Annotated in this window: 52 protein-coding genes and 2 tRNA genes (2 of these 54 cut by a window edge); 21 read left to right on the forward strand and 33 right to left on the reverse strand. The window is 63.2% G+C overall.

The window, feature by feature from the left end:
• On the reverse strand, positions 1–3,043 hold the beginning of the coding sequence (locus tag ACN9MY_RS27080) for a VCBS domain-containing protein (protein WP_426336390.1). 3,614 nt of this gene lie to the left of the window's left edge; the window shows 3,043 of its 6,657 coding nt (coding positions 1–3,043); the start codon lies at positions 3,041–3,043; its stop codon lies beyond the left edge, outside the window.
• Positions 3,044–3,341: 298 nt separating this feature from the next.
• On the opposite strand from ACN9MY_RS27080, the gene ACN9MY_RS27085 reads away from it, so the two are divergent.
• Together ACN9MY_RS27085 and ACN9MY_RS27090 are read left to right on the forward strand one after the other, a co-directional pair.
• A tRNA-Met gene (locus tag ACN9MY_RS27085) sits at positions 3,342–3,418 on the forward strand.
• A gap of 26 nt (positions 3,419–3,444) precedes the next feature.
• Positions 3,445–3,521: transfer RNA gene (locus ACN9MY_RS27090), tRNA-Met, on the forward strand.
• A 136-nt stretch (positions 3,522–3,657) separates the two neighbouring features.
• Here the strand turns inward: ACN9MY_RS27090 and ACN9MY_RS27095 are convergent.
• Genes ACN9MY_RS27095 through ACN9MY_RS27110 form a run of 4 tightly spaced genes read right to left on the reverse strand, consistent with a single transcriptional unit; the run spans position 3,658 to position 7,322 of the window.
• Positions 3,658–3,981 (reverse strand): thioredoxin family protein, encoded by a 324-nt coding sequence (locus ACN9MY_RS27095; protein ID WP_426323863.1) that lies wholly within the window; start codon positions 3,979–3,981, stop codon positions 3,658–3,660.
• A 32-nt stretch (positions 3,982–4,013) separates the two neighbouring features.
• The gene (locus ACN9MY_RS27100; RefSeq protein WP_426336391.1) at positions 4,014–5,591 is read right to left on the reverse strand and encodes an aldehyde dehydrogenase (NADP(+)); all 1,578 of its coding nucleotides are present in this window, start codon (positions 5,589–5,591) and stop codon (positions 4,014–4,016) included.
• A 41-nt stretch (positions 5,592–5,632) separates the two neighbouring features.
• The gene (locus tag ACN9MY_RS27105) at positions 5,633–6,451 is read right to left on the reverse strand and encodes a ChaN family lipoprotein (RefSeq protein ID WP_426319221.1); all 819 of its coding nucleotides are present in this window, start codon (positions 6,449–6,451) and stop codon (positions 5,633–5,635) included.
• 31 nt (positions 6,452–6,482) lie between these two features.
• Complete coding sequence (locus ACN9MY_RS27110; protein ID WP_426336392.1) at positions 6,483–7,322, reverse strand: alpha/beta fold hydrolase; 840 nt, start codon at positions 7,320–7,322, stop codon at positions 6,483–6,485.
• A 104-nt stretch (positions 7,323–7,426) separates the two neighbouring features.
• Here ACN9MY_RS27110 and ACN9MY_RS27115 point away from each other — a divergent pair, with 104 nt between their 5' ends.
• Positions 7,427–7,975 carry a CGNR zinc finger domain-containing protein gene (locus tag ACN9MY_RS27115; protein WP_426336393.1) on the forward strand — a complete coding sequence of 183 codons (549 nt, stop codon included), beginning with the start codon at positions 7,427–7,429 and terminating at the stop codon, positions 7,973–7,975.
• Here the strand turns inward: ACN9MY_RS27115 and ACN9MY_RS27120 are convergent.
• Positions 7,972–8,871 (reverse strand): LysR family transcriptional regulator, encoded by a 900-nt coding sequence (locus tag ACN9MY_RS27120; protein ID WP_426336394.1) that lies wholly within the window; start codon positions 8,869–8,871, stop codon positions 7,972–7,974. The two genes, ACN9MY_RS27115 and ACN9MY_RS27120, sit on opposite strands and share 4 nt — an antisense overlap.
• 101 nt (positions 8,872–8,972) lie before the next feature.
• Here ACN9MY_RS27120 and ACN9MY_RS27125 point away from each other — a divergent pair, with 101 nt between their 5' ends.
• Positions 8,973–9,704: an SDR family NAD(P)-dependent oxidoreductase gene (locus ACN9MY_RS27125; protein ID WP_426164723.1), complete on the forward strand. Its 732-nt coding sequence runs from the start codon at positions 8,973–8,975 to the stop codon at positions 9,702–9,704.
• A 14-nt stretch (positions 9,705–9,718) separates the two neighbouring features.
• Entirely contained in the window at positions 9,719–9,928 is a 210-nt protein-coding gene (locus tag ACN9MY_RS27130; protein WP_426164725.1) for a tautomerase family protein, read from the forward strand.
• Here ACN9MY_RS27130 and ACN9MY_RS27135 read toward each other — a convergent pair.
• From ACN9MY_RS27135 to ACN9MY_RS27145, 3 genes are all read right to left on the reverse strand, one after another.
• Positions 9,923–10,066, reverse strand: a complete 144-nt coding sequence (locus ACN9MY_RS27135; RefSeq protein ID WP_426164727.1) for a hypothetical protein — start codon at positions 10,064–10,066, stop codon at positions 9,923–9,925. The genes ACN9MY_RS27130 and ACN9MY_RS27135 overlap by 6 nt on opposite strands.
• An 89-nt stretch (positions 10,067–10,155) precedes the next feature.
• Positions 10,156–10,701 (reverse strand): DUF1697 domain-containing protein, encoded by a 546-nt coding sequence (locus ACN9MY_RS27140; RefSeq protein WP_426336395.1) that lies wholly within the window; start codon positions 10,699–10,701, stop codon positions 10,156–10,158.
• 53 nt (positions 10,702–10,754) lie between these two features.
• Entirely contained in the window at positions 10,755–12,350 is a 1,596-nt protein-coding gene (locus ACN9MY_RS27145) for a sensor histidine kinase (protein WP_426336396.1), read from the reverse strand.
• A 120-nt stretch (positions 12,351–12,470) separates the two neighbouring features.
• On the opposite strand from ACN9MY_RS27145, the gene ACN9MY_RS27150 reads away from it, so the two are divergent.
• Complete coding sequence (locus ACN9MY_RS27150; RefSeq protein WP_426164733.1) at positions 12,471–12,809, forward strand: hypothetical protein; 339 nt, start codon at positions 12,471–12,473, stop codon at positions 12,807–12,809.
• Complete coding sequence (locus tag ACN9MY_RS27155) at positions 12,806–13,651, forward strand: HDOD domain-containing protein (protein WP_426336397.1); 846 nt, start codon at positions 12,806–12,808, stop codon at positions 13,649–13,651. The genes ACN9MY_RS27150 and ACN9MY_RS27155 overlap by 4 nt, the downstream gene beginning before the upstream one ends.
• Positions 13,652–13,663: 12 nt before the next feature.
• On the opposite strand, the gene ACN9MY_RS27160 is transcribed toward ACN9MY_RS27155, so the two are convergent.
• Positions 13,664–14,008, reverse strand: coding sequence for a hypothetical protein (locus ACN9MY_RS27160; protein WP_055929479.1), 345 nt, complete (start codon positions 14,006–14,008; stop codon positions 13,664–13,666).
• 205 nt (positions 14,009–14,213) lie between these two features.
• A complete protein-coding gene (locus ACN9MY_RS27165) occupies positions 14,214–14,519 on the reverse strand; it encodes a hypothetical protein (protein WP_426164737.1) in 306 nt (101 codons plus the stop codon).
• A gap of 94 nt (positions 14,520–14,613) precedes the next feature.
• Between ACN9MY_RS27165 and miaB the strand changes: the two genes are divergently transcribed.
• The 3 genes from miaB to ybeY are packed head-to-tail and all read left to right on the forward strand — an operon-like array spanning position 14,614 to position 17,454.
• Entirely contained in the window at positions 14,614–15,948 is a 1,335-nt protein-coding gene (gene miaB, locus ACN9MY_RS27170; RefSeq protein ID WP_426336398.1) for a tRNA (N6-isopentenyl adenosine(37)-C2)-methylthiotransferase MiaB, read from the forward strand.
• Positions 15,945–17,012, forward strand: coding sequence for a PhoH family protein (locus ACN9MY_RS27175; RefSeq protein WP_426164741.1), 1,068 nt, complete (start codon positions 15,945–15,947; stop codon positions 17,010–17,012). Before miaB ends, ACN9MY_RS27175 begins: the two co-directional genes overlap by 4 nt.
• Positions 16,996–17,454, forward strand: coding sequence for an rRNA maturation RNase YbeY (gene ybeY, locus ACN9MY_RS27180; RefSeq protein WP_426336399.1), 459 nt, complete (start codon positions 16,996–16,998; stop codon positions 17,452–17,454). The genes ACN9MY_RS27175 and ybeY overlap by 17 nt, the downstream gene beginning before the upstream one ends.
• On the opposite strand, the gene ACN9MY_RS27185 is transcribed toward ybeY, so the two are convergent.
• A complete protein-coding gene (locus ACN9MY_RS27185; RefSeq protein WP_426164745.1) occupies positions 17,451–18,086 on the reverse strand; it encodes a LysE family translocator in 636 nt (211 codons plus the stop codon). The genes ybeY and ACN9MY_RS27185 overlap by 4 nt on opposite strands.
• Before the next feature lie 56 nt (positions 18,087–18,142).
• Here ACN9MY_RS27185 and ACN9MY_RS27190 point away from each other — a divergent pair, with 56 nt between their 5' ends.
• Positions 18,143–19,066 carry a LysR family transcriptional regulator gene (locus ACN9MY_RS27190; protein ID WP_426336400.1) on the forward strand — a complete coding sequence of 308 codons (924 nt, stop codon included), beginning with the start codon at positions 18,143–18,145 and terminating at the stop codon, positions 19,064–19,066.
• Here ACN9MY_RS27190 and ACN9MY_RS27195 read toward each other — a convergent pair.
• Positions 19,063–20,079, reverse strand: coding sequence for a transporter (locus ACN9MY_RS27195; RefSeq protein WP_426319229.1), 1,017 nt, complete (start codon positions 20,077–20,079; stop codon positions 19,063–19,065). The two genes, ACN9MY_RS27190 and ACN9MY_RS27195, sit on opposite strands and share 4 nt — an antisense overlap.
• Before the next feature lie 85 nt (positions 20,080–20,164).
• Here ACN9MY_RS27195 and ACN9MY_RS27200 point away from each other — a divergent pair, with 85 nt between their 5' ends.
• Positions 20,165–21,043, forward strand: a complete 879-nt coding sequence (locus tag ACN9MY_RS27200) for an HlyC/CorC family transporter (protein WP_426172317.1) — start codon at positions 20,165–20,167, stop codon at positions 21,041–21,043.
• Positions 21,043–22,581: an apolipoprotein N-acyltransferase gene (lnt, locus tag ACN9MY_RS27205; RefSeq protein ID WP_426164751.1), complete on the forward strand. Its 1,539-nt coding sequence runs from the start codon at positions 21,043–21,045 to the stop codon at positions 22,579–22,581. The genes ACN9MY_RS27200 and lnt overlap by 1 nt, the downstream gene beginning before the upstream one ends.
• A 21-nt stretch (positions 22,582–22,602) precedes the next feature.
• Here lnt and ACN9MY_RS27210 read toward each other — a convergent pair whose 3' ends face one another.
• A complete protein-coding gene (locus ACN9MY_RS27210) occupies positions 22,603–23,691 on the reverse strand; it encodes a hypothetical protein (RefSeq protein WP_426336401.1) in 1,089 nt (362 codons plus the stop codon).
• A gap of 173 nt (positions 23,692–23,864) precedes the next feature.
• Between ACN9MY_RS27210 and glyQ the strand changes: the two genes are divergently transcribed.
• The 6 genes from glyQ to ACN9MY_RS27240 are packed head-to-tail and all read left to right on the forward strand — an operon-like array spanning position 23,865 to position 29,781.
• Positions 23,865–24,761 carry a glycine--tRNA ligase subunit alpha gene (glyQ, locus tag ACN9MY_RS27215; protein ID WP_426164755.1) on the forward strand — a complete coding sequence of 299 codons (897 nt, stop codon included), beginning with the start codon at positions 23,865–23,867 and terminating at the stop codon, positions 24,759–24,761.
• A gap of 13 nt (positions 24,762–24,774) precedes the next feature.
• On the forward strand, positions 24,775–26,877 hold the full coding sequence (gene glyS, locus ACN9MY_RS27220) for a glycine--tRNA ligase subunit beta (RefSeq protein WP_426164757.1): 2,103 nt from the start codon (positions 24,775–24,777) through the stop codon (positions 26,875–26,877).
• A gap of 1 nt (position 26,878) precedes the next feature.
• On the forward strand, positions 26,879–27,436 hold the full coding sequence (gmhB, locus tag ACN9MY_RS27225) for a D-glycero-beta-D-manno-heptose 1,7-bisphosphate 7-phosphatase (protein ID WP_426164759.1): 558 nt from the start codon (positions 26,879–26,881) through the stop codon (positions 27,434–27,436).
• A 13-nt stretch (positions 27,437–27,449) separates the two neighbouring features.
• Entirely contained in the window at positions 27,450–28,190 is a 741-nt protein-coding gene (locus tag ACN9MY_RS27230) for a lysophospholipid acyltransferase family protein (protein WP_426319233.1), read from the forward strand.
• Positions 28,136–29,074: a M48 family metallopeptidase gene (locus ACN9MY_RS27235; protein ID WP_426319234.1), complete on the forward strand. Its 939-nt coding sequence runs from the start codon at positions 28,136–28,138 to the stop codon at positions 29,072–29,074. The genes ACN9MY_RS27230 and ACN9MY_RS27235 overlap by 55 nt, the downstream gene beginning before the upstream one ends.
• Entirely contained in the window at positions 29,074–29,781 is a 708-nt protein-coding gene (locus ACN9MY_RS27240) for a phosphodiester glycosidase family protein (protein ID WP_426319235.1), read from the forward strand. The genes ACN9MY_RS27235 and ACN9MY_RS27240 overlap by 1 nt, the downstream gene beginning before the upstream one ends.
• Here ACN9MY_RS27240 and ACN9MY_RS27245 read toward each other — a convergent pair.
• The 8 genes from ACN9MY_RS27245 to ACN9MY_RS27280 form a co-directional block, all read right to left on the reverse strand.
• Positions 29,778–30,383 (reverse strand): response regulator, encoded by a 606-nt coding sequence (locus ACN9MY_RS27245; RefSeq protein WP_426319236.1) that lies wholly within the window; start codon positions 30,381–30,383, stop codon positions 29,778–29,780. The genes ACN9MY_RS27240 and ACN9MY_RS27245 overlap by 4 nt on opposite strands.
• Positions 30,380–31,495, reverse strand: a complete 1,116-nt coding sequence (locus tag ACN9MY_RS27250; protein ID WP_426336402.1) for a sensor histidine kinase — start codon at positions 31,493–31,495, stop codon at positions 30,380–30,382. Before ACN9MY_RS27250 ends, ACN9MY_RS27245 begins: the two co-directional genes overlap by 4 nt.
• A gap of 11 nt (positions 31,496–31,506) precedes the next feature.
• A complete protein-coding gene (locus ACN9MY_RS27255; RefSeq protein ID WP_426336403.1) occupies positions 31,507–33,294 on the reverse strand; it encodes a CIA30 family protein in 1,788 nt (595 codons plus the stop codon).
• A gap of 91 nt (positions 33,295–33,385) precedes the next feature.
• Positions 33,386–34,669 carry a lipid IV(A) 3-deoxy-D-manno-octulosonic acid transferase gene (waaA, locus tag ACN9MY_RS27260; RefSeq protein WP_426336404.1) on the reverse strand — a complete coding sequence of 428 codons (1,284 nt, stop codon included), beginning with the start codon at positions 34,667–34,669 and terminating at the stop codon, positions 33,386–33,388.
• Between the two features lie 2 nt (positions 34,670–34,671).
• Complete coding sequence (waaC, locus tag ACN9MY_RS27265) at positions 34,672–35,637, reverse strand: lipopolysaccharide heptosyltransferase I (protein ID WP_426319240.1); 966 nt, start codon at positions 35,635–35,637, stop codon at positions 34,672–34,674.
• On the reverse strand, positions 35,638–37,017 hold the full coding sequence (locus ACN9MY_RS27270) for a phosphomannomutase/phosphoglucomutase (RefSeq protein ID WP_426319241.1): 1,380 nt from the start codon (positions 37,015–37,017) through the stop codon (positions 35,638–35,640).
• A 36-nt stretch (positions 37,018–37,053) separates the two neighbouring features.
• Positions 37,054–37,368, reverse strand: a complete 315-nt coding sequence (locus tag ACN9MY_RS27275) for an H-NS family nucleoid-associated regulatory protein (protein ID WP_426319242.1) — start codon at positions 37,366–37,368, stop codon at positions 37,054–37,056.
• A gap of 51 nt (positions 37,369–37,419) precedes the next feature.
• On the reverse strand, positions 37,420–38,517 hold the full coding sequence (locus ACN9MY_RS27280; protein ID WP_426164781.1) for an MraY family glycosyltransferase: 1,098 nt from the start codon (positions 38,515–38,517) through the stop codon (positions 37,420–37,422).
• Positions 38,518–38,737: 220 nt separating this feature from the next.
• On the opposite strand from ACN9MY_RS27280, the gene ACN9MY_RS27285 reads away from it, so the two are divergent.
• Complete coding sequence (locus ACN9MY_RS27285; RefSeq protein WP_426323866.1) at positions 38,738–39,583, forward strand: symmetrical bis(5'-nucleosyl)-tetraphosphatase; 846 nt, start codon at positions 38,738–38,740, stop codon at positions 39,581–39,583.
• Here ACN9MY_RS27285 and ACN9MY_RS27290 read toward each other — a convergent pair.
• From ACN9MY_RS27290 to ACN9MY_RS27320, 7 genes are read right to left on the reverse strand one after another with little or no spacing between them, the layout of a single operon-like run.
• On the reverse strand, positions 39,580–40,062 hold the full coding sequence (locus ACN9MY_RS27290; protein ID WP_426164783.1) for a hypothetical protein: 483 nt from the start codon (positions 40,060–40,062) through the stop codon (positions 39,580–39,582). The genes ACN9MY_RS27285 and ACN9MY_RS27290 overlap by 4 nt on opposite strands.
• Positions 40,059–40,856, reverse strand: a complete 798-nt coding sequence (locus ACN9MY_RS27295; RefSeq protein WP_426319243.1) for a lysophospholipid acyltransferase family protein — start codon at positions 40,854–40,856, stop codon at positions 40,059–40,061. The genes ACN9MY_RS27290 and ACN9MY_RS27295 overlap by 4 nt, the downstream gene beginning before the upstream one ends.
• Complete coding sequence (locus ACN9MY_RS27300; protein WP_426164787.1) at positions 40,837–42,141, reverse strand: dihydroorotase; 1,305 nt, start codon at positions 42,139–42,141, stop codon at positions 40,837–40,839. The genes ACN9MY_RS27295 and ACN9MY_RS27300 overlap by 20 nt, the downstream gene beginning before the upstream one ends.
• A gap of 2 nt (positions 42,142–42,143) precedes the next feature.
• Complete coding sequence (locus tag ACN9MY_RS27305; protein WP_426164789.1) at positions 42,144–43,109, reverse strand: aspartate carbamoyltransferase catalytic subunit; 966 nt, start codon at positions 43,107–43,109, stop codon at positions 42,144–42,146.
• A complete protein-coding gene (gene pyrR / locus ACN9MY_RS27310) occupies positions 43,102–43,623 on the reverse strand; it encodes a bifunctional pyr operon transcriptional regulator/uracil phosphoribosyltransferase PyrR (RefSeq protein ID WP_426164791.1) in 522 nt (173 codons plus the stop codon). The genes ACN9MY_RS27305 and pyrR overlap by 8 nt, the downstream gene beginning before the upstream one ends.
• Positions 43,610–43,948, reverse strand: a complete 339-nt coding sequence (ruvX, locus tag ACN9MY_RS27315; protein WP_426319244.1) for a Holliday junction resolvase RuvX — start codon at positions 43,946–43,948, stop codon at positions 43,610–43,612. Before ruvX ends, pyrR begins: the two co-directional genes overlap by 14 nt.
• Before the next feature lie 52 nt (positions 43,949–44,000).
• The gene (locus ACN9MY_RS27320) at positions 44,001–44,576 is read right to left on the reverse strand and encodes a YqgE/AlgH family protein (protein ID WP_426319245.1); all 576 of its coding nucleotides are present in this window, start codon (positions 44,574–44,576) and stop codon (positions 44,001–44,003) included.
• Positions 44,577–44,760: 184 nt separating this feature from the next.
• On the opposite strand from ACN9MY_RS27320, the gene ACN9MY_RS27325 reads away from it, so the two are divergent.
• Positions 44,761–46,125, forward strand: coding sequence for a cryptochrome/photolyase family protein (locus ACN9MY_RS27325; protein ID WP_426319246.1), 1,365 nt, complete (start codon positions 44,761–44,763; stop codon positions 46,123–46,125).
• Between the two features lie 46 nt (positions 46,126–46,171).
• Here the strand turns inward: ACN9MY_RS27325 and ACN9MY_RS27330 are convergent, their stop codons facing one another.
• The 4 genes in view from ACN9MY_RS27330 to ACN9MY_RS27345 are tightly spaced (at most 56 nt apart) and all read right to left on the reverse strand, a layout consistent with a single transcriptional unit that may run on beyond the window.
• Positions 46,172–52,306, reverse strand: a complete 6,135-nt coding sequence (locus ACN9MY_RS27330; RefSeq protein ID WP_426319247.1) for an Hpt domain-containing protein — start codon at positions 52,304–52,306, stop codon at positions 46,172–46,174.
• A 46-nt stretch (positions 52,307–52,352) separates the two neighbouring features.
• The gene (locus ACN9MY_RS27335) at positions 52,353–54,680 is read right to left on the reverse strand and encodes a methyl-accepting chemotaxis protein (RefSeq protein WP_426164801.1); all 2,328 of its coding nucleotides are present in this window, start codon (positions 54,678–54,680) and stop codon (positions 52,353–52,355) included.
• A gap of 56 nt (positions 54,681–54,736) precedes the next feature.
• Entirely contained in the window at positions 54,737–55,285 is a 549-nt protein-coding gene (locus ACN9MY_RS27340) for a chemotaxis protein CheW (protein WP_426164803.1), read from the reverse strand.
• A 3-nt stretch (positions 55,286–55,288) separates the two neighbouring features.
• Positions 55,289–55,640, reverse strand: partial view of a response regulator transcription factor gene (locus ACN9MY_RS27345; protein ID WP_055929369.1) — the 3' portion only. The gene runs 14 nt beyond the window's last position; only the last 352 of its 366 coding nucleotides appear in the window; its start codon lies off the right edge, out of view; it ends in the stop codon at positions 55,289–55,291.

The following is a 55,640-nucleotide window of genomic DNA, read 5'->3' on the forward strand; positions in this document are numbered from 1 at the left end:
CGGTGACCGTGAACTTCACCGATTGCGCAACATTCCCCATGCCATCGGTCACTTCGAAGTTGACCACCACATCCTTTGTCTGGCCTTGCGCGAGGCTCTGATATGCCGCGTCGGTGGGGTCGAGTGTGAAACTGTGCGATGCGGCGATATAACTGACACCAGCCGGCAGCTCGCCCAGCGGTGGCACTACCGAAAGCGTGGTCCCTTGGTCCACATCCGACGCGTTGGCCAGCGCATTAACCGTCACCAGCCCCCCATCTTCCATCGCCGTGGCGGTCACCTGGGCCGTCACCACCGGCGCATCATTGGTGCCGGTGACCGTGAACTTCACCGATTGCGCAACATTCGCCATGCCATCGGTCACTTCGAAGCTGATCACCACATCCTTCGTCTGGCCTTGCGCGAGGCTCTGGTAGGCGGCATTGGTGGGATCGAGTGTGAAACTGTGCGATCCAGCGATGTAGCTGACACCAGCCGGCAGCTCGCCCAGCGGTGGCACTACCGAAAGCATTGCACCTTGATCCACATCCGACGCGTTGGCCAGCGCATCAACCGTCACCAGCCCACCATCTTCCATCGCCGTGTCTGTCACCTGGGCCGTGACTACCGGCGCATCATTGGTGCCGGTGACCGTGAACTTCACCGATTGCGCAACATTCGCCATGCCATCGGTCACTTCAAAGTTGACCACCACATCCTTTGTCTGGCCTTGCGCGAGGCTCTGGTAGGCCGCATCGGTGGGGTCGAGTGTGAAACTGTGCGATCCAGCGATGTAGCTGACACCAGCTGGCAGCTCGGTTGGCAACGAGGTCACTGAGAGCGTCGCTCCTTGGTCCACATCCGACGCGTTGGCCAGCGCATTAACCGTCACCAGTCCCCCATCTTCCATCGCCGCGCCGGTCACCTGGGCCGTCACCACCGGCGCATCATTGGTGCCGGTGACCGTGAACTTCACCGATTGCGCAACATTCGCCATGCCATCGGTCACTTCGAAGTTGACCACCACATCCTTTGTCTGGCCTTGCGCGAGGCTCTGGTAGGCCGCATTGGTGGGATCGAGTGTGAAACTGTGCGATCCAGCGATGTAGCTGACACCAGCCGGCAGCTCGCCCAGCGGTGGCACTACCGAAAGCATTGCACCTTGATCCACATCCGACGCGTTGGCCAGCGCATCAACCGTCACCAGCCCGCCATCTTCCATCGCCGTGCCGGTCACCTGGGCCGTCACCACCGGCGCATCATTGGTGCCGGTGACCGTGAACTTCACCGATTGCGCAACATTCGCCATGCCATCGGTCACTTCAAAGTTGACCACCACATCCTTTGTCTGGCCTTGGGCCAGACTCTGATATGCCGCATTGGTGGGATCGAGTGTGAAACTGTGCGATCCAGCGATGTAGCTGACACCAGCTGGCAGCTCGGTTGGCAACGAGGTCACTGAGAGCGTCGCTCCTTGGTCCACGTCCGATGCGTTAGCCAGCGCATCAACCGTCACCAGCTCGCCATCTTCCATCGCCGTGCCGGTCACCTGGGCCGTGACCACCGGGGTGTCATTCGTGCCTGTAACGATGAATTTCACCGACTCTGCGACAGTCGCCAACCCATCGGATACGCCGAAGCTGACCACTACCTCCTTTGTCTGGCCTGCAGCCAGACTTTGATAGGCCACATGGCTGGGGTCCAGTGTGAACTCGTGCTTTTCCGAGTTATAGCTGACACCTGGAGGCAGCGTATTCGGCACGGACACTACAGACAGCGTCGTTCCATCATCTACATCCGACGAATCGGCTAAAGCATAAAGCGTTACTTTAGCGCCGTCTTCAGCCGCCGCACCGGTCACAGTGCCAGTAACAACCGGCGCATCATTAGTGCCGGTGATCGTGATCGTCGCTCTCTGCGCGACCATCGCCCCATGGGCATCCATGATGTTGTAGCTAACCGCGATTGTGGAATGTGCCCCAGCCGCAATATGGTTGAAGGCGGTGCTCGCAGCATCCACGCTCAGTTGGCCGTCAAGCAAACTCAATCCTGGCGGTAAGCCATCGGAGATTTGCCCATCATCAATGCAGTAGCGGACGCCGACAACCTTTAGCGTAGCTGTTTCACCGCGATCTGCGTCACTTGCCCCAGCCAGCAGATTCACCGCGTAGCGCTCATTGCCTTCTGCAGCTTCCGATGCCAATGCCGCGCTAACGACCGGCGCATCGTTATTCCCCGTGATGGTGATTTTAATGAGTTGCGAAGTACCATCTGCACTACTCACGGTAAAGCTGTCAGTAATGCTGTCCCCAGCTGCCAGCGACTGTACTTGCGTGTTGGCGTTGTTCAGCGAATAGTTCCACTTGCCATGCGCGTCGACGCTGTAATTGCCGTAGCTTGCTGTGCCGTTTGCCACAGCTTGAAAGCTATCGTCGACGCCATCCAGGTCATCCGCGTGCAGAACGCCGGTGGCATTCGGAGTTCCAATATTTGCGTTGCTGACGCCTCCCGCCTCGATAACGGTTCCTTCCACATTGCCGCTGATCAGGGACGCGCGATAATCGACGGGAGCATAGTCTCCTTTAGCAGATTGAACCTCTACCACTAACTTCTCCATCATCTGCACAGTTAGCGTAGACGATCCAAAGTGGAAGATGAAATCGCTGGCCGCCCCATTCGACACTTCGCCCTGCGCGTTAATTTTCACAGTGGCGAGAAATTGAATGTAGTTTTCAAGCTCCTTGCGCACATCACAGTCGCACCACTGAGCTTGGCTCAGTTGAAGTTTTACGATGTCCACGCCAGCGCCGCCCGTATACACGTCCCTGGATCCACTCGCCATGTTCTCCACGACGTTGTATATCAACGTATCGTTCCCAACCCCGCCATTGACCTGGTCGCTACCGCTGCCGCCATCAAGAGTGTCGTTGCCAGCGCCACCGTTCAGGGAGTCGTTTCCCGTACCGCCATCGACGCAGTCGTCACCATTACCGCTATTGATGGTGTCATTCCCACAGGTCCCTTCGAGAACATCGTTTCCATTAGTTCCGGTGATGGTGGCCATAACTCTCTCCTGAATACTCCGGCGTGCCGGTAGCAATGATTATTTGTAAATATTATTACTTTTAATTCACAAAAATATCTGGAAAGGCACTCCTATTTCCTTTCCACAATTAGTATCAACATTTAACCAATGTCATCACGCTGGCGCATGAGTACGCTGTCCTCTTTCGGTTAGGACGGAAGCACCATTTGAAGGGAGCGGAAACAGGTCTTTTGTCACGTTTCCTGGGGGAACGACACCTGGCGATGAAATCAATCCTTGACAGATTGATGCCAGGCACCGATAATGCTGGCCTTGCGGTGATATAGCTCAGTTGGTTAGAGCATAGCATTCATAATGCTAGGGTCGGTGGTTCAAGTCCACCTATCACCACCAAATTAAGCTACAATGTACGACCGCGCGGTGATATAGCTCAGTTGGTTAGAGCATAGCATTCATAATGCTAGGGTCGGTGGTTCAAGTCCACCTATCACCACCAGAGATTTATCAGAAAAGCCTGAGCCGGAAACGGTTCAGGCTTTTTTGTTGTTCCGGCCCAGGTCAGAGGACGGTAAACCAGTTCGGGGTAGACAGCAGATGGAGTATCGCTGGATCCTGCGATAGCGCTCGCAAACTTAGCTGCCGGAGATCTGGCCAAAGCCTTCGCGCAACTCGTCTGCGTCTTCGGGACGCACGACGCGGGCGACTTCCTTGCCATCTTTCAGGAAGATGACCGTCGGCCACAATTTGACGCGGAAGGCACGGCCCAGCACTCGGCCGGGACCGTCTTCCACTTTGAAGTGCGGGATGTTGGCATACTCGCGGTATGCCTCGGCGATGGCCGGCTGGGCGCCGCGGCAATAGCCGCACCAGTTGGTACCGAATTCCAGCACCGCTGGTCCGGTGAGCGCATCAATGTCAGCCCGGCTGGGCTGTTCTGTCTTGTACACAGTTTCCATCATGCGACCCACCTTACCATGATCGCGCGGGCTTATGCGCCCGGCTGGATCTTGCCGTCGACTACGCGCGGCACGTTTTGCGGATTGTCGTTGGCCAGGGTCGATGGCAGCGCCCATTCCGGCGCATCCTGGTAGCACACAGGACGCAGGAAGCGGTCGATGGCGGTGGCGCCGACCGACGTGCTGCGCGGGTCGGAAGTCGACGGGAACGGGCCGCCGTGCACCATGGCGTGCGCCACTTCGACGCCGGTCGGGAAGCCATTGAACAGGATGCGGCCGGCCTTGCGCTCCAGGGTTGGCAGCAGGCCGGCGGCGATCTCGCGGTCGTCGGCGGTAGCGTGCACGGTGGAGGTCAACTGGCCTTCCACGTGCTCGGCGATGCGGCGCATATCGGCGGCATCGCGGCATCGTACCAATACCGAGCTCGGGCCAAAATTCTCATCTTCCAACGCCGGCGTGGACAGGAAGGTGTCGACGTCGGTGCTGTACAGGTGCGGTCGCGCCGCGCAGGCAGTGCTGCCCGCGCCGCCTTGCGCCAGCAGTTCCACCTTGTCCAGCGCGGACAGTTTGCCCACACCGGCTTCGTACGACTGATGAATGCCAGGGGTCAGCATGGTGGTCGATGGCTTGGCTTGCACCGCAGCCGCAGCCGCAGCAGCAAATTCGTTCAGCTCAGGGCCTTCCAGCGCGATCAGCAGGCCAGGATTGGTGCAGAACTGGCCGGAGCCCATGGTCAGCGAATCGGCAAAACCTTGCGCGATGCGCGCGGCGCCGGCTTTCAATGCGCCCGGCAGCAGGAATACCGGGTTGATCGATGCCATTTCTGCGTACACGGGAATCGGCTCCTTGCGGGCCTGGGCGATGCGCACCAGCGCCAGGCCGCCGCCGCGCGAACCGGTGAAGCCGACGGCCTTGATGGCTGGATGCGCCACCAGGTCGCCGCCGATCTGCACGTCGCCAATCACCAGCGAGAAGACGCCTTCATGCAGGCCGCAGTCGGCCACGGCTTTCTGGATCGCCTTGCCCACCAGCTCGGACGTACCCAGGTGCGCAGGGTGCGCCTTCACGACCACCGGGCAACCTGCAGCCAGTGCCGACGCGGTATCGCCGCCAGCGACCGAGAACGCCAGCGGGAAGTTGGAGGCGCCGAACACCGCGACCGGGCCGACGCCGATCTTGCGCATGCGCAGGTCGGAGCGTGGCGGCACGCGTTCAGGCAGCGCGGAGTCCAGCGTCGCGCCCAGGAACAGGCCATCGCGCACCACTTTGGCGAACAGGCGCAGCTGGTTGACGGTTCGGCCGCGCTCACCTTCCAGGCGGGCTTGCGGCAGGCCGGATTCCTGCATTGCGCGCTCGATCAGTTGCGGGCCGATGTCGAGGATGTTCTGCGCCACCTGCTCCAGGAACTGCGCGCGCTTTTCCAGCGTGGTTTCGCGGTAGGAGTCGAAAGCTTGTGCCGCCAGGTCGCAGGCGCGCTGCAGGTCGGCCGGTGTGGCCATGCCAAATGCCGGCTCGATCTCGATATTGCGGGCCGGGTCGGTGGCCTTCATTTGGCCCGCGCTGCCTTTGACGGCGGCTTGTCCGATCAACATTTCACCTGCGATCTGCATTCTTTGCTCCTTGATGTATTGGGGTCGGCAGGGCCGAAAGTTTACTTGAATTTGGCGCAAGGGTCTGTGCGCTTTTGCGCTGCAACCTTGCGGATTTCGTCATAGCTGCCCTGCAGGCCATCGGGTTCGATGAAGCCTATGGTGCGGACGGTCAGCCTGGGTTCAATAGCATTCAGCCAACGCGGCACGCCAATGTCCTTGCGCACATGGCCGTTGCCTGCAATGAGGACGACGTCGCGCGGCTGCTGCTGGCGAATCAGCTTGGCCATCCAGATATCGCGCGCCACTTGCGCATTGACCATGCCGGGCAACATCATGTCCGACGCCATGTTGCAGTGCCCCTCCTGGATCGCCTTCTCCTGGCCGCGGCGCAGGTCCGATGGCAGCGGCTCTTTCAGCTTGTAGGCTGCGACGGTGGCGGCATCAAAGCTGGAGGCAACGCCGTCGCGCACGACTTTCGATGCATCGGTGCGCGACAGGTTGACGGCGATCAGCGGCAGGTGGTTGCTCAGTGCGAGCTGGATGATGGGGTGGTAAAGCTGCCAGTCCCACCCTTTCTTGTTCATGACGTTAATCACGCACGAAGCGTCCAGGCAGCCCTTTTGCGCTTCGTCCAGCAAGCCTTGCGATTCGCGGTCGAACTGCTCCATTGCGATCGCGGGCCGCCAGCCGGCTTCCACACGCTGGCGCAAGTCTTCGAAGCGAAGCTTGTGGCCTTCCTTGTTGTCGTGCACCTCGCCCAGCAAGAGCACTTGCGGGTTGGAGGCAGTCGTGGGTGCCGTGTAGGCGACGGTTTGCTTGCTGCTGCAGCCGGCCAGCGCCAGGCCTGCCAGCAGCAGTGCGATCGTGTATGGCTTCATCGATGCGTGTTCGGGCTATCTTCGAAAGCGTCTAGTCTAACAGGGCATGGATGGCTTTGCCGATCACCTCGACGTGGGTCTCAAGCGCGAAATGCCCGGTATCCAGCAATTGCACGATCGCGTTCGGGTTATCGCGGCGATAAGCCTCGGCGCCCGGCGGCGTGAAGAACGGATCGTTTTTGCCCCAGATCGCCAGTGTCGGCACCTGCGCTTTGCGGAAGAACGCCTGGAATACGGGGTACAGCTCGAGGTTTTTGCGATAGTCGTAGAACAGTTCGAGCTGGATATCGATATTCCCCGGGCGCGCCATCAGGGCCGAGTCCAGGGTATAGGACTCGGGCGCCACGCTGGCGGGATCGGCGACACCGTGCGTGTACTGCCATTTGGTGGCTTCGGGCGTCAGGAAGCCGCGCATGACGTTCGTATTCTCTTCGTTCGGGTCCGCCCAGTGCTTGCGCATCGGAGTCCAGCCATCGCTCAAGCCTTCCAGGTAGGCGTTGCCGTTCTGCGAAACCAGGGCCGTAATGCGTTCCGGTTTGGCTGCAGCCAGGCGCAGGCCGACCGGGGCGCCGTAGTCGAATACATACAGCGCGAATTTTTCGAGCTTGATGGCTTGCAGGAAGGCCTCCATGGTGTTGGCCAGGTTGTCGAACGTGTATGTGTACTTGCGTTCAGGCGGCACCTCGGTAAAACCGAAGCCCGGCAGGTCGGGGGCGATGACGCGATACCTGGTCGCCAGCAGCGGAATCAGGTTGCGGAACATGTGGGAACTGGTGGGAAAACCGTGCATCAGGAGGATCGCCGGCGCGTCCGGAGCACCTGCTTCGCGGTAGAAGATGTTAATGCCGTCGGCCTGGATGGTGCGGTTCATAATTAACCCCTTAAAATTAGTTTAGATGGTTACAAGAATACTCCAGCCACGTAACTTGTCAAGAGTTATTTTGGTGGTTACAATGAAATCGGGAGGACAGGAAAATGATTGAGTTCTACGGCGATCACCCGGCGCTGGACCTGATGAATACCGTTGTGCAAGGAGAAGAAACCTGGCATGACGATGCTGGTGTCATGGCCTGGCTGGCAGCTGCCGGGCAGCTCACGGCGGAAGAGGAGGCGCCCGGCAAGCCAGGCGAGCTGCTGGCTGCAGCGCGCGCGTTGCGCGAATCCGTTCGCGCGGCAGTGGCGGCGCGCAAGGCCGGGCAACGGTTCGATGCCGCAGCGCTGAATGCGGCGCTTGCGCACGCCGAACGGCACCTGGTGCTGGTGGAAGCAAGTGGGGGCGGGCTGTCGCTGCAGCCCCGCTACGCGGCCCGCACGCCGCAGCAGCTACTGGCGCCCCTGGCGGAAGCCGCGGCGCAGTTGCTGGCGACAGCCGACTTCAAGCTGGTGCGCAAATGCGAGGACCATGCCTGTACGCTGTGGTTCCTGGACCGCACCAAGTCACACCGCCGCCGCTGGTGCAGCATGGCGCTCTGCGGCAACCGCAACAAGGTGGCGGCTTTCCGCCAGCGCCAGCAGGAAGGCTAGCGCACCAGGAAGTCGACAAAGCTGCGCACGCGCAGCGACAGGTGGCGCGCGTGCGGATAGATCAGGTAGAACGGCCTTGAGCAGCCGCCATGCTGCGGCAGCAATTCGACCAGCGTCCCGCTGGCCAGTTCGCGCTCCACGGCAAAGCGATAGGTCTGCGTAATGCCGCCGCCATGGACGGCCAGGGTGCCCATGCCAAGAAAGTCTTCCGCGCACACCACGGCATCGCCGCCGATCAATTCGATTTCCGAACCGTCGCGCATGAACTGCCAGGGTACCAGCCGTCCGGTACTGGGCAGCACGAACTGGATGCAATCATGTCCGGTCAGTTCTTCAAGCGACTTCGGCTTGCCGCGCCGTTTCAGGTAGGACGGCGCAGCCACCAGTACCAGCTCCGCATCTTCCATCTTGCGGGCGACCAGGGTCGAATCCTGCGGCGCACGGCCGCGCACGGCAAGATCATAGCCCTCGTCTGCGAAATCGATGTTGCGGTTGCTGATGTGGACTTCGACCTGCACTTCCGGGAATTGCAAGCGGAAGGCCGCCACGCGCTCGAGCAAGCGGTAATGCGCATAGGGCGTCGTTGCACTGATACGCAGCTTGCCGGATGGCGTGGCCTGCTGGCCCGTCACTTCACGTTCGGCCTCCACCAGTTGCGACAGCGCCTGCCGGCACTGTTCGAAGTACACCCTGCCGCCGTCGGTCAGGCGGATCTGGCGCGTGGTGCGCACGAACAGGCGCACGCCGAGGCGCTCCTCCAGGCGCGAAATGGAACGGCTCACCGCCGCCGGCGTGACGCCCGCCATCGCCGCCGCCGCGGTGAAGCTGCCCTGCTCCCCCGCCAGCACGAACAGCTCGATGCTGCCCAACTGCATATCATCGAAGTGGCGCTGCATTCATTACCCCATGTATCAAGTCAATTACCGGAAACCATATTTATCTACCAAAACGTCATAAGTATAGTGGACTCACCTCAACCAAACTCATGGAGTTCCAAATGACCAAGACAGCAATCGTGACCGGCGCTTCCAGCGGCCTGGGCTTTGCCATCGCCAAGGCCTACCTGGCGCGCGGCTACAACGTGGTCGGCAACGCCCGCACCATGGACCGCCTGCAAACGGCTGCAGCCCACCTCGGAAATCCCGCCAACTTCCTGCCGGTCGCCGGCGATATCGCCTCGCCGGCGACGGCCAGGGAACTGTTCGATAAGGCGGCTGCGCGTTTCGGCAAGGTCGACATCCTGGTGAATAACGCCGGCATCTTCATCGCCAAGCCGGCCGTCGATTACACCGAGGCCGACACCGACGCCATTGTGGCGACCAACCTGAAGGGCTTCCTGTTCCCGGCTCAGGAAGCGGTGCGACACATGGAAGCCAACGGCGGCGGCCACATCGTCAACATCACCGCCAGCCTGGGCGTGACGCCGGCCAAGGCGACCGCGCTGCTGCCCGTGCTGATCAAGGGCGGCCTGAACATGGCGACGCGCGCCCTGGCGCTCGAGGTGGCCAACAAGAACATCAAGGTGAACGCGGTAGCGCCCGGCATCATCAGCACCCCGCTGCACAGCACGGATGCCGGTACCCAGGAATTCCTGAAAGGCCTGGTGCCGACCCACAGGATGGGTACGGCCGACGACATCGCCGACGCGGTGCTTTACCTGACCGATTCGAGCTTCATCTCCGGCCATGTGCTGACCGTCGATGACGGCGCGGCAGCCGGCAACTGGTAAGCAAGGAGACTGGCATGCCCTACGTGAACATCAAGGTCACCCGCGAACAAGGCGGCCCGACCGTGGAACAGAAGAAGGAACTGATCGCCCGCACCACCAGGATGCTGCAGGAGGTGCTGGACAAAGACCCGGCCACCACCTTCGTCATCATCGACGAAGTGGAAACCGATAGCTGGGGAGTGGGATTTGAATCGGTGACCGAGCGGCGCGCCCGCCAGTCATAAGCCGCAAACGCTGTGGATATTGCTCAAGGCGACACCACCGACGATGGCGCGGCCAATGCAGCTGACTTTTTGCCAGCCATTGTCGGCCACAGCAAAGCCACCGATGACCAGGGCCACTACGACGGCGCCCAGTATCATGGCACCTCTTATCGAATCGCTAATCTTCATTGTGCATCTGACAAAATCATGGATAAGCGATTTTAGACGCTGGACGCGACAGTCGACAACTAATTATTTGCCATCGCGTGCAGTTTGCTGATGGTGCTCCAATTGCGCGAAGTGACCGCATCGCCCAGCGCCTTGCCCATCGCTGCGGCAGCGCGGCTGGTCAGCACGCCATCGGGGCACCAGATGTAGGCGGCGTGGCGGCCGAGTGCGAACGCTTCCGGCTGCCAGCTCTGCCGTGCCAGAGGTTCCAGCTTGCCGCGGTCTTCATCGGGCCTGTTGAGGACAGCCACCAGCAGCCGCGAATGGTCGCTGGCCACCTCCTGCAGGCTGTTTTCCTTGACGATCTCGGCCAACTGGGCGGCCTCGATCACGGTGACTTTGGCCGGTACGCCGAGCTTGAGCACCAGTGCTTCTTCGATGCGCGCAGCGCTGTCGGCAGCATCGGCGGCATTGCAATCAAACACGACGTTGCCGCTGTTGAGCAGCGTGCGCACGTCGCCGTAGCCCATATCGCTCAGCATCTTGCGCAGGTCGGCCATCGCAACGCGTTTTGCGCGTCCGACGTTAATTCCGCGCAACAAGGCGATCAGGCGCTGCTTATCCATGACATTCCTCCCTGCATGGCTTCAGTATGCGGCAGATGCTCCTGCGGCGGCGCTCAGCTCGCAATCGGCGCGTGCAAGGGGGCGTCCGGGTGCCTGTCCTCATTTTCATCGCCCGGCGTCACGCGCGGGATGCGGAAGACGAAACTGGCGCCCTTGCCCAGCGTGCTCGACACCGAAATGGTGCCGCCGAACTGCTTGACGACCAGGTTGAAGACGATGTTCAGGCCAAGGCCGGTGCCGCCCTGCCCGCGCCGGGTAGTGACGAAGGGGTCGAATACCTTGTCCAGCATATCCGGCGCGATGCCCTTGCCGTTGTCGACTACCTGCATCTCGATGTTATCGCCTTCCGGGATGACGTTGATGTCGATATTGCCCGCGCCATCGGGTTCGAAGGCGTGTTCGACGCAGTTCAGCGTGAGGTTGGTGATGACCTGTGCCAGGGCGCCAGGATAGCTGTCCAGAATGACGTCGTCGGGGCAGTTGATGGCGACCACGATGCGGGTTTTCTTCAGCTTCGGCTGCAGGCTGGACACCACTTCGCCAATGTATTCCTTCAGTTCGAAGCGGCGTCGCGCTTCGCTGACCTGGTCGACCGCAATCTGCTTGAAGCTGTGGATCAGGTGCGCTGCGCGGTAGGCATTGTTCATGATCAGGCGCGCGCTTTCACCGGCCGTATCGATGTATTTCTGGATCTCCGACTTCTTCACCTGGCCGGCCTTCATCGACTCGTCGACGGCCGTGGTGGCATCCATCAGCACCGAGGCGCTGGTCAGGGCGATGCCGACCGGCGTGTTGATTTCATGGGCCACGCCGGCCACCAGCGAACCGAGGGACGCCAGGCGCTCGGCTTGCAGCAGGGATTCCTGGGTGCGCTGCAAGTCGTCCAGCGCCTGCGCCGTTTCCTGCGCCGAACGGCGCGCCAGGTCTTCCGCTTCGCGGGTGCGCTTGATGATCGATTTAACCTTGCGCTGGATAGCGTTGAAGCCGCGGATCACGTCACCCAGTTCATCGCTGCGCTTTTCCGGCAGCTCCTCCACTTCATCGGAACCGCGCGTGGCCAGTTCGAACAAGCCGTCGCGCAGCTTCTTCAAGGGATCGAACACGATGCGCAGGGACAGCGCCAGCGCCACCACCAGGATCAGGTCCAGCGTCAGCACTTCCACCACTTTGCGGCGCACTTCGGCGGCCAGCGTGGCATCGATCTGGGCCCGGGTGAAATTGACCACCACACGGCCGACGATCACCGGTTTCAGGGCACTGCCAGCGGCGCCGGCGTCGCGGTAGGCCAGGTCGGCCACGACCGGCGCGCCCTGCACGGCAGTTTCGGATTCGATGGGGACGATGCTGCCGTCTTCCTTGCGGCGCTTGCCGGAAAACAGGCCGACCGAGGTGTCGTAGACGCGGATCGCAACCAGTTCCGGCGGCAGCATCTCGGCTGCCACGATATTGTCGACCTTGGCCTTGTCGAGGTCCCACAGGGCGGATGGCAGGCTGGTCTGCAAGCGGGTCAGCACGCCCTCGCGCAGGCGCTGGTTAGCTACTTCCAGTTCGTGACCCAGGCTGTATTGGGCGTAGGTGCCGGAAATGCCCAGCACGACGGTGACGATCACAACGAACAGTGCAGTCAGCCGGCCTTGGATACCAAACATTCACTCCCTCCCCATATTCCCCCCAATGTAAGGGAAGCGGTGTGACTTGGCAAGATTTTAAGGGTGATGCCTTCCCGGCACTGATGTAAGATCTGGCATTGATCTGTGGGAGATAAAACAATGACGGCGACATACCGCCACCTGCCCCTTGCCAAGGTCGAGCCTGGCATGGTGCTTTCTGACGAACTGCTGGACACGCACGGCCAGGTCCTCCTGCCGGCAGGCGCCGTGCTGACCGAACGCATGCTGGAGCGCCTGCAAGGCCACGGCATCGAGTCGCTGGCCGTGGTTGACGACACACCGCCCGACCCGGCGCAATCGGCTGCCGAACGCACTGCCCACCTGGCGCGCATCGAAGTGCTGTTCCGCCGCCACGATCCGGCCGATGCCGAAGACTCTGCGGCCAAGGCGCTGCGCACCCTGGTCACGGATTTCCGCGTTGGCAAGGAGGCTGCATGAGCGCACCGCTCAGTTATGACGACGTGGTGAAAAATCTGGACGACCTGCCTTCGCTGCCGGCCGTGGTGATGGAACTGCTGAACAGTGTGGACCAGGAAGAAATCGATATTGCCGTGCTGGCAAAGAAGGTCTCGCATGACCAGGCCTTGACCGCCAAGACGCTGCGTCTGGCGAATTCTTCGCTGTTCGGGCTGCAGGTCAAGGTGACCACGATCCAGCAAGCGATTACCTTCCTCGGTTTCCAGAGCACGCGCAACCTGATTACGGCGGCCGCAGTGACCGGCTGCTTCGCCGGCAAGCAGTGCCCCGGCTTTGACCACGGCATGTTCTGGCGCCATTCGATAGCGACGGCAGCTTGCGCCAAGGTGCTGGCGCGCCACGTGCGCTTCAACCAGGATTATGCTTTCACGGCGGGGCTGCTGCACGATATCGGAAGCCTGGTGCTGGTGTCGACCTTCCCTGAGCGGTATGCCGAGGTGATCGCCTACCAGAAGGAACACGACTGCTATACGCTGGAGGCGGAACGCGCCGTGCTCGGCATCGACCATGTCGAAGCCGGCCTGGCGTTGGCGGAGCACTGGAATTTTTCAGACACCATGCGGCTGGCGATTGCCGGCCACCACGAACCCGGAAAGCCAGGAGCCGGCTTCCTGGCTGCCATCGTGCACGTGGCCGACGCGGTGGTGCATGCGCTCGACCTCGTGCAGAAACCGGACGACCTGGTGCCGCCCGTTTCCCCGATTGCCTGGAAAGCGCTCAACCTGGGCGAAGACACTTTCCTGCACCTGTTCCGCGAAACGGAACTGCAATATGAAGAAATTGCGCTGGTGTTGATGGCCTGATGCGCAGCGCGCTTAGTGCGCGCTGGCCTGCGGCATGCCGCCCTGGGTCGAGGCGCCGACTGGCTTGTCCTCTGGCTTCGGGCGGCCTTGCGCATCCGACAGGCGATACTTGGTGCGGCGATCGCCCATCAAGTCACGCAGTTCGCGAATGCTCATGCCGGTCACTTCATGCATGCGAATCAGCAGGGATGCGCCGACTGGCAAGCGATGGTGGCGGATTTTACTGATGACGGGCGGTGCGACTTCCAGCATGCGCGACAGCGCAGCATCGTTCTTCAATTGCATTTTGCCGAGCAGGATGTCCAGCAGGTGGTTCGGGTTGTAGCTTTCCTGCGAAGCGAGAGCGTGGTGTGCCATGATTGATCCTCTCTTGACAGTGGAGTGTTGAGGAAAGGGCCTTGCAGTCTTGCTAATCTTCTTACTGCGCTGCGAAGCGAACCTTGTTCAACATCAAGACTTGGCGATGATTTGCCGAAAATCTTGACAACAATGCCATTTCAACACAGTCATTATTCATGTGTCGCACGAAAGAACCATACGGAAATTGTGTTGCGCGGATATTTCAGGCTGTAACGGAAATGATGCTGCCCGGCGCCGGAGTGCCTGGCGTGCGCTGGCTTGACTGGGCATTCTGGGCCAGCAGGTCCTGCCGGGTCAGGAAATCCTGCAGCTCGGCCGATTGTGCTTGCTCCAGGGCACGAGTCTCTTCACGGCGGGTACTGATTTGCTCGGTGCTTGCGGCCTGCTGCTCGCGGATGCGCTGCTCTTCCTGCCGCAACTGGCGCTGTTCGGCCAGGCGGCGTTCGGCAGCAGCACTGTCCACCTGCTGGACATTCGGGGTGGTCGGTCCTATTCCATTGATAGCCATGACGTAGCTCCCGCAGAAAATTGCTCTTTTAACTCTAGAGCTCGCGGGGCCGGTTTTCAAGGGACGATTGGCGATTTACGGTAAACTTGCGGGTATGCAGAAAAAAGTATTCATCAAAACCTTCGGCTGCCAGATGAACGAGTACGACTCGGACAAGATGGCAGACCTGCTCGGCGCGTCCGAGGGACTGGTACGCACCGAATCCCCGGAAGAAGCCGACGTTATCCTCCTCAACACCTGCTCTGTGCGCGAAAAGGCGCAGGAAAAGGTGTTTTCGGACCTGGGCACCTTCAAGAAGCTCAAGCAAGCCAAGCCTGAACTGGTGATTGGCGTGGGCGGCTGCGTCGCCTCGCAGGAGGGCGAAGCCATCGTCAAGCGCGCGCCGCTGGTGGACGTGGTGTTCGGCCCGCAAACCCTGCACCGCCTGCCGAAAATGATCGAACTGCGCCGCCACACCGGCAAGCCGCAGATCGACATCAGCTTCCCCGAGATCGAAAAGTTCGACCACCTGCCGCCGGCGCGCGTGGAAGGCGCTTTCGCCTACGTCTCGATCATGGAAGGCTGCTCCAAATACTGTTCCTACTGCGTGGTGCCCTACACCCGCGGCGAGGAAGTATCGCGCCGCTTCGAAGACGTGCTGACCGAAGTCGCCGGCCTGGCCGCCCAGGGCGTGAAGGAAGTCATGCTGCTCGGCCAGAACGTGAATGCCTTCCGCGGCGAGACCGCCGACGGCAGCGTCGCCGATTTCGCCATGCTGATCGAATACGTGGCCGAGATTCCCGGTATTGAACGCATCCGCTTCGTCACCAGTCATCCGAAGGAGTTCACGCAGCGCCTGATCGACTGCTACGCGAAAATCCCGAAACTGGCCGACCAGCTTTACCTGCCGGCCCAGCATGGCTCGGACAAGATCCTGGGCGCCATGAAGCGCGGCTACACTGCGCTGGAATACAAATCCATCATCCGCAAGGTGCGCGCGGTGCGCCCGAACGTGGTGATCTCTTCGGACTTCATCGTCGGCTTCCCCGGCGAGACCGACGAGGATTTCGAAGCGATGGTCAAGCTGGTGCAGGACGTCGACTTCGACAACAGCTTCAGCTTCATCTTCAGCAAGCGCCCCGGCACGCCGGCCGCCAACCTGGCCGACGACACCCCGGCCGACGTCAAATCGGCCCGCCTGCAGCGCCTGCAAGCCCTGTTCGACGAGAACACCAAGCGCCACAGCGCCGCCATGGTAGGCATGACCATGCAGGTGCTGGTGGAAGGCCAGTCCAAGCGCGGCGGCAATGAAATGCAAGGCCGCGCCAGCAATACCCGCACCGTGCACTTCGACGGCGGCGCCAATGCGCAGGCACTGATTGGCCAGATGGTCAGCGTGCGCATCACCGAAAGCCTGGATTACTCCCTGCGCGGAGAAGCGATACTTTGAAAACAAAAACCCCGGTGCAACCGCACTACTTCGTTCCAGAACCCCTGGACAACACGCGCCTGGCCCATTTGTGCGGCCCGCTCGATGAAAACCTGCGCCAGATTTCAGCGGCGCTGGACGTGACCATTTTCCGCCGCGGCGAAAAATTCATTGTCAGCGGCACCAATGCCGAACGCGCAGTGGCCATCCTCGAGCGCTTCTATGAAGTCGCCGACAAGGTAGTGCCGGTGGAGGAAGTCCAGCTCGCCCTGGTCGAGCAGCGCGCCAGCGAGGCGCCGGACGACTTTGGCCCGGGCGAGGAAGAGCCTCCTTTCCACGAACCGGACATCACCAGCCCGGTGCTGAAAACGCGCCGCAACGACCTGCGCGGCCGCACGCCGCACCAGATCCGCTACCTGCGCAATATCCTCGACCACGACATCAGCTTCGGCATCGGCCCGGCCGGTACCGGCAAGACCTATCTGGCAGTGGCCTGCGCGGTCGACGCCCTGGAGCGCGACGCGGTCAAGCGCATCATCCTGACCCGCCCTGCGGTGGAAGCGGGCGAGCGCCTGGGCTTCCTTCCAGGCGACCTGGCGCAGAAAGTCGACCCGTATTTGCGCCCGCTGTACGACGCGCTGTACGACCTGCTCGGCTTCGACCGCACGCAGAAGATGTTCGAGAAACAGGTGATCGAGATCGCCCCGCTTGCCTATATGCGCGGCCGCACGCTGAACCACGCCTTCGTCATCCTGGACGAGGCGCAGAACACCACTGTCGAACAGATGAAGATGTTCCTGACCCGTATCGGCTTTGGCAGCAAGGCCGTGGTGACGGGCGACGTGACCCAGATCGACCTGCAGAAGCACCAGAAATCCGGCCTGGTCGATGCCATGCACGTGCTGCGCAATGTGCGCGGCATCGCCTTCAGCCAGTTCTCCAGCGCCGACGTGGTACGCCATCCGTTGGTGGCGCGCATTGTCGATGCCTATGAGAATGCCCAGGAAGCCAGCGCCGAGCTGGCGCCCCTGCTGCAAACCGTGAAACCCGCTGTGAAAGCTGTGCGCAATGTCCGAAAAAAATAAGCTGGCCCTGTCCGTCCAATACGCCGACCCGCGCCTGCAGGAAGAAATCACCCGCCCAATGATCCGCAAATGGGTCAAGGCGGCCCTGTTCGCACCGGCTGAACTGACCATCCGTTTCGTCGATGCGGAAGAAGGCCAGGAGCTGAACCGCGACTACCGCGGCAAGGACTACGCCACCAATGTGCTGACCTTCGCTTACAACGAAGGCGAGGAAGTGGCCGAGGACGAGCCGACGCGCGCCGACATCATCCTGTGCACCGACGTGCTGCAGCGCGAAGCGGCCGAGCAGAAGAAAACCGTGGAAGAGCACACCGCCCACCTGATCGTGCACGGCGTATTGCACGCCCAGGGCTACGACCACGAGGATGACGAAGAAGCGGCCGAGATGGAAGACATCGAAACCGAGATCGTCACCGGCCTCGGTTACGCCGACCCGTACTAGACTTCCAGCGTCAGCATCGTCACGCCGAAGGCGCAGAACACGAAAGCGCTCAGGCGCGACAGGGTGCGCGCAGCGCTCGGCCGGCTGAGCCACGCGCGCGCCTTCGCCGCAAGCCCCGCATAGATCCCGTGGATCACAACCAGCACCATGCAATAGGTGGCAATGGCCAGGGCCAGCGGTACCTGCTGTTGCGCGGCTCCCGTGGCGCCGGCCACTTGCGGCAGGACAGACAGGAAGAACAGCAGCGACTTCGGGTTGCTCGTCTGGAGCAAAACACCGCGCAGCAGGCGCTTGCGACAGCCGTCGGCCTCTTGCGCCTGGCCCGCTGCGGCGCCTTGTCCAATGGGTGCTGGCACGCGGCCCCAGGCCTTGCAGGCGAGGTAGAAGAGGTAGCTGACGCCGCAATACTTCAGCAGCAGGAACGAGGCTGGCGAGGAACGAATCAGCAGCCCAATGCCGGCCGAAGACAAGCCGGCCATGACGGCAGCGCCGATGGCCAGGCCCAGCACTCCATGCATGGCCGCGCGCCAGCCAGTCGCGATGGCATTGTCCAGCGTCATCAACACCCCTGGCCCCGGGCTCGACACGGTGAAGACCACCATGACCGCAAACATCCAATAAGTATTGTTCATGTGCGCAGTGTGCCGCTGGCCCGACAGGCATTCAAACGAGATCTTGGTATGATGTGTTGAGTATTCCTCAACACTATCTTGCCGAGCAATCGATGACCGTCCGTCCGCCCTTCCATGCACTCCATGTTTTCTGCATCGTCGTGCGGGAAGGCGGGTTCCGCCAGGCGGCACAAGCCCTGCACCTGACGCCGAGCGCCGTCAGCCGCCAGGTACAGGCGCTCGAAGGACACCTCAGGCAAATACTGTTCGAGCGTACGGCCGGCAATGCGGCCGCACTAACCGCCGCCGGCCGGCAGTTGCATGAACAGGCCGCCGGCAAGATGGCGGAAATCGTCGGCATGCTCGAACCCGGCGGCAACCCGGGAAACCAGGCCTCGATCCTGGTCGACACCAGCGTGACGCTGGCCATGCACTGGCTGATTCCGCAACTGACGGGCTTCCGCCAGCAATATCCGCACATCCGCATTGATGTGCGCACCGCGGACGGCGACATCAATCCTTCCGCGCCGGTCGATGTTTTCCTGCGGCGGGATGGGGCGGAATTGTGCGGGATACCTTCACAGGTGTTCATGCGCGAGCACTGCGTATTGGTGTCGAGTCCATCCTTCGCAGCAGGCCTGAGCTCGCGCGAGCCGGACAACATGTACTGGCTGGCCACGGCGCCGCGCATCGGCATGCGCTCGCGGCCCGACCTGTGGCCATTATGGAGCCAGGCGCATGGCATGGATGCCAGGACGCTGGCACCGGCCATTGAATTTGACAACACGGTGCTGGCTATCCAGGCTGCCGTGCAAAGGCTCGGCGTGCTGGTAGTGCCGGAGGCCTTTGTCGCGGCAATGCTCGAAAACGGTACGCTTCAGCGCCTCCTGCCGGCCGCTATCGAAAGCGGCACTTATTCGTTTGCAGTGGGCCGCCAGCGCGCGTCGCCTCGCGTGGACCTGTTCACGCAGTGGCTGAAGGAGCGCGGAAACGCCGCCTAATCGTTACGCTGGCGGAACAGCCAGGCCCCCGCCACCACGGTAAACAGCACCACGATGCCGGCGATGATCCAGAAGCCGGCCTTGTCGTCGGCCAGCGGTACGCCGCCGACATTCATACCCAGCAGGCCGGCAATGATATTGATCGGCAGCGCCAGCACCGTCACGATGGTCAACACGTAGAGGCTGCGGTTATTGGCCTCGTTGACCAGGGCCGCAATCTCTTCCTGCAGCAGCTTGATGCGCTCCTGCAGCGCCGCCATGTCGTTCAGCACTACCGCAAATTCCTCGGTCGATTCGCGCAGTTCCTGCCGATCCGCCTCGCTGGCCCACGACGGCGGCCGTTGCAGCAGGCGGAACAAGGCCGCCGGCTCTGGCGCCAGCAGCCGTTGCAGCCGCACCAGCACCCGCCGCAGGGCGCCCAGGTCGGCGCGCTTGAATTTCAGCTTGCCCGACAGGAGGTTGTCTTCGATCCGATCCACCTTGCCGGTAGCGTCGCGCACGATGCGGGTCAGCACGTCCGCCTGGTCGCGCAACAGGTGGGTCAGCAGCACTACGCTGGAGACCAGGTTTTCGCCGCCGCGCACGGCCTGCCGCAGCCTTTCGACTGCCTGCAATGGCTTGCGCCGGGCGCTGACCACCAGCCGCCGGTCAACACTCAGGCAGACGCTGGAAATATCCGACGGCTCGAAACTGAAGTCGCGCAGCACGTCGTTGACCACGGCCACCAGGGTATCGTCGGCCTGCTCGATGCGGGTCGAGCGCGCGCCCTCTTCATGCAGGCTGTCGTAATATTCATTGGCCAGCACGGCATGTTCGCGCATCCATTTTTCGCTGGCGGTGTTGGCAAGGTTGAAATGCAGCCAGATGAACTCCCCTGCCGGGGTGCCCGTATCACGCAGCCATTGTTCGGCCTCGGATGCCTCGATCGGCACCGGCTGCGGGCCGCGCCCGAACAGGTAACCGCATACGAGGCCGCACTGGTCGGATCCATAGGTGACTGCACTGATCTGCATGAGTTTCCAATCTGATAATTTCGGCCGGGACTCGGCCGTTTAGTGTATGCTATAGCACTTCGGAACAACGGCTTTAATGCCAATTATGCAAGAGCACTCTAGTAGCGTCAGGAATGACGCTAAACCACACCGGTCGCTGTTCGAGCGACTCACCGCCCTGATTTCCCCTGAGCCCGAGAGCCGCTCGGAGCTGCTTGAAGTCCTGCACGACGCCCATGAACGCAACCTGATCGACGCCGACGCGCTGTCGATGATCGAAGGCGTGTTCCAGGTGTCGGACCTGTCGGCGCGCGACATCATGATCCCGCGCTCGCAGATGGACGTCATTGACATCACCAAACCGATCGAGGAATGGCTCCCGCTGGTGCTGGAAACGGCCCACTCGCGCTTCCCTGCCATCGAAGGTGAACGCGACAAGGTGGTCGGCATCCTGCTGGCCAAGGACCTGCTGCGCTATTACGCGGAAGAATCGTTCGACGTGCGCGACATGCTGCGCCCTGCGATCTTCATCCCGGAATCGAAACGCCTGAACGTGCTGCTGCGCGACTTCCGCGCCAACCATAACCATATGGCCATCGTGGTCGATGAGTACTCCGGCGTGGCCGGCCTGATCACCATCGAGGACGTGCTGGAGCAGATCGTCGGCGATATCGAAGACGAATACGATTTCGATGAAGAAGAAGACAATATCCTATCCATCAAGGAAGGCAAGATCGGCCCGCGCTGGCGCATCAAGGCGCTGACCGAGCTGGAACAGTTCAATGAAGAGCTGGATGCCGACTTGGCCGACGAGGATGTCGACACTATCGGAGGCCTGGTGGCCAAGCACCTGGGCCGCATGCCGCACAAGGGCGATACCTTCGACATCGCCAACCTGCGCTTTGAAGTGCTGCGCGCCGATGCGCGCCAGGTCCATGTGCTGACGGTTGAAAAACTGCCGGCATCCGTGGACGAGCAGGACTGATGCGCTGGCGTAAGACCAAGGCAGGCGAACCGCCTGCCGCGCCCCGCTCTACCCGTAGCCGCATGCTGATCGCCGCCATCTCCGGCGCGGCGGGCGTGTTCGCGTTCGCGCCGTTCGGCTGGTGGCCGCTACAGATCCTTTCGCTGGCAATGCTGGCCTACCAGGCCTTGCGCGCGGATGGCGTGCGTGCCTGCGCCCTGGTCGGCTGGGCCTTCGGCTTTGGCTGGTGCCTGGCGGGATTCCATTGGTTGTACATCGCGATCCACAATTTCGGCGGCATGCCGGCGCCGCTGGCCGCCATTTCGATCGCCCTGCTGGCGGCGGCAATGGCCTTGTATGCCTCGGGCGCCCTGGCCGCTACCGCCTGGCTGCGCAAGCGCTGGCCGCTGCCGCTGCCTGCCGCCACGCTTCTTGTGTTGCCGGCTTGCTGGGCTCTGTTCGAATTCCTGCGCGGCTGGCTTTTCACCGGTTTTCCCTGGGTGACGGCGGGCTATGCACACAATACTTCGCCGCTGGCAGGCTATGCCCCGGTGCTGGGCGTGTACGGCATCAGCTGGCTGGCCGCCATCACCGCTGGCGCCCTGCCGCTGCTGATGCATCCGTTCCGCTACAAGGCGATTACGCTGGTAGCGGCGATCTGGATCGGCGGCTTTGCGCTGGGCCGGGTCGAATGGACGACCCCTTCCGGCAATCCCCTGTCGGTGCGCCTGGTTCAGGGCAATGTCCCGCTGGTGAATAAATTCGACATCAAGCATCTCGGCGACATCCTGCGCATGTACCAGCAAGTGGTAACTGCGGCTCCCGCCGACCTGATCGCAATTCCGGAAACGGGCGTGCCGCTGTTCGCCTCTCAACTGCCGCCTGGCTACCTAGATTCCTACGGCCAGTTCGCGCGCCGCACCGGCAGCCATATCGTGCTGGGCATGCCGATGACCAATGGCATGGAATATTCGAACAGCGTGCTCGGCCTGCCGCCTTCGCTCTCCAGCAGCACTTATCGCTACGACAAGCACCACTTGGTGCCGTTCGGTGAATTCATCCCGACTGGCTTCCGCTGGTTCACCAACCTGATGCAGATCCCGCTCGGTGACCAGACACGCGGCGCTGTGATCCAGGCCCCGTTCCCGGTGAAGGACCAGAAAGTGCTGCCGAATATCTGCTACGAAAACGTGTTCGGAGAAGAGATCGCGGAACAGATTTCGCTGACCGGCGCCACGGTGATGCTGAACGTATCCGAGCTGGCATGGTACGGGGAATCGATTGCGATTCCGCAGCACTTGCAGATGTCGCAGATGCGTGCGCTGGAAACCGGCCGGCCGATGCTGAGCGCCACCAATAGCGGCGCCACGGTCGTGATCTCTCCACGCGGCGAAGTGATGCACGCGTTGCCTTATCGCCAGCCGGGCGTATTGAGCGCAACGGTACAAGGCATGTCGGGCGACACGCCTTACATCAAGCTGCAGAACAAGCTGTTCTTTGTCCTTGCCGCCCTGGCTTTGGCCGGTGCCTGGCTCTGGGCGCGATCCGTTAAACGCTAGCGGAGTGGAGCGCAAAACCGATCAGTGTTTTGCGCTCTCAATGACATCTTCGATACTTTTTGCTTCCAGCACCGCCATGATTTGACGCTCCAGGTCCTCGACGGTGCCTGCGGCGATCACTTGCTGCACATGCTCGTCCAATGGACCAAAACGCAGCCCAAGTTGGGACAGGACGATCTGGCGCAACATGCGCAGCTTCCCCTCCCGTAGTCCTTCCTCGCGTCCTTCTTCGCGTCCTTCTTCGCGTCCTTCCAGCCGTCCTTCCAGCCGTCCTTCCAGCCGTCCTTCCATCCGTCCTTCCATCCGTCCTTCCATCCGACCTTCCAACCGGCCTTCCAACCGGCCTTCCTGGCGGCCTTTGATCTTGGCACGCTTTTCAACGCGATGTTCATACGCACTCATGTAAGGCATGGCACTCCTCCCAAACAAGTCCTCCAACCTGGCATCCAGCTGTTGCTGCAATCCCCAAGGCAAGCGCATCATGCGATCGATTAACTCATGAACATCGAGAACTTTTTCCTTAGGCCAACCACAAGCATGAATTCCTGTTAGCAGACAGCCTTTGACACGCATGCGGTCCTCTAGTTCCCTGCGAGTGCGAAGGGTCGCCACATGCGCCGAAACCAGCCACGCGAAAACGTTGTCGCTCAACAGTAGTTCCGCGATCCGGTCCTCAAAGTCGATTAACTTGATCGTTTCGAATCCGAAACTCAATTGCGTGCGCCCGGAAATCATCTCCAAGCCCTCCGGACGCCAAGTTGGGCTGAGATCGCCAAGGATAGCGATACTACGCACCGGCAGGCGGAAGCGTTCATACAGGCGGTAGTAGCAGATAAACATGCGCTCCGCAAAATCAGCCTGGCTGGCGGTCTGGACTTCGATATGCCACAAGCAACTGGAACTGTCCGGTTCAGTAACGCGCATCAGCTTGTCCAGTCGACGCAGCCCAAATGCCCCATCGCGCATGCATTGGCCAAGCTCCTGCTCCAGGCTCTCGGGTGCAACTTGCCTTTCCCGCGTTTCAAGCAGGAAAAGTTCCGCAAAATCAGCCAGATAGCGCTCAGGGGCATGCTTCCACGGGGAATCAAAGTCGGCATTTGGACTATCCATGCTGCTTGGAGGCGGCTACGGGCTAGAGGTTCACGCGGCACCGCCAAGGTTTGATATGGATCAAAGGACCAGCCAGCCGGGCAAAACTCTACAGGTTCGCCGCAAAAACCGCTAAAATGAGCCGTTTTAGCGAACCGATAACGCTCGCGCCCAGGGCGCCACCAACGACCACGATGCTGACATTTCAACAAATTATCCTGACCCTGCAAACCTACTGGGACAAGCAGGGCTGCGCATTGCTCCAGCCGTACGACATGGAAGTCGGCGCGGGCACCTTCCACACCGGCACTTTCCTGCGCGCCATCGGCCCTGAGCCTTGGCGTGCCGCCTACGTCCAGCCATCGCGCCGCCCGAAAGACGGCCGCTACGGCGAAAACCCGAACCGCCTGCAGCACTACTACCAGTACCAGGTGGTCCTGAAGCCGGCGCCGGAAAACATCCTGGACCTGTACCTGGGCTCCCTGGAAGCGCTGGGCCTGGACCTGAAACAGAACGACGTACGCTTCGTGGAAGACGACTGGGAAAGCCCCACCCTGGGCGCCTGGGGCCTGGGCTGGGAAGTCTGGCTGAACGGCATGGAAGTGACCCAGTTCACCTACTTCCAGCAAGTGGGCGGCCTCGATTGCAAGCCGGTGCTGGGCGAGATCACCTACGGCGTTGAGCGCCTGGCCATGTACCTGCAGGGCGTGGAAAACGTCTACGACCTGGTGTGGACCGAGTGGGAAGAAGGCGGTGTGAAGAAGCAGCTGAAGTACGGCGACGTGTTCCACCAGAACGAAGTGGAGCAGTCCACCTACAATTTCGAGCACGCCAACACCGAGCTGCTGTTCGCGCAATTCGCCAACCACGAATCGGAAGCGAAGCGCCTGATCGAGCTGCAACTGACCCTGCCGGCCTACGAGCAGATCATGAAAGCCTCGCACAGCTTCAACATGCTGGACGCCCGCGGCGCCATCTCCGTGACCGAGCGCGCCGCCTACATCGGCCGCGTGCGCAACCTGTCGCGCATGGTGGCCCAGGCCTACTACGAGTCCCGCGAACGCCTCGGCTTCCCGATGGTCGCCAAATAAACGAATACCGAACATGAATCAGACCCTGCTCATCGAACTGCTGACCGAAGAACTGCCGCCGAAGGCCCTGTCCAAGCTGGGCGCCGCTTTCGCCTCCGGCATCGTCAACGGCCTGAAATCGCGCGACTTCCTGGAAGAAGACAGCGTCGCCACCACTTACGCCACGCCGCGCCGCCTGGCGGTGTCGATCACCAAAGTACGCGCCACCTCGCCGGACAAGCAGGTACGCGAAAAGATCCTGCCAGTCGCCATCGCATTGGACGCCGACGGCAACCCGACCGCGCCGCTGACCAAGAAGCTGGCAGCCATGGGCCTGGCCCACATCGCCGTCGCCGACATGGAACGTGCCCAGGACGGCAAGGCCGAAAGCTTCTTCTACACTAAGCTGGCAGCCGGCTCCGCCCTGCAAGCGGGCGCGCAAGCAGCGCTGGAAGAAACCATCGCCAAGCTGCCGATTCCTAAGGTGATGAGCTACCAGCGTCCAGACGGCGAGACCGTGCAGTTCGTGCGCCCGGCCCACGCGCTGGTCGCCCTGCATGGCGCCACCGTGCTGCCACTGACCCTGCTGGGCCTGACCGCAGCCAACAAGACCGAAGGCCACCGTTTCCTGACCGCACCGGGCAAGCGTGAAGTGACCATCGCGGACGCCGAGTCCTACGCAGCCACCCTGGCTGAGGCGGGCAAAGTCGTTGCAGGCTTCGATGCGCGCAAAGAGGCGATCCGTACCGCCCTGCTGCAAAAGGCAGGCGCCGACCAGGTCCTGATGCCGGAAGCGCTACTGGAAGAAGTGTCGTCCCTGGTCGAATGGCCGGTCGTGTATGAATGCCACTTCGAGGAAGAATTCCTGGCCGTGCCGCAGGAATGCCTGATCCTCACCATGCAGACGAATCAGAAATACTTCGCCCTGACCGATGCCAACGGCAAGCTGCGCTCGCGCTTCCTGATCGTGTCGAACATTGCGACCGACACGCCGGCCGCCATCATCGGCGGCAACGAGCGTGTCGTGCGCCCGCGCCTGTCCGACGCCAAGTTCTTCTTCGAGCAGGACAAGAAGAAGTCGCTGGAATCGCGCCTGCCGCTGCTGAAGAACGTGGTGTACCACAACAAGCTGGGCACCCAGGCCGAGCGCTCCGAGCGCGTCACCTCGCTGGCCGCCGCCATCGCCGGCCGCCTGGGCGGCGACAAGGCGCTCGCAGAACGCGCCGCACGCCTGTCCAAGGCCGACCTGCTGACCGACATGGTGGGCGAATTCCCTGAGCTGCAAGGCATCATGGGTACCTACTACGCGCGCCACGACGGCGAACACGAAGAAGTCGCCCTGGCCGCTTCCGAGCACTACCAGCCGCGCTTCGCCGGCGACAACCTGCCGTCTACCGCCACCGGCACCGCCGTGGCACTGGCCGACAAGGTCGAAACCCTGGTCGGCATCTGGGCCATCGGCCTGCAGCCGACCGGCGACAAGGACCCATTTGCGCTGCGCCGCCACGCCTTGGGCGTGCTGCGCATGCTGGTGGAAAAGCGCCTGCCGCTGTCCGTCTCGGCGCTGCTGGGCGACGCGGCCGCGCAGTTCGTGGCCGTGCCGAATTTCAAGGACCCGACCGCCGAAGTCACCGCGTTCATGATGGACCGCCTGCGCGGCATGCTGCGCGAGCGCGGCTTCAGCGTAAACGAGATCGAAGCAGTCGTGGCGCAGAACCCGGACCGCCTGGACGACATCGTGCAGCGCCTGGAGGCCGTGCAAGCCTTCGCCGCCCTGCCGGAGTCGGTCTCGCTGGCCGGCGCCAACAAGCGCATCACCAACATCCTGAAGAAGAACGAGGAAGCGCTGGCGCAAGCCGGCACGGTGCGCGCGGACCTGCTGCAAGATGCCGCCGAAAAGGCTCTGCACGCAGCCATGGGCCGCGTGGCGCCGGAAGTCGACACGGCATGGGCCAAGGGCGACTTCAGCGCCACGCTCAAGACATTGGCGCAACTGAAGGAAGAAGTCGACGCCTTCTTCAACGACGTGATGGTGATGGCAGAGGATATCGCGCTGCGCAACAACCGACTGGCGCTGCTGTCTTCCCTGCACGGCATGATGAACCGCGTGGCCGACATTTCCAAGCTGGCAGCCTGATATGCCTCAGACCCAGCCGACCAAGCTGATCATCCTGGACCGGGATGGCGTGATCAACCACGATTCGCCCGACTTCATCAAGTCGCCGGACGAGTGGATCCCCATCCCCGGCTCGCTGGAAGCCATCGCCCGCCTGAACCAGGCGGGCTACCGCGTGGTGATCGCGTCGAACCAGTCGGGCATCGCCCGCCAGTACTTCGACATCAACACCCTGAACGCGATCCACCAGAAGATGCACCGCCTGGCGCAGCAGGTGGGCGCCGATATCGACGCCATCTTCTTCTGCCCGCACGCGGCAGCCGACAACTGCGACTGCCGCAAGCCAAAGCCTGGCATGTTCACGGAAATCTCGAAGCGCTTCGAGATCAGCCTGAAAGGCGTGCCGACCGTCGGCGATTCGCTGCGTGACCTGCAGGCAGGCTTCATCAGCGGCTGCGTGCCGTTCCTGGTATTGACGGGCAAGGGCGAGAAGACTCATGCTACTGGTGGACTGCCGCCCGGCACGCAAGTCTTCCCCGACCTCGCTGCCACTGTAGACCACATCCTTAAGTCCGATTAATTGGAGACTGTCGTTGCGTAATTTCGTTCTGTTCCTGCGTTCCGCCCTGTTCATGGTTCTGATGGCAATTGCCACCGTCATCTGGTCCGGAGTCTGCATGCTGGCGGCGCCGCTGCCATACAACAAACGCTATTTCGTGACGTCGCGCTGGAACGTCTTCATCGTCTGGTGCGCCAAATGGATCTGCGGCATCAACTACCAGTTCAAGGGCTACGAAAACTTCCCGGATGCCCCGGCGATCATCCTGTCCAAGCACCAGTCGGCATGGGAGACCATCTTCCTGCTGGCGAACCTGCCGCGCCCGCTGGTGTTTGTATTTAAAAAAGAAATCCTGTACATCCCCTTCTTCGGCTGGGGCATTGCGCTGCTGCGCATGATCCCGATCGACCGCAAGCAAGGCAAGAATGCATTCAAATCCGTTGTTGCGCACGGCAAGCGTCGACTCAAGGACGGCCAATGGATTATCATGTTCCCGGAAGGGACTCGCATTCCGGTCGGCCAGCAAGGCAAGTACAAGAGCGGCGGCACGCGCCTGGCAGTGGAAACCGGTGCGGTGGTGGTGCCGATCGCGCTGAACTCCGGCGAGTGCTGGCCAAAGAATTCCTTTATCAAGAATCCGGGCACCGTTACGGTGTCGGTGGGCAAACCGATTTCGTCGGAAGGTAAAACTCCCGACGAATTGATGGAGCAGGTGGAACAGTGGATCGAATCAGAAATGCGCGTCATTTCGCCCCACGCCTACAGCGCTGGCTAGCCGAAAAGGCCGAAGCGCAACAGGAGGCGCCGCCGCCAGCGGCCGCGCCTTCTTCCCCGTTTCCCGTTCCCGCTCCCGCGGCAGTGAACCTGCTGCGTCCCCCGGTGCAACTGCGCCGCCCTGAACCGACCAACCCGCCACTGTCCGGCGACCAGGACAAGCGACAACTTCTTGTCGGCGAATACATTCTCGAATACGTGCTGAAGCGCTCCACGCGCCGCTCGATCGGCTTTACGGTCGACGATACCGGCCTGTACGTGACGGCGCCCAAGCGCTGCTCGCTGGCCGACATCGACAACGCCATCCGCGCCAAGCAGCACTGGATACTGTCCAAGCTTGACGAGCGCCGCCAGCGCCGCGCAGCACGCCTGGAAAAGCCGCCCATCGTGTGGGATGACGGCGCGAAGCTGCCCTACCTGGGCGAAGAGATCACGCTGCGCCTGTACCAGGCGCCGCGCAATCGGACTGAATTCGATCCGGTGGCGATGGAGCTGTCGATGGGACTGGTGCAGGGCGCCACCGAGCAGCTGCTCAAGGAACGCGTCAAGAACTGGTACAAGGCGCAGGCGGAAGGCCTGTTCCAGCAACGGCTGGACCTGTACGCGGCGCGGCTGGGCGTGCAGTATGCCGGCTTTTCGCTGTCCTCGGCCGACACGCGTTGGGGCTCCTGCACCGCGCAGCGCACGATCCGCCTGAACTGGAAGCTGATGCACTTCTCGCTGCCGCTGGTGGATTATGTGGTGGCGCACGAGCTGGCGCATATCCTCGAGATGAACCACAGCCCGCGCTTCTGGGCCAATGTCGGGCGCATCTATCCCCAGTACGAGGAAGCCAAGCAACTGCTGCGCAAGCGCGCCGCGGAATTGCCTCCCCTGTTCACCTAGTGCGCGTTCCCCCTGCCCTCCTGCTGCTTGCATCACTGGCCGCATGCGGCACGATTCGCGCCGGCGAGCCGCATTTTACGGTCATCACGGTCGATCCGCTGCGCGAACGCCTGCAACTGTTCCTGAACGATGAGCAGGGCCGTCCCTACAAGCGGCTGGAGAGAGTCGCTGCAGCGTTGGACGGGCGCGGCCAGCATCTCTCGTTCGGCATGAATGCGGGCATGTACCATGCGGACTACTCGCCGGTTGGCTTGTTCGTTGCGGACGGTGTCGAACTGTCGCCGCTGAACCTGTCGCCAGGCAAAGGCAACTTTTTCTTGCGCCCAAACGGCGTGTTCCTGGTCAGCGACGCCGGCGCCCAAGTGGTCGAATCTTCGGCCTACCCGGCCCTTGCTGGCAAAGCGCGCCTGGCAACGCAGTCAGGCCCGATGCTGCTGACCAATGGCGTGGTCAATCCACTGTTCGATCCGGATTCGCGTTCGCGCCACGTGCGCAACGGCGTGTGCGCCCTGGACGGCAAAGCCGTCTTTGTCATCAGCGAAGAGCGGGTCAATTTCTACCAGTTCGCCAGGTATTTCCGCGATGTGTTGAAGTGCCGGGACGCCCTCTACCTGGACGGCTCGGTCTCATCGCTTTACTGGCCGGCCCTGGGCCGCAACGACCGCCGTGCCGACCTGGGACCAATGATCGGCGTGATTGCGGACTAGAGCCAGCCCGCTTCGCGCGCCAGGCGGAAGGCTTCCACGCGGTTGCCTGCGTTGAGCTTGCTGATCGCTTCCGACAAGTAGTTGCGCACCGTTCCTTCCGACAGGCTTAGCTGCTTTGCGATCTCCGCGCCACTGCGGCCTTCACCGGCGAGCCGCAGCACCTGCCGTTCGCGTTCGCTCAACGGGTCTTCGCTTCCACTCCAGCTCTCCAGCGCCAGCTCCGGCGCGATGGCGCGCCCGCCGGCATGCACGCTGCGGATGGCGGAGGCCAGGGAATCGGATGGAGCATCTTTCAGCAGGTAGCCGCGCACGCCGGCCGTCATGGCGCGCCGCAGGTAGCCTGAGCGGGCAAAGGTGGTGACGATCACCACGCGCGTTGCGACGCCGCGCTCGGCCAGCACGGCAGCGAGCTCAAGGCCTGTCATCAGCGGCATTTCGATATCGGTCAGCACGATGTCGGGGCGCAGTTCTTCACAGAGCAGCAATGCCTCCTGCCCGTTGCGCGCCTGGCCGACCACATCGAGGCCGGATTCCAGTTTCAGTAGCGCAGCCAGCGCCCCCAGCACCATCGACTGGTCTTCGGCAATCAGTACGCGGATCATGCGACAGGTCCCATCGGTAAATGTAATTCCAGCGCCAGGCCGCCGGCGGCGGCGCTGGCGTGCAGTGACAGGCGCCCGCCCGCTGCCATGACACGCTCGCGCATGCCGCGCAGGCCATTGCCGAGTGCCAGCGCCCCGCGGTCAAGCGGCGCGCTGCCGTCATCGCTGATGTGGCAAACAACCTGCCCGCCGTCCTGCCGTACGCTCACCAGGCAGCGCGTCGCCCTGGCGTGGCGCAGGATGTTGGTGACGGCCTCGCGCAGCGACAGCGCAAGCACGTTCTCCACCGTTGCAGGCATGGGGAAAGGCTGCACATTTGCGTCAAGTTCCACGCCGGCCGCGGCGAGCGCGGCGCGCGCCTGCGCCAGCTCTTGCGCGAAGCCGCTCTGGCGATAGCCGGTCACTGCGCTACGCACTTCGGCCAGGGCATGGCGCGCGGTGGTTTCGATATCCTTGATTTCCTTCGCCGTCGCCGCCGTGTCGCGCTCCAGCAAGCGTCCCGCCAGTTCTGCCTTGATGGCGATCAGCGACAGCGTATGTCCCAGCAAGTCATGCAAGTCGCGCGAGATGCGTTCTCGTTCTGCGATGCGGGCAAGATGCTCGACTTCTTCCTGCTTGCGCAGCAGTTGCTGGCTCGAGCGGCGCACCCGCGCATCCATTACGCTGGCGATGCCGACTGGCGCGCCGACCGCCAATGCCGGCAGCAGGAAAGGCAGCGGCAACTCCAGCGTCAGCGCAAGCAGCGTCGCGGCGATCAGGTTGATCCCGATTCCCAGGTAAGCGTGGCGCGGCTGCTCCAACGCAGCGCACATCGAGCAGGCAAAGATGAAATAGGTGCAGGCGCCAAAATTGAACGGCGCCCAGGCAACGCCCAGCGCGATGGTCGCCAGGAGCAGGGGCACCACGCGCAGGTTGCGCAGCCAGAAGCTGGCAAGGTACATCGGCACGAACGCCAGGATCGACAGCACCAGCAAGCCAAGTTCGAGCAGCGAGGGTTTGATGTAGAAGTACTTCCAGAGGAAGAAATTCAGCGACAGCAGCCACAGGTAAGGCGCCTTGCCCAGGTGCGGAGGCAACCAGGGACCTTGCAGCCAACGTCTTGCCTGGATCATGCCTGCTCCCTTTACTGGTTAGTCAAACGCACGTCGGCGATCTGGAACTGGTAGTCGCCGATCTTGGGGCCGGCATTGAACATGATGAGCGTGATCGCACCGGTATCGACCCCGGCGAAACTGGCCATCGGCATGGCAACTTCCCGCCATTCTGCACCGGCTGCAAACGGCTGATAGACCGGGATGCGCGCGCTGCCATGCATGATCCCCACCTGGTAGCCCTGGCCGTCGCCTTTGACGCGGAAGCGCAGGGTCTTGGCGGCGCTCAGGTTCGCCGCCTGGAACGGCTGGCTGCCCGGCACGAAAGCGATGCCGGCCCACGGGAAGGCAAAGCCCTGCTGCACGCTTGCCTTCACTTGGACCGCGTTCTCGCCCGCGTACTCCAGGCTCACCGTCGATTTGCCGCCCAGGAAAGCGTCGTTGGAAGGCACCCATCCGGTGCCGAACGGGCTGGCCAGCTTTTCCTTGCTGAACAGGCTGATCATGCCGTCTGCCGGCAGCACCAGCGGCGCGCCCTTGGGCGTATTCAGTTCCCTGGCCACCAGGTCCTGCTGCGCCTTGCGGCGTGCCGATACGGTCGCGCCATCCTTCCAGACTTCGACAATATTGCGAGTGGCCTTGATGTCCCGGCTTGGATCGCCTTCGACCAGCACCAGGTCGGCCTTGGCGCCTTTGGCAACGACACCCCGGTCGGCCAGGCGGAATGACTTGGCCGGTACCGACGTGGCGGCGCGCAAGGCTTCCAGCGGCGTCAGTCCGGCACCGGTCAGCGAGAGCAGTTCGTGGTGCAGGCTGGCGCCGGCCTGGGTTCCGCCGTTGCCGGCGTCTGTGCCCGCCAGGACCGGCACGCCGGCGGTGCGCAGCGCAGCTACCACCGACCTGGTCGCGTTCATGCGCTGTGCCATTTCCTTTTTCCCGTACGGGGAATTCAGCGGCGCAATCTGGTCGCTCGTCAGCAGGGCCATCATCTGCTTGTCTTCCAGCACGTCCTCCTCCTTCAGGCCTGCTACGCTTTCCAGCACGCTGAAGGTCGGGATGATGAAGGCCTTGCGATCATGCGCCAGCTTGACGAAGGACTTGAGGTCCTGCTCCGTCATCGCCTCGCCGTTGAAAAGGTGCACCAGGCCATCGGCGCCCTCTTCCAGCGCGGTACGCGCATCCTCCGGATTGGAAATATGCACCACGGCCAGCTTGCCGCGCCGATGGGCGGCCACGATCAGCGCCTTCACGGTGGCGCGGTCCAGGCTCGGCACCGGATGTGCGGGCCAGCCAGGTTCCATCACGATCTTGATGAAGTGCGAGCCTTCCGCAATGCGGGCATCGACCCAGGGCTGCGCCTCTTCCGCCTTGGTCAGGGTAGGAATCGGCATGCCGTATTCGGTGCCATGGCCGCCCGGCACGGTTGCCAGCACGCCGGCCGAGATGATATCCGGACGATCCTTGTTCTCGCCGCGCGCCATGCGCCCGTTCATTTCCTGCAGCAGCGGCACGGCGGTGAACATATCCAGTTCGCTGGTCACGCCAAATACCAGCGGCAATTCAAGGTGCTGGAAGCTGTGGGTATGGGAATCGATCAAGCCCGGCATCAGCGTGCGGCCGGCGCCAGCGACCACTTTCGCGCCAGCGGGCGCCTTGCCCTTGAAGTCGGTGCTGGCGATCTTGCCGCCTTCCAGCAGGACGCTGCGCCTGGCATGCATTTCCTGCCCGTCGAAAACGCGGACGTCCTTGATCAGGGTAGTTTCGGCCGCCATGGCAGGCAGGGCGCCGGCCAGGCTGGCGGCTACTAACAGTTTCAGCATTGCGGTTCTCCTTGTGGTCAGGTGAACCCAGTATCCGGTTTGCGCCCGCTGCGCACCAGAACGGAATGCCACGACTTGGTCATGACATTTGTCACTTCAAATCGGGAAGCAATGCAATCGTGCGTGCCGTGGCGCCGCGGTGGGTATTGGCAAAGGTCTGCGCATGCGCGCCCATGGCGCCGCGCGCTGCGCTGTCGGCCAGCAGGCGCGCAGCCTGGTGCATCAGGCCGTCGCTGTTCGGCACGCGCACCGCGCCGCCCTGCTGCAGGCAGTCTTCGGTGGCTTGCGCAAAATTGAAAGTGTGCTCGCCGACGATGATCGGCTTGCCCAGTGCGGCCGGTTCAATCAGGTTCTGGCCGCCCAGCGGTTGCAGGCTGCCGCCGATGAAAGCCAGGTCGCAGGCCGAGTAGTAGGCAAACATCTCGCCCATCGAATCGCCCAGCACCACCTCGGTGGCCGGGTCGACCCTGGCGCCCGGCGCCGCCAGCGCTGAACGGCGCTGCAGCGACAGGCCGCGTTCTGTCACCATTGCCGCGACTTCGTCGAAGCGCTGCGGATGGCGCGGCACGATCAGCAGCAGCACATCCTGCGGCAGCGATGCGCGCGCAGCCTGGAAGGCTTCCAGGATGAGGCCTTCTTCGCCTTCGCGCGTGCTGGCGCACAGGAATACCGGGCGCACACCGAACTGCTGGCGCAACTGCGCGCCGGTTGCCAGCGCCGCTTGCGGGATCACGACGTCGAACTTGATGCTGCCGGTCACGCTCACATTGCTGGCGCCCAGCGCGCGGATGCGCAGGGCATCGGCCTCGGTCTGGGCTGCCACCAGCGTGATGCCTTGTGCCGCATCTCGGATCACCTTGCCGAAGCGTTGCGCCTTGCCCAGCGACCGCTCGCTCAAGCGCGCGTTGGCCAGGACCACCGGCACCTTGTCGCGCTGGCATTGCAGGATCAGGTTCGGCCATACCTCGGTCTCCATCAGGATGCAGACACGCGGTTCGAAATGACGAATGAAGCGCGCCACCAGCAGCGGCATGTCGTAGGGCAGGTAGGATTGCACCACGCGTGCACCATGCTTGCCGAACAGGCTCTTGCCGGTCGCGCGGCCGGTAGGGGTCATGCAGGTCAGCACGATGCGGGCCTGCGGGTATTTCTTCAACAGCGCATCGACCAGCGGTTCGGCAGCGCGCGTCTCGCCCACCGAAACTGCATGCACCCAGATGGTGGCCGGTTCATCGTTGGCGGCGCGCGCGCCATACATGCCAAGCCGCTCGCCCCAATGCTGGCGGTAGCCCGGCTCCTTGCGGCCGCGCCACCACAGGCGGCCCAGCACCAGCGGCAAAGCCAGCCACCACATGAATGTATAAAAGATCCGCATGCTCAGAGCAGGCTCCTGGACGCGGCCAGCACTTCCGCCACGCCGGGCGGCGAACCCTTGTCGCCGAGGTTGATGATGCGCGGCGACCAGTTGCCTTCGGTCTTCCAGCGCGGCGAGTCGGCATAGATTTCCACCACGGGACGCGAGAAAGCCGCCGCGATATGGGTCAGGCCCGTATCCACGCCGACCGCCAGCGCGGCGCGGCGCGCCAGCATGACGGCATCGGCCATCGACAGCTTCGGCAGCACCCGGGCATGCGGGATGCCGGCAGCCAGCGTTTCCGCTTCCGCCTTTTCCTTGTCCGAGCCCCACGGCAACAGCACGGGCATCGGCGCCAGCGCCTTGCCCAGCTCGATCCAGTTGGCAGGCGCCCATTTCTTGGCGTCGCGCGCCGTGCCGTGGAAGAACACGGCATAGGGCGCCTCCCCCATCCACTGCGGGCGCGCTTCGCTGGCCGGTACTTCAGGCAAGCCGAAATCGGCCGGATAATCCACCTTGAAGCCCAGCGCAGCGCCCACTACCAGGCGGCCGCGCGCCACCGCATGCGTGCGCGGGTCGAGCGGAATGCTCTTGCTGTGGAAGATGCGGGATATGCCTTCATAGCCCGAGCCTTCGCTGCCATTGGCCAGGCCGACCTTGTTCTTGCCGCGCGCGGCGCCCATGATGATGCCGGTCTTCAGCAAGCCCTGGGTGTCGAACACATAGTCATACTGCACTTCGCGCAGCTTGCGGAAGAAGGCCCCGATCTCGGCGCGCGTTTCCTTCTTGCCCAGGCTCTTGCGCCAGCGGCGCAGGCCCCACGGCAGGATATTGCGCACCATCGGGTTCAGGCGTACCAGGCTGACATAGCCCTCCTCCACCACCCAGTCGAGGTTCGCATCCGGGAAGTGGCGCTTGATGTCGGCCACGATCGGCATATTGTGCAGCACGTCCCCCAGCGACGAGACGCGCACGAGCAGGATATTCATTTAGAACGGCAGTTTCGCATCCGGCTTGGCGGCCAGGATCACATCGCGGAACTGGCCCTGGATGCGCGCCAGCGCCGCTGGCGATTCCGCCTCGAAGCGCATCACGATCACCGGGGTGGTATTCGAGGAACGCGCCAGGCCAAAACCATCGGCATATTCCACGCGCAGGCCGTCGATATCGATGACACGCTCATTGCCGGGGAATTTCGCCTCGGCCGCCAGCTTGGCCATCAGCGCATAATTTTCGCCTTCGTCCAGCTGCAGCTGCAGTTCCGGCGTGCTGTCCGACTTGGGCAAGGCGTTCAGCAGCGCCGAAGGATCGGCGTGGCGGGTCAGGATCTCCAGCATGCGCGCGCCGGCGTACAGACCATCGTCGAAACCGTACCAGCGGTCCTTGAAGAACACGTGGCCGCTCATTTCGCCGCCCAGCGGGGCGCCGGTTTCCTTCAGCCTGGCCTTCACCAACGAATGGCCGGTCTTGCACATCAGCGGCTTGCCGCCTGCCTGTTCTATGTACGCGGCCAGGTGGCGCGTGCATTTCACGTCGTACAGGATCTGCTCGCCCGGGTGTCGGGACAGAACGTCTTGCGCGAACAGCATCAGCTGGCGGTCAGGATAGATGACCTGGCCATCCTTGGTCACGATGCCGAGGCGGTCGCCGTCGCCGTCGAAGGCCAGGCCGATTTCAGCGTCGGTTTCCCGCAGCGCCCTGACCAGGTCCTGCAGGTTTTCCGGGTGCGCCGGGTCCGGGTGGTGGTTCGGGAAAGTGCCGTCCACTTCGCAGAACAATTCGACCACTTCGCAGCCCATGCCGCGATACAGGTCGCCCGCGAAGGCACCGGCCACGCCGTTGCCGCAATCGACGGCAATTTTGATCGGGCGCGCAATCTTCACGTCGCCGATGATGCGCTGCAAATATTGCGCGCGAATGTCGCAGGTGCCGTACTTGCCGGCGGCAGCCGCTGGCTGCAGGCCGGCTTCAATGGCGTGGTACAGGGCGGTGATGGCATCGCCATGGATCGCCTCGCCCTTCAGCACCATCTTGAAGCCGTTATAGTCCGGCGGGTTATGGCTGCCGGTCACCATGATGCCGGAACGGGTGTCGAGCACCTGGGTGCCGAAGTACACCATCGGCGTTGCCACCACGCCCAGGTCGATCACGTCGACACCGGCTGCCTGCAGGCCCTGCGCCAGTGCAGCGATCAGCCCCGGGCCGGACAGGCGGCCGTCGCGGCCGATCACCACGCTGCGCTCTCCCTTCGCGGCGGCAGCCAGGCCGAAGGCGTGGCCAACAGAGCGCGCCACGCCTTCGTCCAGCGTCTTGCCAATGATGCCGCGGATATCGTAAGCCTTGAAAATCGATTTAGAGAGAGCAACCATAGAAAAGAGAAAACAAATAGTAGAAATTGAATCGGCTCAGATGCGCAGCTGGTCGATCGACTTGCCGCCATCGACCCATTCCTTGACCCATTTCGGCTGGCGGCCGCGGCCGGTCCACTGCTCGGCAGCATTGGCAGGATTGCGATAGCGCGCTTCCACCTTGCCGCCCCTGTTGCGGGTGCCCGGGAAGCCAGCCAGCAATTCCTTCAGCGGCACGCCGGCTTGCTGCGCGATGGCGAATATCTGCTCGCGCGCCTTTTGCTTATCCATGCCTTCGCGCTGCTTTAATTCGCGCTTAATCTGCTCTTGCAGGTTGCGCAATTCAGGGGACGACAAATTCGACAGGTCCATCTTCCTATCCTTTATCAGATTTCGATGTCTGGGAATATACACGAAATCGGCTTAACGGATTTTCTTATGTCGGATCATCCAGCGCGGCGCTTTAAATCTGACGATACGTGCATATAGCCAGACATAACTCGCGATAAATAACAGGCAGAACAGCATCAGCACCCAGGTATAGGCCCAGAATACCGTGGCGGGAATCACCGCCATCAGCGAAAACATCCACAAATATGGCGAGGTCATCGAATTGCGGCGCACCAGCGCGCGCGCATCCTTGCGGCCCACCGCCCATTGCACCACGCGCCGGAAAATCAGGCTATGCAGGTGAATACCGTCCGGCATGGCCGGCGAAGTCCCGCGGATAAAGAAGCGGCGATAAACGCTGAACAGTGTTTCAAAGGTCGGATAAATTAACAGCAATACAGCATACCAAGTAGAAACTTGTGGATTGCGCATTACCAGCAACAGGGCCAATTCGCCCAGCATGAAGCCGATAAAATAGGCGCCGCCGTCGCCCAGGAATATCAGCCCGACCGGGTAATTCCAGATCAGGAAACCGGCAGTGGCGCCAGCCACCATCAGGGCCGCCACCAGCACGAACATATCGTTGACTTGAAGAGCAACATAGCCAAGCGACAGCAGCATGCAAATCGTCACCACGCTGGCCAGGCCATTGAAACCATCGATGATGTTGACGGCGTTGGCAATGCCGGCAACGGCCAGCACCGTGAGCGGCAGCGTAAACCACAGGTACGGCAGCGGCGTGGTGGAGAACATCCAGTCGATGCGGTCGATCCGGGCATCCATCAGGAAATAAGCCAGCAAGGCAGCAAACATGGTCAGCAGCAGGCGCCGGCGCGCGCTGACCTTGCCGGTATAGTCTTCGACAATGCCGCCGAGGAAGGCAAACAGGGCACACATGATCAGTGACAGCATCCAGCTGGTCATGACCGGCACGCGCCACACGGAAACGCAGGCGCTCAGTGCCACCGCCAGGAAAATCGACAGGCCGCCGATGCGGGCCACATGATGGGCATGCACTTTTTGCACGCCGCCGAAATCAGTGTCCAACGCAGGTCCATGCAAGCGCACTTCCTTGATGACCCACAGGGTCAAGAGTGCGGACGTGAAAAAGCTCACGAGGAAGGAAAACATTTGTTCTTATCAGTATAGTGAGCCAGCCGCCATTTACGCAGCGCGGCAAGAAAGATTGCTTGCGCGCTAAGCGGCGATTGTACCGTATGCACAGGGCGGGACGGGAAATTCTAGCCGATACCGTTGCGCCCAAGGTATTTCCTTACCAATTGATACCATTTGCCAAGCCGCCCGGCGCAGCGCTCCGCCGGATGCGCTGATCATGCGTTATCCTATTGCCATGAAAACTTATGTAGTGGGCGACCTGCAGGGTTGCCACGGCGAGACAGTCACCCTGGTCGAAAAGATCCTGGACACCGAGCATGCCGCCGGAAATGAACCGCCAGCCATCCTCTTTTGCGGCGACTTGATCAACCGCGGCCCCGACTCGCTGTCCACCCTGCGCTATGTGCAGGCCCTGAGCCAGGGCAGCGACGGCCGCATCGACGCCGTGCTGGGCAACCATGACCTGCACCTGCTGGCCGTGGCCAACGGCATTCGCCCCGAGTCGAGTTCCGACACCATCGAGCATATCCTGGCGGCGGCCGACCGCGACCCGCTGCTGCACTGGCTGCGCCTGCGCCCGATGGCCATCATGCGCCGCGGCCACCTGCTGGTGCATGGCGGCGTGCTGCCGCAATGGACGGCGCAGCAGGCCATGGCGCTGGCCGGCGAGGTGGAAGCAGCCCTGCGCGGCGACGAATGGGTCGGCTTCCTGCGCGAAATGTACGGCAACCAGCCCGATCGCTGGGACGATGCGCTGACCGGAGCCGCGCGCTTGCGCTGCATCGTCAATGCCCTGACCCGCATGCGCTTTTGCAGCGCCGAAGGCGTGATGGATTTCAAGATGAAGGAATCGGCGCATGCCGATCCATCGACCGGTCTGATGCCGTGGTTCGAGGTGCCGGGCCGCCGCACCAGCGATACCACCGTGGTGTTCGGGCATTGGTCGGCGCTGGGCCTGCGCATCATGCCGCGCCTGATTGCACTTGACAGCGGATGCGTGTGGGGCGGCAAGCTGTCGGCCGTCTGCCTGGACGACCGCAGCCTGCTGCAGGTGGATTGCCCGGAGTACCGGACGGTTTAGTGCTTCGACGTCCCGTCAGGCGGCGCCGAAGCCTGCGCCTGGGACTGGCCGTCGGCCTTGGCCGGTTCGCCGCCGCCTTCCGTGGCGGCGGGCGCCTCGCCTTCAGCCGGCGCTGCGGCGGCAGGCGCGAAAGTGGCCGCCATCAATTCCTTGTAGGCTTCCGATTTGCGCAGCGGTTCCAGGTTGGCGCTGCCCTTGATCGCCTCTTCATCGGTAAAACCGTTGACGATCGCCGTCTCCAGCGACGCCATGGCCGCATTCTTGCGGCCCAGCTGCGCCTGGGCCTGGGACAGAAGGAACCAGGACTCGGCTTCCTTGGGCGCCTTGAGCGTGGCCGCGTAAGCCTTGTCGGCCGCAATGCCATAGTTCTTCTGCGCCAGGCTTTCCGTGGCCTGCGTGCGCAGGGTCTTGGCGTTGGTGAAGGTGTCGCCGCAGGCCGCCAACAGCAGGCAGGCTGCCAGCACGCTGATCCTGGTCATGCTGATTGCTCCTGTAAAGTTTCGGCCTCGGGCACGATGCCCAGGGCTGCACCGATGGCAGCGTGGCTCGCGGCCGCCAGCTCGCGGCGATGGGCGCCCTCGCCCGGCATCGCTTCCAGCACCGCGAGGCGCGCGCGCACCGGCTTGCCATCGAGGATATTCACCACGCTTTGCACGAAAGTCATGTCGCCGATGAAGTCCACCGACGGATGCGCCTGGCCCGCTGCATCGACGTAGGACAAGGCGAACGGCTGCACCAGCACCTTGCCGTCCACCGCCGCCTCAAACAGGTTGGCATGAAAAGGCAGCAGCGTGCCTTGCGCGGCGGTCGTCCCTTCCGGGAAAAAGGCCACGCGCTGGCCATCCTGCAGCGCATGCACCAGGCCCTTGAAGATGTTGCGCAGTTCGCGCTTGTTGCCGCGTGCGATAAACACCGTGCCCGCCTGCGCCACCAGCCAGCCGGCCAAGGGCCAGTCGCGGATTTCCGCCTTGGCCACGAAGCGGCATGGATACAGCGCATTGATGACGAAGATGTCCAGCCACGAAATGTGGTTGCAGACGATCATGCCCTGCTCCAGCGGCGCCGCGCTGCCTGGCGCCATCTGCACGCTGACGTTGCAGATGGCCAGCAGCTGGCGCGACCAGCGCCGGACATGGCCGTTGCGCTTTGCCGTCCCGATGAAGGGGAAGATGAAAGCGCAAGTGGCCATGCCCGCCAGCAGGTGCACCGCCATGCGCCCGATGCGCAGCACCAGGCGCCAATCGAGATTGCGTTTAGCTGGCTGCGCGCTCATACGCCACTTGGCCCGCAACGATGGTCGCCTGCACCTGTCCCGCCAGCTCATAGCCGAGGAACGGGGTGTGCTTGCCCTGGCTGGCCAGCGCGCTGCCGGTGACGGTCCAGCGCGCGGCCGGGTCGAACACCACCACGTCGGCCACGCTGCCCACGCCAAGCTGGCCGGCCTGCGCCAGGCCGGCTACGCGTGCCGCATCACAGGTGACGCGCGCCACGGCGCGCGACAGCGCATCGTCCTTGCCTTGCAGCCCCGCATAATCGTCGGCCCACTTGATGGCCAGGGACAGCAGCAGTTCCAGGCCGGTAGCTCCCGGCGAAGCTTCGCCGAACGGCAGCAGCTTTTCGTCGTCGTCGCACGGCGTGTGGTCCGAGCACATCGCATCGATGGTGCCGTCCAGCAGGCCGGCGCGGATCGCCTCGCGGTCGCGCTGGGTGCGGAATGGCGGATCCATGCGCGCATTGGAATCGAAGAAGTTGATGTCGGTGTCGGTCAGGTGCACATGGTGTGCGCCGACGTCGCAGGTGATCGGCAAGCCTTCGGCCTTGGCGGCGCGCACCAGCTCCAGGCCGGCTGCCGACGACATGCGGCACAGGTGGACCTTGGCGCCGGTCGAGCGCATCAGCTCGAAGATGGTGTGCAAGGCGATGGTCTCGGCCATCACCGGTACGCCGGACAGGCCCAGGCGCGAAGCCAGCGGGCCGCTGTTTGCCACGCCGCCGCGGCCGATCCAGGCGTCCTGCGGGCGCAGCCAGATGGTGAAGCCGAAGGTGGCTGCATACTGCATGCAGCGCTGCAGCACGGTGGTGTCCTTGATCGGGGTTTCGGCCTGCGAAAAGCCGATGCAGCCGGCGCCGGTCAGCTCCACCAGCTCGGTCAGGGCCTCGCCTTTCAGGCCATGGGTCAGCGCGCCCAGCGGATGCACGTGGGCCTGGTTCAGGCCGCGCGCGCGGTGCTTCAGCATTTCCACCAGGCCCGGCTCGTCGAGTACCGGGTCGGTGTCGGGCGGGCACACCAGGGAAGTCACGCCGCCCTGCACTGCCGCCTGCATTTCAGATTTCAGCGTAGCCTTGTATTCGAAGCCCGGCTCGCGCAGGCGCGCAGACAGGTCGACCAGGCCCGGCGCCACGACCTTGCCGGCGGCGTCGATGGTGCGGCCGGCCTGGAAGCCGGCCGGCGCGCTGCCGATGGCGGCAACCTTGCCGTCCACGATGTACAGGTCTTGCTTGGAATCGATCTTGTTGGCCGGATCGATCAGTCGGCCGTTTTGGATAAGTACGTTCATTTTTATGCTTGCGTGCCTGCCAGGATGCTCATTACCGCCATGCGGACTGCGATACCGAAGGTGACCTGCGACAGGATCACCGCTTGCGGGCCGTCGGCCACGGCGGAGTCGATCTCCACGCCGCGGTTCATCGGGCCCGGGTGCATCACGATGGCGTCGGGCTTGGCCAGCGCCAGGCGCTCCGGCGTCAGGCCGTAGGCGCGGAAGTACTCGCCGGCGGACGGCAGCAGCGCCCCGCTCATGCGCTCGTTCTGCAGGCGCAGCATGATGATCACGTCGACGTCCTTCAAGCCTTCATCCATGTTGGTGAAGGTACGCACGCCCAGCTGCTCCAGGCCGCCCGGCAGCAGCGTGTGCGGGCCGATGGCGCGGATTTCCGGCACGCCCAGCGTGGTCAGGGCGTGGATGTCGGAACGGGCCACGCGGCTGTGCAGGATGTCGCCCACGATCGCCACGCGCAGGTTGGTGAAGTCCTTCTTGTAGTGGCGGATGGTGTACATGTCCAGCAGGCCCTGCGTGGGGTGCGCGTGGCGGCCGTCGCCCGCGTTCACCACGTGCACGTGGTTCTGCTTCGTATCCTGCAGGTGCTTGGCGATCAGGTAGGGCGCGCCGGACTGCGAGTGGCGCACCACGAACATGTCGGCGTGCATGGCCGACAGGTTGTCGATGGTGTCCAGCAGAGACTCGCCCTTGCTGGCGGAGGACGCCGCGATGTTCAGGTTGATCACGTCGGCCGACAGGCGCTTGGCCGCGATCTCGAAGGTGGTGCGGGTACGGGTGGAATTCTCGAAGAACAGGTTGAAAACGCTTTTGCCGCGCATCAGCGGGACCTTCTTCACTTCGCGGTCCGACACGGACACGAAAGAGGAGGCGGTATCGAGGATCTGGTTGATGATGGCCTTCGGCAGGCCCTCGGTCGTCAGCAGGTGCTGAAGCTCGCCGTGTTTGTTGAGTTGCGGATTAAGCATGGTTCTGTTCAAGAGTCAGGGAAAACTTTCCGTCGCCGGTTTGCTGCAGGCGCAGCGCCTGGCCCGGCGCGCAGCGCGTGTGCGCCGCCACGAAATCGGCAGCCACCGGCAATTGGCGTTCGCCGCGGTCCACCAGCGAGGCGAGCATGATGCGCGCCGGGCGGCCGTAGTCGAACAATTCGTTGATGGCGGCACGGGTGGTGCGGCCGGTGTAGAGCACGTCGTCCACCAGCACGATGGTGGCGCCGTTGACGTCAAAACCGATGTGGGTCGGTTTCACTTCGGCCGGCAGGCCCTTCTTCGCGTAATCGTCGCGGTAGAAGGACACATCCAGCACGCCCAGGCGCGCCGCCAGGCCCAGGTCCTTGGCCAGGCGCTCGGCGATCCAGGCGCCGCCGGAGTGGATGCCGACGATGGCGGGATCATTGGCGCCGGCGATACCGGCCTTCACCTGCTCGAGCAGGCTGGCGTACAGCGCTTCGGCGTCAAGCTGTTGGGGATCAGTGTGGGACATATTCGTCAAAGTATTGTTGGAGGATGATGGCAGCGGCACGGTCGTCGATGATCTCGCCGCGCTTGGCGGCAATCATCGCGGACGAGTAGCGCTCGTCGACCAGCACCACGGGAAGGTTGAAGCGGCCGTTCAGCTGATTGGCGAACCTGCGGCAGCGCGCCGTCATGTCGTGCTCTGCCCCGTCCGGGTGGAAAGGCAGGCCGACAACCAGCCTGGTCGGCCCCCATTTGTCGATCAGGGCCTTGATCTCGGCGAAGCGAGCATCGTTGACGGTGGATTGAATGACGGCCAGGGGGGTGGCCTGGCCGATCATTGTGTTTCCCATTGCGACACCAACGCGTTTGATGCCGAAGTCGAAGCCTAAAACAGTTTCCGGACTATGCATGACCCGCTTCAGAGTTGAGCATCAGGGGGTCGAAGCCCAGCAGCTTGATGGCGGCCTGGTAGCGGTCCTCGATCGGCACATCGAACACGATGCGCGGGTCGGCGGCCACCGTCAGCCAGCCATTGCGGGCCAGCTCGTCTTCCAGCTGGCCGGGGCTCCAGCCCGCGTAGCCGATCGACACCATCATGCGTTCGGGTCCCTGGCCGCGGGCCACGGCTTCCAGCACGTCGATGGAGGTGGTGAAGGCGACGTCGTTGGTTACCGTCAGCGAAGACGAATAGTGCGCGCCCGGGGTATGCAGCACGAAACCGCGGTCATCCTGCACCGGGCCGCCGAACATGATCGGCTCCGACTCCAGGTGGCGCTCGGCGGCGGACGACACTTCCAGGTCGATCCGGTCGAACAGCACTTCCATGGTCATGTCGGTAGGTTTGTTGATCACGACGCCCAGCACGCCGTTCTCATTGTGTTCGCATACATACACGACCGTGCCGCCAAAGATCGGGTCTTGCATGGATGGCATGGCAATCAGGAAATGATTCGCCAGGTTGAGCGCAGGGGCAGTCATAGGCGCCTTTAGCTCCTTCAGTTCACTAGTTTCCGGTAACAATCCCGGCACAGGCATGCTTCTGGTCAATTTGACTTTTTTCATGATTGCTCTCTATGCAGGACTGTTAAGAGTTCTTTACTGTAATATCCGCGCTGCAACTGCCGGATATACCCACAGTTTACTATGAATTGCTGATCCAGCCATGAAAAACGCCCTTGTCTGGTTGCGCCGGGACCTTCGCCTGTTCGATCATGCCGCCATGCATCACGCTCTGGCCTCTGCAGGGACAGTGTACTTGGCCTTTATTTTCGACCGCGCCATCCTGGATCGGCTCCCCGCTGCCGACCGGCGGGTCGAGTTTATCCACGATACGCTGGCGGCCCTTGCTGCTGAGCTGGAAGCGGCTGGCGGGCACCTGATCGTGCGGCATGGCCTTGCCGAAACAGCAATTCCCGCGCTGGCGGCCGAGCTCGATGCGGATGCCGTTTTCGCCAACCATGACTATGAGCCGGCCGCCATTGCCCGCGACGACGCCGTGGCCCGCAGCCTGCGCGCTGCCGGCCGTGAACTGCGCACCTTCAAGGACCAGGTGGTGTTCGAGCGCGACGAAGTGCTGACCCAGGCCGGCCAGCCGTTTTCCGTGTTTACGCCCTACAAGAACGCCTGGCTGCGCAAGCTGGAAGCGGATCCCTCGGCACTGGTGCCGTACACCGTGGAGCCGGGCCGCTTCGCACCGGGCGGCAGCACGCTGCCGGCGCTGGCCGATCTTGGTTTCGAGCGCACCAACCTGCATGAACTGGGCATCGGCGACGGCCCGCAGCTGTTCGACGAGTTCCTGGGCCGGATCGCCGGCTACGGCGTGGCGCGCGACTACCCGGCCATCAAGGGGCCGTCCTACCTGTCGATGCACCTGCGCTTTGGCACCGTGTCGATCCGCCACCTGGTGCGCACCGTGATGACCCTGTCGGCGCGCGGCGCGGCAGGCGAAGGCGGCGCGGTGTGGCTGTCGGAACTGATCTGGCGCGAGTTCTACATGCAGATCCTGTACCACCATCCGCACGTGGTGGATGGCGCCTTCAAGCCGGCCTACGACAGGATCGAATGGGAAACCGGGCCGCAGGCCGACCAACTGTTCGCGGCCTGGTGCGAAGGCCGCACCGGCTATCCACTGGTGGATGCGGCCATGCTGCAGCTAAACCGGACCGGCTATATGCACAACCGCCTGCGCATGGTGACGGCCTCTTTCCTGTGCAAGGATCTGGGGATCGACTGGCGCCGCGGCGAAGCCTACTTCGCGCTGCATCTGAATGATTTCGACCTGGCGGCCAACAACGGCGGCTGGCAATGGGCGTCGTCGTCGGGCTGCGATGCGCAGCCCTACTTCAGGATTTTCAATCCGGTCACGCAGTCGCAGAAGTTCGATCCGGAGGGGAAATTCATCAAGCGCTACCTGCCGCAGCTAGCCGGTTTGCCGGCCAAGGAGATCCACCTGCCGCGCAATCCGGTCGTCGACCACGACCAGGCGCGCCAGCGCACGCTCGAGCGCTACGAAGTCGTCAAGAAATAAAAAGGGCAGGCGCTGTGGCCTGCCCTTTGGTCCGCTGCTGCGCGCCTCAAGCCCGTTGAGGCAGCAGGCCGGCGATGGCGCCGAGCAGGATATCTTCCTGGAACGGCTTGCCGAAGTAGGCATTCACGCCCAGTTGCAGCGCGTAGTTGCGGTGCTTGTCCGCCGAACGCGAGGTGATCATGATGATCGGGATCTCCTTGGTGCGTTCGTCGCCGCGCACGTTGCGGGTCAGGTCGAAGCCGTCCATGCGCGGCATTTCGATGTCGACCAGCATCAGTTCCGGCAAGCGGTCCTGCAACTGTTCCAGCGCATCCACGCCGTCTTTTGCCAGCATGACGTGGTAGCCTTCGCGCTCCAGCAGGCGCTGGGTCACCTTGCGCACGGTGAGCGAATCGTCCACCACCATGACGGTGCCATGCGCGCGGGTCGGTTCCACCGGTTCGGCGCTGCCGCCGGCCGGCGCCGGCGCCGGAGTCGCGGCAGTGCGCGGCGCCAGTTCCGGATGCTGCGCCACGTGCAGCTGCAGCGCCACCGGATTCAGGATCAGCACGATCTCGCCCGAACCGAGCACGGTTGCGCCGGCGATGCCGGGCATGCGCGACAGCTGTGGGCCGATGTTTTTGATCACCACCTCGCGGTTGCCGAGGATCTCATCGACGTGCAGCGCGACACGGTCGGTACCGTTACGCAGCATCATCACCGGCGAAGAGCGTTGCAGCAGCGGACGCGCTTCCCCATCGCCCAGCAAGGTTGCCAGGTAGCGCAGCGGCACGTGCTGGCCATGGTGCACCACGGCGCCCTTGGCGGTAGCTTCGGCCAGTGCCCCTTCCTTCAGTTGCAGCACCTGCTCCACCATCAGCGCCGGCACCGCGTGGGTGCGGCCGCCGGCGGAGATCAGCACCACCTGGGTCACGGCCAGCGTCAGCGGCAGGCGGATCGTGAAGCGGGTGCCCTTGCCTGGCTCGGTGAAGGTTTCCACGCGGCCGCCCAGGGCTTGCGCCTCGGACAGCACGATGTCCATGCCCACGCCGCGGCCGGCCAGTTCGGTCAGCGTATCGGCAGTGGAGAAGCCCGGCTGGAAGATCAGGTTGGACGCTTCGGCATCGCTGACCACCTGGTCGTCGGCCAGCAGGCCGACGCTGCGCGCCTTGGCGCGGATGCGTTCCAGGTCCAGGCCGGCGCCGTCGTCGCTGAACTCCAGCACCACTTCGTTACCCTGCTGGCTGACCTGCACCAGCAGCTCGCCGGTCTCGCCCTTGCCGTGTTCAACGCGGCGTTCGCGCGGCTCGATGCCGTGCACGATGGCGTTACGCAGCAAGTGTTCGAACGGCGCGGCCATGCGTTCCAGAACGCTGCGGTCCATTTCCACGCCGCCGCCGCGGATGTCCAGGTTGACGCGCTTGTCGGTTTCTTTCGCGCCCTGGCGGGCCACGCGGAACAGACGCTCGGACACGCTGTTGAACGGCACCATGCGCACGCGCATCAGGTCTCGCTGCAGGTCACGCGTCATGCGCGCTTGCTGCGTCAAGTCGCCGGTGGCGCCGTCGATGGAACGGATCAGGCCTTCGTGGAAGGAGGCCACGTCGTTCACCGATTCGGCCATCATGCGGGTCAGTTCCTGCAGGCGGGTGAAGCGGTCGAACTCCAGCGGATCGAATTCGCGCTCGCCGGCAATCGACATGCGCGAAGCGATCTGCGACTCGGCTTGCATTTCGACTTCGCGCAGCTGGCGGCGCAGGCGATTCAAGTTTTCCTGGAAGTCCGATACCGAGGTACGCAGCGAGGTCACTTCGTTTTCCAGGCGCGAACGGGTGATCGACACTTCACCGGCCTGGTTCACCAGGCGGTCGAGGATGTCTGCACGCACACGCACCAGCGGCGAGGCCTTGGCGCCTTCCGCTTCGTCGCCGCCGCGTGCCGCCGTGCCAGGCGCTGCCGCCAGGCGCGCAGCCAGGGCGCTGAGCGAAGGCTGGGCTGCGCCTTGCGCTGCCGGCGCGCGGGCATCGGCGGCCGGTGCTGCGGCTGCCGCTTGCGCGGCGGCCATGGCAGCTGCATAGGCTTCCGGATTTTGCAGTTGTTCGAACAGCAGCAGCGCGTGGTCGTAGTGCGCCATCAGCTCGTCGAACGAGTGCTGGGAGGCGCTACCTGCGTGCACCATGTTTTCAATGTGCGTTTCGATTTCGTGCGCGTGCTGGCCCAGGCGCATCGCGCCGGCCATGCGGGCGCTGCCCTTCACGGTGTGCAGCACGCGCTGCAGGCTGTGGGCGTGGCTGAAATCGGTCGGCTTGGCGTGCCAGGCGCGCAGCGATTCGCCGATCTGCGGCAGCAGGTCGGTGCCTTCTTCCAGGAACACAGGCAGCAGGTCCGGGTCCAGTTCGTCGTGGATGTCGGACGGGCTGGCGCCCAGCAGGTGCGGGGTTTCCGGCAGTTCGACCACCTGCACTTCGCTTGCAGCGGCGTGGTCCAGGTCGACCGCATCTTCTTCGATGGCTTCGCCGGCAGCCAATGCCGTGGCATCGATGGCGTCGACTTCCATCGCGGCTTCGGCAGTGGCAGCATCGGCTTCGGCCAGCAGCGCGGCTTCCTCGATGTCCCCGGTGGCAGGTTCGGGTTCGGCTTCGGCAACGGCCGGCTCGGCAATCTGCTCGATGGCCGGGGCAGCGGCTTCTTCGACGACCGGCGCAGCGGCCTGCTCGACGACTGGTTCGGCAGTTTCCTCGGCGACCGGCACCGGGGTTTCTTCGACCAGCAGCGCATCGATCTGCTCGAGGTCCGGTGCGGCAGCTTCTTCGACCACCGGCGCGGCGATTTCCTCGACCGCCGGTTCAGCGGCTTCGGCGACGATCTCTTTGGCTTCGCCCGGCTCCACCAGGCGCAGCGTTTCTGCGGCAGGCCCGGCCTGCTTCAGTTCAGGCGCATCGAAAGCGTCATCGAAAGCGGCATCGAACAGGTTATCGATGTTGCCGTCCTGCGCGACAACTTCCTGCTTCGGCTGCTCTGCGTGTGCCGTTTCTGCCGGCGGTTCGGCGACCAGGCTGTGGTAAGTATCGCTGAACAGGTTGTCGAGGCGCTGTTCCAGCTGCGCGCTGGCTGGCTCGCCGACAATGCTGTCCAGGCGTTCGTCGAGTTCCTGGCCGACTTCCGGCGGATGCGCCAGTTCGTCGCGCAGCTTGTGCAGCGCTTCGATCAATTCCGGCTGTTCCGGCGGCAGCTCGCCGGTGGCAAAGCTTTGCAGCATCTGGCGCACGCGCTCGATCGTGAAATCGAACAGGTCGTGTTGCGCATCGTCCAGGTGCGGCGCTGGCGGTTGCAGTTCCTGCAGCGTGATTTCCAGCGCATAGGACAGCTCACGCAGCGGCTTGAAGCCCACCGTGCCGGAGGTGCCGGTCAGGGTATGCACCGCCTGCAACGCCTCCGGATTCACCGGACGCTGCTCGTGGCGCCATTCGCCGAAATCTTGCGACAGCAGGCGTACCAGTTCGTCGGTTTCCGCCATGTAGATGTTGTACAGCGGCAGCGGGATCGCCAGGCGCCCCACGAACTTCATATTGTCTTCCGCCGGCGGCTCTGGTGGCGTTGGCGCGGTAGCAGTCGGGAATTCGATGACGTTGGTTGGGCGGGCCGTTGCCGCTTCCGTTTCCAGCGCCTCGACGACCAGCGGCTCGTCCAGCGTCAGGGCAGGTTCGGGCTCGGTGACTTCGATCGCGTCCAGGTCAAAGGACAGGTCGGCAGGCAGTGCTTCGATCACTTCCTCGGCCGCTTCCGGCGCGGCTCCCTCAGCCGCCGCCTCGGCGCCGGCAGGCTCCACGACGATTGGCTCGGCCAGTGCCGGGGCCTCGATCGCGTCCACTGCAGCCTCGATCTCGACGCCGGCTGCTTGCGGCGCACTTGGCGCCGCGGCAGGCAGGGTGCCCGCAGCAGGACGCTCGAACACGCCAGTGTCCTGCACGCGCGTGGCAGCGTCGACGATCGGTTTTTCCTGGCGCGCAGAATTGCCCGTGCTGGCCAGTTCATCCACCCATGCCGACATCTCTTCGCTCGCAAATTCGAGCAGGCCGAACAGGTCTTCGGTGGCACGGCGCTCTTCTGCCAGCCACAGGTTCATCACCTTCTCGATCGAATGCGCGCCGTCGCCGAAGCGATTCAGGCCCACCATGCGGCTGCTGCCCTTCAGCGTGTGGAAGGAACGGCGCAGCATGGTCATCGTGTCCAGGCTGGAAATCTCGCTGTGCGGACGCGCCAGCGTCTCGCGCACGAAGGCCAGCACTTCCTGCGCCTCGCCGATGAAGATTTCCAGCAGTTCCGCTTCCACCGCCTCGTCGCCGGCGGCGCCGGCTTCGGGAACGGGCGCGGTCAGCACCGGCTCAGGGGCCGCTTCCGGCTCCGGCAGCGCCTCCTCCAGCACCGGGATCGACTCCGGGCCGGAGATTTTCTTGAACGGCACGGCACGGAACGTACCGTGTTCCGGATCGAAGGCGAACCGCTCGCGCGCGCCGGATGGATTCTGCGCCAGCATATCGACGAAGAAGCCCAGCGCGCCCACGTTCTGGGCGATCTCGTCGAGCGCCCTGGCTTCGTGCGCCTCATCGAACTGGCCCGATGCCAGGCGGCCGATCTCGATGCGCACGTGCGCCGCGGCGTTCATTGCATCGTCCTGGTCCAGGATGGCGCAGGCGCCGTGCAGCTGGTGCAGCACCTTGTCCAGGTCCGACAGTTCGGCGCGGCGCGCCGGGTCGGTGTAATACTCGTCCAGCATCTTCTCGACCTGGCGCAAGCCGGTCTTCATTTCCAGCGCCAGGGCGACGACGGTATCTTCTTCGTGCAGCTGGCGGGCCAGGCCGCCCTGCCACTGCGCCGGCTCCGGCGCCGCGCCGCCGGCCTGCAAGGCTTGCAGGCGCGCCGCGATGGTGTCGGCGTGGACGTTGAAATCGTCCGGCAGGTGGCGGATCTGGGCGATGCCGTGCTCGGCGAACAGCAGTGCCGTCGCCATTTCCAGCCCCAGCGCCTCGCTGCGGCGCGTGCCCACGGTATTGCGTGCCGACTCCGCCAGCTGGCGCAGCAACGCTGCCAGCGCGCCCAGGCCCAGCATTTCGCTGGCCACGGCCGCCTTGGCCAGGGACTGGCCGAAATCGTTATCGAGTTCCGGATTGTTTTCGTTCTGTTCGATGCGCTGCCAGACCGAACGCGCGTGGGCGATGCCCTCGCGCGCAGCGGCCAGCGAAGCGTCGTCAATACGGCCGTAGCGGCGCGTCTCGAAATCGTGCGGCACCATGCCGTCCAGCGCATAGCCGGCGCGCAGCTGGCGCGCCAGCGGCGGCAGGGTTTCCGGATCGGCCGAGGCGATGAAGAACAGCGCCTCTTTCAGCACATTGTCCGGCAGTTCGGGCGAACCGGCCGACAGGCGGCGCAGTTGCAGGTTGATCAGGCCGAACAGCTGCTTGACGTAGCGGTTGCTTTCCTGCTGGCCGCTCACCACCAGTTCGGCGAAGGCCTGCATGGCGCGCCAGAACACGCGCGCCTTATGCTCGCCTTGCTGGTCTGCCACGTCGGTAATGGCTGCCTGCAGCGCCGCGGCATGGATCGCCTGGCTGCCGGCGTCGGCCGCCTTCAGGTAGGGCAGCAGCGCGCGCTCGAAGCGCTGGCGCAGGGCCTTGTAATCGGGGGCGCCGCCCGGCGCGCCGGCCGATGGCAGCGCCGCCGGCAGTTCCGGCACATGCGATACGTCGGGGAAGAACAGGTCGGCCGGGTGGACCCGGTCGATGCCCAGCAAATCCTGGATATCGCGGAAGAAGGGGAACAGGCGCACCGGCTGGAACGGGGCGCCGGACAGGAGCTCCTCCAGGAACTCTACCAGCGCCTGGTACATATTGGCCAGCAGCTGCGCATGGTCCGGCGTGCATTTCAGCGTGCCGTCGCGCATGCGGTCCAGCACCACTTCCGCCAATTGCGTCAGCAGCGCGACGCCGTCCACGTCCACCATCTGCAGGGCGCCGTGCGCCTGGTGCAGGTGGGACTTGGCATGCATCAGCGCCGTGGTCTGGTCTTCCGCATCTCGCCCGCCGGCTTCGAACAGCGCCGTGCGGGAACGGGCCAGCGCTTCGCGGATTTCACCCATGACCCAGGACAGCGGGCCGGTGTCGTATTGCGGCAAAGCGGTGAACGAAAGATCAGGTTTGCTCATAGATTCTAAAAATTAAGCGGCAACTTGGGCACTAATCAGGCACTCATCAGGCGCCGACGCGGAATCGCGACACGGAGTTCTTCAGCTCCTGCGCCAGCGAGGTCAGTTTGCGAACCGAGCTCGCGGTTTGCTGGGTACCATCCTGGGTTTGCTGCGTTACCTGCAGGATGTGCTGCATATTGTGCGCCACGCCGTTTGCGGACGTCGCCTGCATGCCGGTTGCGTAGGAAATACCCTGAATCAGTTCCGCCAGGCGGTTCGAAACCTGCGAGATGTCCTGCAGTGCGGTACCTGCCGCGTCGGACAGCTTGGCACCTTCGACCACACCCTGCGTGGATTTTTCCATTGCCGCCACCGCGTCGTGGGTGTCGGTCTGAATGGTCTTCACCAGCGCACCGATCTGCTTGGCCGCTTCGGCGGAGCGTTCCGCCAGTCGCTGAACCTCTTCCGCAACCACCGAGAAGCCTCGGCCTGCCTCACCTGCCGATGCCGCCTGGATCGCCGCGTTCAGCGCCAGCACGTTGGTCTGTTCGGTAATGTCGGAAATCAGCTCGGTGATCTCGCCAATCTCCTGCGAGGATTCGCCCAGTCGCTTGATGCGCTTCGAGGTTTCCTGGATCTGCTCGCGGATCTCGTCCATACCCTTGATCGCGTTCTGCACCGCTTCCGCACCCTGGCGCGCCGCATCAACCGACTGGCGCGCAACGTCCGCCGATTCGGCCGCGCTGCGCGACACGTCGGTAATTTCGTTGGCCATCTTCACAACGGTGTTGGATGCGTCCTGGATCTCCTTCGACTGCGCTGCCGATGCTGCCAGCAGGTCGTTGGAAATACCCTGTGCGTGGGTCGATGCCGAGGTAACCTGTTCCGCGGTGATCGTCACACGGCCTACCAGGCCGCGCAGCTCTTCCACGGTGTAGTTAACCGAGTCGGCAATCGCGCCGGTAATGTCTTCCGACACGGTTGCCTGCACGGTCAAGTCACCGTCCGCCACTTCCTGCAGTTCGTTCATCAGGCGCAAAATTGCGGCCTGGTTCTGCTCGTTAATGGCCTTGGTTTCTTCTTCCTGCTGCTGCGCTTTCAGGCGCATCGCTTCCGCTTCCTGGCGGCGGCGCTCGGAAGCGCGGCCACGGTTCTGCGAATCGAGCAGCAGCACGCGGCCGATCGCCGCAGCGGAGACCAGGGTCACCGTCAGGCCAACCACCATCAGCCAGAACGAGATACCCAGCGAGTCCTGCTGCTCGCGCAGCTTGGTCTGCAGGTTGGCGAAGTTGGCACGAACGTCTTCGTTCTCGTTGAACAGCAGTCGTTCCGCGCTCTTCGCAGCGGAGAATTTTTCCAGACGGTCCAGAATGAACTTGACCAGCTTGTCGTAGTCTTCGAAGCCTTTCTTCAGCGCCTGCAGGTTTTCGCGGGTCTCGCCATCCTTCACGGCCGGCAGGCCGAGCTGGTCGCTGCCGCCCAGGAAACCGTCCACGGTCTGGCGGAACACGGTCGCGTCGCGCCCCAGCTGGAACGCGGTCTCGGACGAGGAAACGCCGCCCTCGGTCAGGAAGTTCGAAGCGCTACGGCTCATGCGCTGGGTCAGCATGCCCAGCTTGCCCAGGGCCGCCAGTTCCTTGGCGCTGCCGCCCTGCTTCAGGCGCGCCGATGCGACTTCCTCGGTCAGCGACAGCAGGTCAGGCGACATGGCGTTGAGCTTTTGCAGGGTCTCGTCCAGACCGGCCAAGTCCCATTTGTATTTGGCGATGGTGGCGGCAGCCTTGTCGGAAGCGGTCCACTTCTTGCGGGCATCGTTCAGGGTCGGCAATACCGCGCCCGGGGCCGACAACACCGAGTGGCCGGCATAGCGGCCGCCGTCGGCCAGCGCCAGCAGCGCGCGATTCAGTTCGCTGCGGCTGTCCTCCAGCTGCTTGATCGCCTGCTGGTTGCCCTTAATCGCGTTTGGCGCCGCCTTGCCGATACGCTGCGAGTGCATCAGCACGTCGGAAGCGATCTGGGTACGGGTCGACGTCACGCCGCTGTTGTACGCGTTCCACGCCACGAAGACCACCGACAGCAGCAGCGATACGCCCAGCGTGGTGGACAGCAGGCTCAGCTGGCGCGCGCTGGGCAGGTGGCCGATCAGCGGCAGCTTGACGTTGGCCGCAGCCTCGCCCACCGAGCTGGTACGCAGGCGCTGCAGCAAGCCGCGCGCGCCTTCCGCCGCTTCCGGGGTAACGCTTTCGGTCGCTGCCGGTTGTTCAGCAGTGTCAACGGCCGCCTCTGGCGACGCGCCTTCGTACTGAGAATTGTTAAAGTTGGCAAACTCCGAATTGGAACCCAGCTCGGCGCTGGCCTCCGGTGCGGAGCGCGACAAAAATTTAAATGCCATTACTACGTCCCCCGATAGCTTTCAATATGTTGCGCCTGCCCGATGGCAGCGCGAGATTACAGGCCGATTTGCAGGAACCGCGCATCGTGCACCAGTTCGCCCAGGTCCAGCCTGGTCCACTGCTGCCCTTCACGGTCTTGGAATTGCTGGCCACCCCAGGCAGCTTGCCCACTGTCCGCCGGTGCTTGTTCCACCATTTCGTCCAGGTTGCGCAAGCCAAGCACGCGCCCGGCCAGGATTGCTACATTAAAGTTGAGGTGGGTGGCAAACGTCACTAGGCGGCTGTCCGGGCCTGCCTGCGTGCCAGCCTCGCCCATATAGCGCGCCAGGTCGACCACACCGACCAGGTTGCCGCGGATATTGGACAGGCCGCGATACCAGTCCTGCGACAGCGGTACCGCCGTCACAGCCTGGAACGGCACGATTTCGCCGACCTGGGTCAGGTCCAGCAGGCAGCGGCGGCCGCCCAGCAGCACGCCCAGTTCGCGGCCGGCATTGCCCGTGCCGGCCTTGGCGGCCTGCATGCGCTCCAGCAGCGTCACTTGGTACTGCCGCAGGCGGCTGCGGCGTTCAGCGCCGGTCGGCGCCTGCTGTTCGGTCGTCATCGCTTAACCGAGTGCGGCAATCTTGGCCAGCAGCTCGGCCGCGTCGACCGGCTTGACCAGGTAGTCCTTGGCGCCCTGGCGGATGCCCCAGATACGGTCGGTTTCCTGGTTCTTGGACGAGCAGATGATGATCGGCACGTCCTGCAGCTCAGGATCCTTGGCGATGGCGCGCGTGACCTGGAAGCCGTTCTGGCCAGGCATCACCACGTCCATCAGGATCAGTTGCGGCTTGTCGGCCTTGATCTTGGCCATGGCTTCTTCGCCGTTTTCAGCGGTGGACACGGTGAAACCGCTGCGCACCAGGATGTCGGTCAGGTAATAACGCTCGGTAGGCGAGTCGTCTACGATCAGGATT

This window comes from Pseudoduganella sp. R-31 (assembly GCF_049913235.1).
Classification (GTDB): domain Bacteria; phylum Pseudomonadota; class Gammaproteobacteria; order Burkholderiales; family Burkholderiaceae_D; genus Rugamonas.

Bases quoted from the DNA above. Each gene is read 5' to 3' on its own strand.
- ACN9MY_RS27095 (WP_426323863.1), bottom strand. From the start codon at position 3,981: ATGGAAACTGTGTACAAGACAGAACAGCCCAGCCGGGCTGACATTGAT.
- ACN9MY_RS27100 (WP_426336391.1), bottom strand. From the start codon at position 5,591: ATGCAGATCGCAGGTGAAATGTTGATCGGACAAGCCGCCGTCAAAGGC.
- ACN9MY_RS27105 (WP_426319221.1), bottom strand. From the start codon at position 6,451: ATGAAGCCATACACGATCGCACTGCTGCTGGCAGGCCTGGCGCTGGCC.
- ACN9MY_RS27110 (WP_426336392.1), bottom strand. From the start codon at position 7,322: ATGAACCGCACCATCCAGGCCGACGGCATTAACATCTTCTACCGCGAA.
- ACN9MY_RS27115 (WP_426336393.1), top strand. From the start codon at position 7,427: ATGATTGAGTTCTACGGCGATCACCCGGCGCTGGACCTGATGAATACC.
- ACN9MY_RS27120 (WP_426336394.1), bottom strand. From the start codon at position 8,871: ATGCAGCGCCACTTCGATGATATGCAGTTGGGCAGCATCGAGCTGTTC.
- ACN9MY_RS27125 (WP_426164723.1), top strand. From the start codon at position 8,973: ATGACCAAGACAGCAATCGTGACCGGCGCTTCCAGCGGCCTGGGCTTT.
- ACN9MY_RS27130 (WP_426164725.1), top strand. From the start codon at position 9,719: ATGCCCTACGTGAACATCAAGGTCACCCGCGAACAAGGCGGCCCGACC.
- ACN9MY_RS27135 (WP_426164727.1), bottom strand. From the start codon at position 10,066: ATGATACTGGGCGCCGTCGTAGTGGCCCTGGTCATCGGTGGCTTTGCT.
- ACN9MY_RS27140 (WP_426336395.1), bottom strand. From the start codon at position 10,701: ATGGATAAGCAGCGCCTGATCGCCTTGTTGCGCGGAATTAACGTCGGA.
- ACN9MY_RS27145 (WP_426336396.1), bottom strand. From the start codon at position 12,350: ATGTTTGGTATCCAAGGCCGGCTGACTGCACTGTTCGTTGTGATCGTC.
- ACN9MY_RS27150 (WP_426164733.1), top strand. From the start codon at position 12,471: ATGACGGCGACATACCGCCACCTGCCCCTTGCCAAGGTCGAGCCTGGC.
- ACN9MY_RS27155 (WP_426336397.1), top strand. From the start codon at position 12,806: ATGAGCGCACCGCTCAGTTATGACGACGTGGTGAAAAATCTGGACGAC.
- ACN9MY_RS27160 (WP_055929479.1), bottom strand. From the start codon at position 14,008: ATGGCACACCACGCTCTCGCTTCGCAGGAAAGCTACAACCCGAACCAC.
- ACN9MY_RS27165 (WP_426164737.1), bottom strand. From the start codon at position 14,519: ATGGCTATCAATGGAATAGGACCGACCACCCCGAATGTCCAGCAGGTG.
- miaB (WP_426336398.1), top strand. From the start codon at position 14,614: ATGCAGAAAAAAGTATTCATCAAAACCTTCGGCTGCCAGATGAACGAG.
- ybeY (WP_426336399.1), top strand. From the start codon at position 16,996: ATGTCCGAAAAAAATAAGCTGGCCCTGTCCGTCCAATACGCCGACCCG.
- ACN9MY_RS27185 (WP_426164745.1), bottom strand. From the start codon at position 18,086: ATGAACAATACTTATTGGATGTTTGCGGTCATGGTGGTCTTCACCGTG.
- ACN9MY_RS27195 (WP_426319229.1), bottom strand. From the start codon at position 20,079: ATGCAGATCAGTGCAGTCACCTATGGATCCGACCAGTGCGGCCTCGTA.
- ACN9MY_RS27200 (WP_426172317.1), top strand. From the start codon at position 20,165: ATGCAAGAGCACTCTAGTAGCGTCAGGAATGACGCTAAACCACACCGG.
- lnt (WP_426164751.1), top strand. From the start codon at position 21,043: ATGCGCTGGCGTAAGACCAAGGCAGGCGAACCGCCTGCCGCGCCCCGC.
- ACN9MY_RS27210 (WP_426336401.1), bottom strand. From the start codon at position 23,691: ATGGATAGTCCAAATGCCGACTTTGATTCCCCGTGGAAGCATGCCCCT.
- glyQ (WP_426164755.1), top strand. From the start codon at position 23,865: ATGCTGACATTTCAACAAATTATCCTGACCCTGCAAACCTACTGGGAC.
- glyS (WP_426164757.1), top strand. From the start codon at position 24,775: ATGAATCAGACCCTGCTCATCGAACTGCTGACCGAAGAACTGCCGCCG.
- gmhB (WP_426164759.1), top strand. From the start codon at position 26,879: ATGCCTCAGACCCAGCCGACCAAGCTGATCATCCTGGACCGGGATGGC.
- ACN9MY_RS27245 (WP_426319236.1), bottom strand. From the start codon at position 30,383: ATGATCCGCGTACTGATTGCCGAAGACCAGTCGATGGTGCTGGGGGCG.
- ACN9MY_RS27250 (WP_426336402.1), bottom strand. From the start codon at position 31,495: ATGATCCAGGCAAGACGTTGGCTGCAAGGTCCCTGGTTGCCTCCGCAC.
- ACN9MY_RS27255 (WP_426336403.1), bottom strand. From the start codon at position 33,294: ATGCTGAAACTGTTAGTAGCCGCCAGCCTGGCCGGCGCCCTGCCTGCC.
- waaA (WP_426336404.1), bottom strand. From the start codon at position 34,669: ATGCGGATCTTTTATACATTCATGTGGTGGCTGGCTTTGCCGCTGGTG.
- waaC (WP_426319240.1), bottom strand. From the start codon at position 35,637: ATGAATATCCTGCTCGTGCGCGTCTCGTCGCTGGGGGACGTGCTGCAC.
- ACN9MY_RS27270 (WP_426319241.1), bottom strand. From the start codon at position 37,017: ATGGTTGCTCTCTCTAAATCGATTTTCAAGGCTTACGATATCCGCGGC.
- ACN9MY_RS27275 (WP_426319242.1), bottom strand. From the start codon at position 37,368: ATGGACCTGTCGAATTTGTCGTCCCCTGAATTGCGCAACCTGCAAGAG.
- ACN9MY_RS27280 (WP_426164781.1), bottom strand. From the start codon at position 38,517: ATGTTTTCCTTCCTCGTGAGCTTTTTCACGTCCGCACTCTTGACCCTG.
- ACN9MY_RS27285 (WP_426323866.1), top strand. From the start codon at position 38,738: ATGAAAACTTATGTAGTGGGCGACCTGCAGGGTTGCCACGGCGAGACA.
- ACN9MY_RS27290 (WP_426164783.1), bottom strand. From the start codon at position 40,062: ATGACCAGGATCAGCGTGCTGGCAGCCTGCCTGCTGTTGGCGGCCTGC.
- ACN9MY_RS27295 (WP_426319243.1), bottom strand. From the start codon at position 40,856: ATGAGCGCGCAGCCAGCTAAACGCAATCTCGATTGGCGCCTGGTGCTG.
- ACN9MY_RS27300 (WP_426164787.1), bottom strand. From the start codon at position 42,141: ATGAACGTACTTATCCAAAACGGCCGACTGATCGATCCGGCCAACAAG.
- ACN9MY_RS27305 (WP_426164789.1), bottom strand. From the start codon at position 43,109: ATGCTTAATCCGCAACTCAACAAACACGGCGAGCTTCAGCACCTGCTG.
- pyrR (WP_426164791.1), bottom strand. From the start codon at position 43,623: ATGTCCCACACTGATCCCCAACAGCTTGACGCCGAAGCGCTGTACGCC.
- ruvX (WP_426319244.1), bottom strand. From the start codon at position 43,948: ATGGGAAACACAATGATCGGCCAGGCCACCCCCCTGGCCGTCATTCAA.
- ACN9MY_RS27320 (WP_426319245.1), bottom strand. From the start codon at position 44,576: ATGACTGCCCCTGCGCTCAACCTGGCGAATCATTTCCTGATTGCCATG.
- ACN9MY_RS27325 (WP_426319246.1), top strand. From the start codon at position 44,761: ATGAAAAACGCCCTTGTCTGGTTGCGCCGGGACCTTCGCCTGTTCGAT.
- ACN9MY_RS27330 (WP_426319247.1), bottom strand. From the start codon at position 52,306: ATGAGCAAACCTGATCTTTCGTTCACCGCTTTGCCGCAATACGACACC.
- ACN9MY_RS27335 (WP_426164801.1), bottom strand. From the start codon at position 54,680: ATGGCATTTAAATTTTTGTCGCGCTCCGCACCGGAGGCCAGCGCCGAG.
- ACN9MY_RS27340 (WP_426164803.1), bottom strand. From the start codon at position 55,285: ATGACGACCGAACAGCAGGCGCCGACCGGCGCTGAACGCCGCAGCCGC.